Origin of the sequence: Singulisphaera sp. GP187 (genome assembly GCF_900129635.1) — a bacterium.
Taxonomy (GTDB): Bacteria; Planctomycetota; Planctomycetia; order Isosphaerales; family Isosphaeraceae; genus Singulisphaera.
In genome coordinates this window covers 4,806,417-4,863,218 of record NZ_FSRB01000001.1, presented here as the reverse complement: position 1 = coordinate 4,863,218, position 56,802 = coordinate 4,806,417, and the positions used below count along the sequence as shown (strand labels likewise).

48 protein-coding genes and 3 rRNA genes (2 of these 51 running past the window's edge) are annotated in these 56,802 nt (G+C 63.7%); 26 read left to right on the top strand and 25 right to left on the bottom strand.

Features of this window, described 5'->3' with window-relative positions; translation table 11 throughout:
• From BUS42_RS18770 to BUS42_RS18760, 3 genes are all read right to left on the bottom strand, one after another.
• Positions 1-1,068 carry the 5' portion of a DHH family phosphoesterase gene (locus tag BUS42_RS18770; RefSeq protein ID WP_074311216.1) on the bottom strand. It extends 6 nt beyond the left edge of the window, so only the first 1,068 of its 1,074 coding nucleotides appear in the window; it begins with the start codon at positions 1,066-1,068; its stop codon lies beyond the left edge, outside the window.
• Positions 1,069-1,221: 153 nt separating this feature from the next.
• On the bottom strand, positions 1,222-1,896 hold the full coding sequence (locus BUS42_RS18765) for a DUF4149 domain-containing protein (RefSeq protein ID WP_254053606.1): 675 nt from the start codon (positions 1,894-1,896) through the stop codon (positions 1,222-1,224).
• A gap of 191 nt (positions 1,897-2,087) precedes the next feature.
• Positions 2,088-3,599: a tetratricopeptide repeat protein gene (locus BUS42_RS18760; protein ID WP_074308690.1), complete on the bottom strand. Its 1,512-nt coding sequence runs from the start codon at positions 3,597-3,599 to the stop codon at positions 2,088-2,090.
• 115 nt (positions 3,600-3,714) lie between these two features.
• Here BUS42_RS18760 and BUS42_RS18755 point away from each other — a divergent pair, with 115 nt between their 5' ends.
• Both BUS42_RS18755 and BUS42_RS18750 read left to right on the top strand, forming a co-directional pair.
• Entirely contained in the window at positions 3,715-4,002 is a 288-nt protein-coding gene (locus BUS42_RS18755) for a hypothetical protein (protein ID WP_074311212.1), read from the top strand.
• A 184-nt stretch (positions 4,003-4,186) separates the two neighbouring features.
• A complete protein-coding gene (locus tag BUS42_RS18750; protein WP_074308689.1) occupies positions 4,187-5,173 on the top strand; it encodes a TPM domain-containing protein in 987 nt (328 codons plus the stop codon).
• A 167-nt stretch (positions 5,174-5,340) separates the two neighbouring features.
• Here BUS42_RS18750 and BUS42_RS18745 read toward each other — a convergent pair whose 3' ends face one another.
• A complete protein-coding gene (locus tag BUS42_RS18745) occupies positions 5,341-5,994 on the bottom strand; it encodes a 3-keto-disaccharide hydrolase (RefSeq protein ID WP_074308687.1) in 654 nt (217 codons plus the stop codon).
• Between the two features lie 195 nt (positions 5,995-6,189).
• On the opposite strand from BUS42_RS18745, the gene BUS42_RS18740 reads away from it, so the two are divergent.
• The 7 genes from BUS42_RS18740 (at position 6,190) to rrf (ending at position 16,439) form a co-directional block, all read left to right on the top strand.
• Complete coding sequence (locus BUS42_RS18740; RefSeq protein WP_074308685.1) at positions 6,190-7,287, top strand: M24 family metallopeptidase; 1,098 nt, start codon at positions 6,190-6,192, stop codon at positions 7,285-7,287.
• 39 nt (positions 7,288-7,326) lie between these two features.
• Positions 7,327-7,818, top strand: coding sequence for an acetyl-CoA carboxylase biotin carboxyl carrier protein (gene accB / locus BUS42_RS18735; RefSeq protein WP_074308683.1), 492 nt, complete (start codon positions 7,327-7,329; stop codon positions 7,816-7,818).
• A 119-nt stretch (positions 7,819-7,937) separates the two neighbouring features.
• Entirely contained in the window at positions 7,938-9,302 is a 1,365-nt protein-coding gene (gene accC, locus BUS42_RS18730) for an acetyl-CoA carboxylase biotin carboxylase subunit (protein ID WP_074308681.1), read from the top strand.
• 267 nt (positions 9,303-9,569) lie between these two features.
• Positions 9,570-10,601, top strand: a complete 1,032-nt coding sequence (locus BUS42_RS18725; protein WP_074308679.1) for a 6-phosphofructokinase — start codon at positions 9,570-9,572, stop codon at positions 10,599-10,601.
• A 535-nt stretch (positions 10,602-11,136) separates the two neighbouring features.
• Positions 11,137-12,650 (top strand): 16S ribosomal RNA (locus BUS42_RS18720).
• Between the two features lie 621 nt (positions 12,651-13,271).
• Positions 13,272-16,079, top strand: a 23S ribosomal RNA gene (locus BUS42_RS18715).
• A 251-nt stretch (positions 16,080-16,330) separates the two neighbouring features.
• Positions 16,331-16,439, top strand: a 5S ribosomal RNA gene (rrf, locus tag BUS42_RS18710).
• The 16S, 23S and 5S rRNA genes sit together here, the layout of an rRNA operon.
• Before the next feature lie 362 nt (positions 16,440-16,801).
• On the opposite strand, the gene BUS42_RS18705 is transcribed toward rrf, so the two are convergent.
• The 4 genes from BUS42_RS18705 to BUS42_RS18690 form a co-directional block, all read right to left on the bottom strand.
• Positions 16,802-17,371: a hypothetical protein gene (locus BUS42_RS18705; protein WP_074308676.1), complete on the bottom strand. Its 570-nt coding sequence runs from the start codon at positions 17,369-17,371 to the stop codon at positions 16,802-16,804.
• A gap of 33 nt (positions 17,372-17,404) precedes the next feature.
• A complete protein-coding gene (surE, locus tag BUS42_RS18700; protein ID WP_074308674.1) occupies positions 17,405-18,199 on the bottom strand; it encodes a 5'/3'-nucleotidase SurE in 795 nt (264 codons plus the stop codon).
• A 183-nt stretch (positions 18,200-18,382) separates the two neighbouring features.
• Positions 18,383-19,510 carry a polysaccharide deacetylase family protein gene (locus tag BUS42_RS18695; RefSeq protein WP_083670303.1) on the bottom strand — a complete coding sequence of 376 codons (1,128 nt, stop codon included), beginning with the start codon at positions 19,508-19,510 and terminating at the stop codon, positions 18,383-18,385.
• A 193-nt stretch (positions 19,511-19,703) separates the two neighbouring features.
• The gene (locus BUS42_RS18690) at positions 19,704-20,744 is read right to left on the bottom strand and encodes a putative GNAT family N-acetyltransferase (RefSeq protein WP_074308672.1); all 1,041 of its coding nucleotides are present in this window, start codon (positions 20,742-20,744) and stop codon (positions 19,704-19,706) included.
• 316 nt (positions 20,745-21,060) lie between these two features.
• On the opposite strand from BUS42_RS18690, the gene BUS42_RS18685 reads away from it, so the two are divergent.
• Positions 21,061-23,124: a vWA domain-containing protein gene (locus BUS42_RS18685; protein ID WP_074308670.1), complete on the top strand. Its 2,064-nt coding sequence runs from the start codon at positions 21,061-21,063 to the stop codon at positions 23,122-23,124.
• Between the two features lie 96 nt (positions 23,125-23,220).
• The gene (locus BUS42_RS18680) at positions 23,221-25,353 is read left to right on the top strand and encodes a vWA domain-containing protein (RefSeq protein WP_074308668.1); all 2,133 of its coding nucleotides are present in this window, start codon (positions 23,221-23,223) and stop codon (positions 25,351-25,353) included.
• A 58-nt stretch (positions 25,354-25,411) separates the two neighbouring features.
• Here the strand turns inward: BUS42_RS18680 and BUS42_RS18670 are convergent, their stop codons facing one another.
• The 5 genes from BUS42_RS18670 to BUS42_RS18650 all read right to left on the bottom strand — a co-directional run bounded on the left by BUS42_RS18670 (position 25,412) and on the right by BUS42_RS18650 (position 32,090).
• Positions 25,412-28,108 (bottom strand): KGGVGR-motif variant AAA ATPase, encoded by a 2,697-nt coding sequence (locus BUS42_RS18670; RefSeq protein ID WP_159452253.1) that lies wholly within the window; start codon positions 28,106-28,108, stop codon positions 25,412-25,414.
• Complete coding sequence (locus BUS42_RS45200; RefSeq protein ID WP_254053605.1) at positions 28,105-28,494, bottom strand: hypothetical protein; 390 nt, start codon at positions 28,492-28,494, stop codon at positions 28,105-28,107. Before BUS42_RS45200 ends, BUS42_RS18670 begins: the two co-directional genes overlap by 4 nt.
• 425 nt (positions 28,495-28,919) lie before the next feature.
• Positions 28,920-29,648 (bottom strand): hypothetical protein, encoded by a 729-nt coding sequence (locus BUS42_RS18660; RefSeq protein ID WP_254053604.1) that lies wholly within the window; start codon positions 29,646-29,648, stop codon positions 28,920-28,922.
• A gap of 369 nt (positions 29,649-30,017) precedes the next feature.
• Complete coding sequence (gene dnaA / locus BUS42_RS18655) at positions 30,018-31,439, bottom strand: chromosomal replication initiator protein DnaA (protein WP_074308663.1); 1,422 nt, start codon at positions 31,437-31,439, stop codon at positions 30,018-30,020.
• Positions 31,440-31,847: 408 nt separating this feature from the next.
• The gene (locus tag BUS42_RS18650) at positions 31,848-32,090 is read right to left on the bottom strand and encodes an FmdB family zinc ribbon protein (RefSeq protein WP_074308661.1); all 243 of its coding nucleotides are present in this window, start codon (positions 32,088-32,090) and stop codon (positions 31,848-31,850) included.
• A 131-nt stretch (positions 32,091-32,221) separates the two neighbouring features.
• On the opposite strand from BUS42_RS18650, the gene BUS42_RS18645 reads away from it, so the two are divergent.
• Positions 32,222-32,920, top strand: a complete 699-nt coding sequence (locus BUS42_RS18645) for an NAD(P)H-hydrate epimerase (protein ID WP_074308658.1) — start codon at positions 32,222-32,224, stop codon at positions 32,918-32,920.
• A gap of 19 nt (positions 32,921-32,939) precedes the next feature.
• Here BUS42_RS18645 and BUS42_RS18640 read toward each other — a convergent pair whose 3' ends face one another.
• The 3 genes from BUS42_RS18640 to BUS42_RS18630 form a co-directional block, all read right to left on the bottom strand.
• Positions 32,940-34,157 carry a S1C family serine protease gene (locus BUS42_RS18640; protein WP_143206369.1) on the bottom strand — a complete coding sequence of 406 codons (1,218 nt, stop codon included), beginning with the start codon at positions 34,155-34,157 and terminating at the stop codon, positions 32,940-32,942.
• 199 nt (positions 34,158-34,356) lie between these two features.
• Positions 34,357-34,956, bottom strand: a complete 600-nt coding sequence (locus BUS42_RS18635; RefSeq protein WP_074308655.1) for a zf-HC2 domain-containing protein — start codon at positions 34,954-34,956, stop codon at positions 34,357-34,359.
• Position 34,957: 1 nt separating this feature from the next.
• The gene (locus BUS42_RS18630; protein ID WP_074308653.1) at positions 34,958-35,641 is read right to left on the bottom strand and encodes an RNA polymerase sigma factor; all 684 of its coding nucleotides are present in this window, start codon (positions 35,639-35,641) and stop codon (positions 34,958-34,960) included.
• 101 nt (positions 35,642-35,742) lie between these two features.
• Between BUS42_RS18630 and BUS42_RS18625 the strand changes: the two genes are divergently transcribed.
• A complete protein-coding gene (locus BUS42_RS18625) occupies positions 35,743-36,690 on the top strand; it encodes a GNAT family N-acetyltransferase (protein ID WP_074308651.1) in 948 nt (315 codons plus the stop codon).
• A 19-nt stretch (positions 36,691-36,709) separates the two neighbouring features.
• Here the strand turns inward: BUS42_RS18625 and BUS42_RS18620 are convergent, their stop codons facing one another.
• On the bottom strand, positions 36,710-37,048 hold the full coding sequence (locus tag BUS42_RS18620) for a hypothetical protein (protein ID WP_074308649.1): 339 nt from the start codon (positions 37,046-37,048) through the stop codon (positions 36,710-36,712).
• Positions 37,049-37,171: 123 nt separating this feature from the next.
• On the bottom strand, positions 37,172-37,903 hold the full coding sequence (phoU, locus tag BUS42_RS18615; protein ID WP_074308647.1) for a phosphate signaling complex protein PhoU: 732 nt from the start codon (positions 37,901-37,903) through the stop codon (positions 37,172-37,174).
• 394 nt (positions 37,904-38,297) lie between these two features.
• On the opposite strand from phoU, the gene rsmA reads away from it, so the two are divergent.
• Positions 38,298-39,317 carry a 16S rRNA (adenine(1518)-N(6)/adenine(1519)-N(6))-dimethyltransferase RsmA gene (rsmA, locus tag BUS42_RS18610; RefSeq protein WP_074308645.1) on the top strand — a complete coding sequence of 340 codons (1,020 nt, stop codon included), beginning with the start codon at positions 38,298-38,300 and terminating at the stop codon, positions 39,315-39,317.
• Between the two features lie 58 nt (positions 39,318-39,375).
• Positions 39,376-40,062: a Uma2 family endonuclease gene (locus BUS42_RS18605; RefSeq protein WP_074308643.1), complete on the top strand. Its 687-nt coding sequence runs from the start codon at positions 39,376-39,378 to the stop codon at positions 40,060-40,062.
• A gap of 44 nt (positions 40,063-40,106) precedes the next feature.
• On the opposite strand, the gene BUS42_RS18600 is transcribed toward BUS42_RS18605, so the two are convergent.
• Positions 40,107-41,057: a class I SAM-dependent methyltransferase gene (locus tag BUS42_RS18600; protein WP_074308641.1), complete on the bottom strand. Its 951-nt coding sequence runs from the start codon at positions 41,055-41,057 to the stop codon at positions 40,107-40,109.
• 501 nt (positions 41,058-41,558) lie between these two features.
• On the opposite strand from BUS42_RS18600, the gene BUS42_RS18595 reads away from it, so the two are divergent.
• The 5 genes from BUS42_RS18595 to BUS42_RS18575 all read left to right on the top strand — a co-directional run bounded on the left by BUS42_RS18595 (position 41,559) and on the right by BUS42_RS18575 (position 47,714).
• Positions 41,559-42,887, top strand: coding sequence for a PQQ-dependent sugar dehydrogenase (locus BUS42_RS18595; RefSeq protein WP_074311208.1), 1,329 nt, complete (start codon positions 41,559-41,561; stop codon positions 42,885-42,887).
• Between the two features lie 4 nt (positions 42,888-42,891).
• On the top strand, positions 42,892-43,926 hold the full coding sequence (locus BUS42_RS18590; protein ID WP_074308640.1) for a DUF1559 family PulG-like putative transporter: 1,035 nt from the start codon (positions 42,892-42,894) through the stop codon (positions 43,924-43,926).
• Between the two features lie 140 nt (positions 43,927-44,066).
• Positions 44,067-45,122 (top strand): dihydroorotase, encoded by a 1,056-nt coding sequence (pyrC, locus tag BUS42_RS18585; protein WP_074308639.1) that lies wholly within the window; start codon positions 44,067-44,069, stop codon positions 45,120-45,122.
• A gap of 66 nt (positions 45,123-45,188) precedes the next feature.
• Complete coding sequence (locus BUS42_RS18580) at positions 45,189-45,407, top strand: hypothetical protein (protein WP_074308638.1); 219 nt, start codon at positions 45,189-45,191, stop codon at positions 45,405-45,407.
• Between the two features lie 126 nt (positions 45,408-45,533).
• Positions 45,534-47,714 (top strand): PQQ-dependent sugar dehydrogenase, encoded by a 2,181-nt coding sequence (locus BUS42_RS18575; RefSeq protein ID WP_074308637.1) that lies wholly within the window; start codon positions 45,534-45,536, stop codon positions 47,712-47,714.
• A 92-nt stretch (positions 47,715-47,806) separates the two neighbouring features.
• Here the strand turns inward: BUS42_RS18575 and BUS42_RS18570 are convergent, their stop codons facing one another.
• Both BUS42_RS18570 and BUS42_RS18565 read right to left on the bottom strand, forming a co-directional pair.
• Positions 47,807-48,094 (bottom strand): hypothetical protein, encoded by a 288-nt coding sequence (locus BUS42_RS18570; RefSeq protein WP_143206368.1) that lies wholly within the window; start codon positions 48,092-48,094, stop codon positions 47,807-47,809.
• 42 nt (positions 48,095-48,136) lie between these two features.
• A complete protein-coding gene (locus tag BUS42_RS18565; protein ID WP_074308635.1) occupies positions 48,137-48,934 on the bottom strand; it encodes an efflux RND transporter periplasmic adaptor subunit in 798 nt (265 codons plus the stop codon).
• Between the two features lie 244 nt (positions 48,935-49,178).
• Here BUS42_RS18565 and BUS42_RS18560 point away from each other — a divergent pair, with 244 nt between their 5' ends.
• The 3 genes from BUS42_RS18560 (at position 49,179) to BUS42_RS18550 (ending at position 52,312) form a co-directional block, all read left to right on the top strand.
• Entirely contained in the window at positions 49,179-49,712 is a 534-nt protein-coding gene (locus tag BUS42_RS18560) for a sigma-70 family RNA polymerase sigma factor (protein ID WP_254053602.1), read from the top strand.
• A 13-nt stretch (positions 49,713-49,725) separates the two neighbouring features.
• Positions 49,726-51,090, top strand: coding sequence for a FecR domain-containing protein (locus BUS42_RS18555; protein WP_074308633.1), 1,365 nt, complete (start codon positions 49,726-49,728; stop codon positions 51,088-51,090).
• A gap of 223 nt (positions 51,091-51,313) precedes the next feature.
• Entirely contained in the window at positions 51,314-52,312 is a 999-nt protein-coding gene (locus tag BUS42_RS18550) for a DUF1559 domain-containing protein (protein WP_074308632.1), read from the top strand.
• Between the two features lie 83 nt (positions 52,313-52,395).
• Here BUS42_RS18550 and BUS42_RS18545 read toward each other — a convergent pair whose 3' ends face one another.
• A complete protein-coding gene (locus BUS42_RS18545; protein ID WP_074308631.1) occupies positions 52,396-53,139 on the bottom strand; it encodes an MBL fold metallo-hydrolase in 744 nt (247 codons plus the stop codon).
• Between the two features lie 634 nt (positions 53,140-53,773).
• Positions 53,774-54,268: a hypothetical protein gene (locus tag BUS42_RS18540; RefSeq protein WP_074308629.1), complete on the bottom strand. Its 495-nt coding sequence runs from the start codon at positions 54,266-54,268 to the stop codon at positions 53,774-53,776.
• A gap of 303 nt (positions 54,269-54,571) precedes the next feature.
• Between BUS42_RS18540 and BUS42_RS18535 the strand changes: the two genes are divergently transcribed.
• A complete protein-coding gene (locus BUS42_RS18535) occupies positions 54,572-55,441 on the top strand; it encodes an NlpC/P60 family protein (RefSeq protein ID WP_074308627.1) in 870 nt (289 codons plus the stop codon).
• On the opposite strand, the gene BUS42_RS44410 is transcribed toward BUS42_RS18535, so the two are convergent.
• The gene (locus BUS42_RS44410) at positions 55,421-55,630 is read right to left on the bottom strand and encodes a hypothetical protein (protein WP_143206367.1); all 210 of its coding nucleotides are present in this window, start codon (positions 55,628-55,630) and stop codon (positions 55,421-55,423) included. The two genes, BUS42_RS18535 and BUS42_RS44410, sit on opposite strands and share 21 nt — an antisense overlap.
• A gap of 148 nt (positions 55,631-55,778) precedes the next feature.
• Between BUS42_RS44410 and BUS42_RS44405 the strand changes: the two genes are divergently transcribed.
• Entirely contained in the window at positions 55,779-55,973 is a 195-nt protein-coding gene (locus BUS42_RS44405; RefSeq protein ID WP_216821049.1) for a hypothetical protein, read from the top strand.
• Positions 55,974-55,983: 10 nt separating this feature from the next.
• On the opposite strand, the gene BUS42_RS43700 is transcribed toward BUS42_RS44405, so the two are convergent.
• On the bottom strand, positions 55,984-56,337 hold the full coding sequence (locus BUS42_RS43700) for a hypothetical protein (RefSeq protein WP_159452252.1): 354 nt from the start codon (positions 56,335-56,337) through the stop codon (positions 55,984-55,986).
• A gap of 313 nt (positions 56,338-56,650) precedes the next feature.
• Here BUS42_RS43700 and BUS42_RS46535 point away from each other — a divergent pair, with 313 nt between their 5' ends.
• Positions 56,651-56,802: the beginning of a sigma-70 family RNA polymerase sigma factor gene (locus BUS42_RS46535; protein WP_143206366.1), read on the top strand. 1,297 nt of this gene lie beyond the right edge of the window; the window shows 152 of its 1,449 coding nt (coding positions 1-152); it begins with the start codon at positions 56,651-56,653; its stop codon lies off the right edge, out of view.

The following is a 56,802-nucleotide window of genomic DNA, read 5'->3' as shown; positions in this document are numbered from 1 at the left end:
AGCCTGGATCACCGGGCTGGCCTCGAGTAGGCGGCGGCCCTGCTGTTCGTCGATCCCGAGGCGGGTCAGCAGGCGGTGGCGGATCGTCTTGAGCATGGTGTCGATCGTTTCCGGCCGGGCGTCGGGCAGCGGGATCGCTCCCCCCGCGCGCTTGTCGTGGCCTCCCGCCGTGCCGAGGCCCTCGACCACTTCGCGGAGGATTTCCCCCGAATGTCCCCCCAACAGGCTGACCCGGACCGACATTTTGAGCATCGACTCGAAGTGGCCGACCGCGATCGCCCAGTTCACCTGGTCGAACCTGACGAAGAAGTCGGCCAACTCGGCGATAATATCGGGCTGGGTGACTTCTCCGCACCAGCTTACGACCACGTCGCGGTAGAGAAAGGCGTTCGCCAAGGCGTGCTGGAAGGTCGCGAAGTGGCTTTGGGGAAGCTTGGGGTTGCGGATCTTGGCGAGCAAATCCTTATCGGCACGCGGGTAAAGCCAGACCAAGGCCCCGTCGTCGAGCGGCCCGGCCTCGCGCGGATAGCCGGCCACTTCCGACTCGATGCCGTAGAGCAGCGCGGTCGCGATGCGAGGGGAGATGGTGACGTTCTGCTCGAGCAGGTAGCCCGTGACCATCGTGCTGGTTGCGCCGAGATTCGGCCGGAGGTCGCGGAAGAGCACGCCCGTGAGCACCCCGCCGGTCTCGTGGTGATCGATCACCACTTGGGGCATCGCGGCCTCGCTCGCTCTCCGTCCGGTGTGGGGCTGGGTGTCGACCATGATCACGGCCGTCTCGGAGTCGATCTCGACTTCGGAGACGCGGACCAGGGGGATTGGCACGCTCTCGGCCATCGTCCGGTTCTCGGCGCGCGCGATCATCCCGTCCACCGTCATGATGACCGGCTTGCCCGGCTGGGCATGGTTGATCAGGGCGCGGAGCCCGAGCATGCTCGCCAGCGCATCGGGGTCGGGATTGACGTGCGACACCACGACGATCTTCGCAAACGGGGCCAGCGTCCCCAGCAATCGTTCCGAGCGATATTGTCGAGCCAGGGTCGCTCCCGAGTCGGTTTCGGCCGTCATTGCGGTCGCACCCTCGATTGGGCAAGTCGCATCGTCGGCGGCGGCGTGCGGAACGGCCAGATTCGCCAACCGTTTTGTGACAAGATTCCCAGTTTACGACAAGCAGCCGCGCCACCGCCAGACCGACTCGGGAACCAGGCGCCGCGGCCGCGCTCAACGCGAGCCGCGTTCCGAGACGGGCTGAGGCCGAGGCGGTGGCGAGGTTTGCCTCGCCGCTTCACGGAGCTGCATTTGCTCGTACTCCGAGCGCGCGCGCTCGAGCGGACTGGGCTCGACGATGCCGGCCGTCTTGGGTTCAGGCCGATTGACGAGTGCGACCAGAAGGATGATCCCCAACGCGAGCACGATGATGTTGAGCCGCGTCGAACGGCGGTGCAGGCGGTCGCACAACGCCTTCCCCTCGGGGCCGGCGGCGACCGCGGCGTTGATCGCCGGAGTCAATGAGTTGGCCGCGTACAGCATGAGGAGCGTTCCGGTCACGATCATCAGCGACTGCACCGCGACCAAGGGACCGCGGAACTCCTGGAAGCTCAACGGAACCCCGAGGAAGGCGGGCAATGCAATGGCCCCGGCAATTGCGCCCCAGGTGTAGTACCGCGGAAACAGGGCCCGGACCAACTTGGCCCCCGCCTCGGGGCTGAGGACCTGAAAGACAATCGGGACGACGCCAAAGGAGAAGAAGAGGAGGCTCCCCACCCAGGCGGTCAACGCAAGCACGTACACCGAGTCGAAAAACGCCAGGAGAAATCGCGCATTCACGGCGGCGCCTTCACTCCGTAAAGAGAGGGAGAGCAACGGTTCAAGGCGCATGCCCCGGTCGGGCGTCATCGACCCTTGATCTCCCCCGAGCATAAGGGATCAGGGCCGGCCCGGCCACCCCCCTCGGCACCGACCGGGCTCAAGGAACTCCACCCCGCCCGGACGGTCCCCCCACCGCGCACCAAAAAAGCCGAACGGCCCGTGAAAAGGGACCGTTCGGCCGCAATGGGGAATCGTCGAAGGACCGTGAAAGTCGCGCGTTACTGCTGGGGGGCGTAGCGATTCATCAAGGCCTTCTCGAGCAGGGCTGGGTCAATCTTGACCGGTTTTTTCGGAGCCGCCGTGGTCGCTTTCGCCCGCGCCGCCGCTTCGGCGGCAGCCTCGGCTGCGGCCGTGGCCGCGGGAAGCTCCGGGAGTGCTCCGGGAACGGAACCGGGGGGCAATCCTGGTCCCAGGGGGGCCCCCGTCTGGGGATCGAACCGCGGGGTGCCCTGGGGAACGGCGCCCGCCATTGCGGCGGACTCGGGTTTGGGCCGGGCGCCGGTGACGGCGAAGGGGCCGGGGAACTCGCCGCCGGGGGCCACGTCCGGATGGTTTTTCTGGTACTCGATCAGCTCGAGTTGCTCAGGAGTGAACGCAGGGGGTGCCATTCCCCTTGAGACGGAAGGGTCGAACCGGCCGGGGGTCGGAGAGGTTGGCGTCGGGGTCAAGGGCGGCAACGGCATCTGACCACTGCGACCGGCCGCGAACGTTTCGCCGCCCGACGCGGCGGGTGCCCCAAACCGCGAGGGCTGAGCGGCCACGTTCAGGGGAGCGGTGGCAGGGGTCGGAACCGATCGAAGGCTGTTCACCCAGGCCGCGAGAATCTGATACTCCGGGTCGTTCGACCCGCGAAAAATCGGTCGCGCATTGGTCCCGGTGCCATGCACGCGGAGCGTGGACGAGAGGAGTTCGCTCTTGGCCGGGTTGTCCATATCGATCAAGGCAATGACCGCGTCCAGGTTGGCGCGACGGGCCTCCGCCGTTCGGTCGGCCTTGACCTTGTACTTGATCAGTTGGAACGATCCGTCGAACTGTTCATTGTGACACTTGGCGCAACGGCCCTGAAGGACCGGATCGACAAATCGAGAGAACTCATTGGCTCGCTTGACCGCCAGCGCTGTGGGCAGACCGGGAATCTGGGGCAGCGCCGAGATTCCAAGCGCGCGCTGGGCACGGCCCATCATTTCCGAGTTGAGACCCTCGGGACGATTGTCGACCACTTCGGCATTGGCCAGGGTCACCGCCGGGTCGCGATTCGCCGCGCGTTCCTCGGCGCCTTTGATCTTGTCGAGCATGCTCAGGGCCCGCGTATGCTCTGGGCTCAGGGTCACGACCTCCCTCAGTTGAGCCGTCGCCTCGGGCTTCATTCCCTGGGTCAGGCACCAAAGCGCCAGCTTCATATGCTCTTCGGGGTCGCGAGCGGGCACCCGCTCGAGCAAATACTGGTAGATCTCCCGGACCGAGTTGGCCCGTTTCTCCACGTTCCGCTTGGGGATCGACAGCTTACCGCCCTTTGCATGGACGAAATAATTCTCGCCGTCTTCCGAGAGGTTTCCCTGAGAGAGACGACCATTGGTTAATAGGAGCACCGCGTGAGACGGGGTCGGTGCCAGGGACGCTTCAGGGCCCGACGGAGCAGGGGGGGTCGGGTCCGCAACGCCCAGAGGCGCGAACCCGAACAGGCCGAGCACGGTCAGGCCGGCAGTGAGAAGGGAGTTTTTGGGTGACATGGTGGCGGGACGATAGCCCTGGCCCTAAAATCCGTCAAGGCGAACCAACCGGTCCCGTTCCAACGTATGAATAGTGAGGCGGGGAATCCTGGCCGACGCGGAGAATTCGATCGCGATGGAAGGTCTCGACCGTTCGGAACGACTCAGCCCCCTGGTGGGAGAGGTCATCGTCATTGACCTGAGCTCAACCTATGTTTGCCTCGGCCGCTTCGTCGGCTTCGATCGCGAGTTCCTGGAAGTCGTGGATGCCGACCTCCACGACTTCCGCGACAGCCCCGCCACCCGCGAGGTCTATGTCTACGACTCCGTTCGACTCGGAATCCGTCGCAATCGCTCCCGTGTCCTCGTCCGCCTCGCCGACGTCGTGGCCATCACCCGCTTCGACGATATCCTCGAATCGTGAACCCGGGATTCCGCTTTGCCGGCATGCCGTGTGCGGATTTCCGCTATAATTGGATGCGCGGGGCGAATAGATCGTGTGAACTCAGAGGATCGGCCTCCGCTCGGCTTGATCCCACCTCATCAAAGTGGGCGGCTGTGCCTCAGATTTGCCGAGACTCGTTTTCTTGTTCAAGGTCACTACAACCATGTTGAAAACACGTTGGTTACTAGCCCTGCCGCTGCTGCTGGCCACGTCGATCACCTCGGCGCAGGCGGCGTCGGTCCGCGACAGTGCAGGGATGTTCTCACCCGAAGCCGTCCGCCAGGCTCAAGCCAAGCTGGATCAAATCGAACGGGAGTCAAGAATCCCGATTCTGATCGAGACCGTCGAATCCCTGCCCGAAGCCGCGAACATGAAGCCTCCGGAAAAGCGAACGTTGATCAACGACGTGGCGGTTCGCCGCGCGGGCGAGGGAGGTTTGGGGGTCTATCTCCTGATCTCGAAGAACGACCATCTGATTTCCAACGTCATCACGCGCAAGCAACTGGCAAACCGACTGCCGTCGAACGTGCGACTGAACATCCGCGATGCATTCACCTCGAACTTCAAAGTGGAGAATTTCGACGCGGGCCTGAAACAGGGCGTCGATGGCATCGGACGAGCCCTCGCCGGTGGTCCCGTGGCCGGGGCCGTACCGGGTCGAGGCGGCATGGCCGGCCGACCCCGCGGGGGGACTTCCGGAGTCGGAACCTTGCTCATGCTCGGCCTCGGGATCGTCGCGGTCATGTTCGTGCTCCGACGACTCGGCAGTCTCTTCGGCGGCCAGCAGCAAGGCTACGGCCAAGGCCAGATGGGCCGACCGGGCCCGATGGGCGGGCCAGGCTGGGGTGGCCAGGGTTACGGTCCTCAAAGGGGCGGCGGCTTCATGTCGAGCCTGTTCGGCGGAATTGGTGGCGCGATGGCCGGCAACTGGCTGTACGACCAATTCTCGGGACGGCACCATGGCGGCACCACCGATAGTTCGTCCTACGGCGCCGGCGGGGCGACCGGCTACGACCCGGGCGGCGATGAAATCGTCGGCGGTAACGACGATGGCGGCCAAGGAGCCGACTGGGGCGGCGGTGGCGGCGACTGGGGTGGTGGCGGTGGTGACTGGGGCGGTGGTGGCGGCGATGGTGGCGGTGATTGGTAAGCGACCAACGCGAGCGTTCACCGACCTGAATCGAAACCGACCGCGACGGCTTGCAAGCCGTCGCGGTCGGTTTTTTTGGGGAGAAAACAGCGATCCGAAATCGTTTGGTTGGTGGGCCGTGCCCGCCCCACGGGAAGATCAAGCCATCAAAGACTCATGCGGTTCAATCAATTCAAGTCTTTGATCTTGACGTTCTTGTACCAGCAATCCTTGCCGTGATCCTGGAAGCCGAGATAGCCCGAGCGGGGGAGATCCTTGATCGCCACTTTGAACTTATGCTCCGATCCGTCGGGACGCTTGCCGGGCTCGTCAAACTGATCCACGTCGATATTCGAGACCGTAACGCCGTTGAGGACGACCTCGATGATCGGACCCTGGGCGGTGATGGTCATGTGGTTCCATTCCCCGAGCGGCTTCTGGGCGTTGACTCGAGGCGCGACCAGGTCGTAGACCGCTCCCGTGTCATGGAGGCCGGCCCCCTTGGTGTCGTCGATCGCGATCTCGAGGCCGGTGAAGACCGGATTCTTGAGGTCACCGACGCGGACGAAGACGCCCGAGTTGCACCCTTGGGTGAGTTTGTAGTCGAAGTCGAGGACGAAGTTGCCGTGGGGCTGGTCGTGGACGACGATGTAGCCGCCCGAGCCGTGCGGGTTCAGTCCATCGGCCTGGACGTTGGCCTGGGCCAGTGGCTTCTTGTCCGTGTTGGTAATCCAGCCGGCGCCGCTGGTGCCGTCGAAGATCGTCCTGAAACCGTCGTCGGCTCCGAGCGCCCCGGCGGCCAGCGCAAGCCCGAGCAGGCCCGCCATTGTCTTGCTGCGCATCGATATCTCCCCTCAAAATTAGGACGACACGATTCGAGATTTCAAGTTCCTCGGCCTTTTGAGCACGAGCAGGTGACCACCTTACCACTCCCCGGCCGCCGTTTCACCAGGCCACGCCCTTGCCTGCGCCGGCCGTCTCTGGTAGCAAAGGGCCACTCATCGAACGCTCCTCTCCGTTGAAGGTCAGTCCGGGATATGGATCGAACGCCCCACCGTCGTGAAAAGTTGCTCAAGGCCTTCAAGGCCGACCAAATCGACGCCCTGCTCATCAGCTCGCCGACCAACGTTCGCTACCTCACCGGGTTCACCGGCGACGACTCGACGCTCCTTTTGACCCGCGACCGGGCGATCGTCCTCTCCGACGGCCGCTACACGACCCAGCTCAAGCAGGAGTGCCCCAGCTTGGAACTCATCATCCGGCCGGTCGGCCAGATGATGACCGGCGCAATCGCCGAAGCCGTGGGAAAACTTGAGGTGCGCCGGCTTGGCTTCGACCCCTCGGCGCTCACCGTCGCCGAGTTCGAGAGCCTGAAGCAGCAGGCTCCGCCCACCTTGGAGCTCGCCGCGGTCAAGAACCGGGTCGAGGACCTCCGGGTGATCAAGGACAAGGAGGAGGTCGCCGAGATCCGCGAGGCGATCCGCATGGCCGAACGCGCCTTCGCGATGCTCCGAGCGGGCCTCCGCGGCCAGGAGAGCGAGAAGGATACGGCCGACGCGTTGGAAAGTTACTTGCGGCGCTGTGGCGCGTCGGCGGCAAGCTTTCCGCCGATCGTCGCGGTCGGCGAACGGTCGGCCCTCCCGCACGCGCGACCGACCGCGGAAAAGCGGATCGATCAGGCCGATTTCGTGCTCGTCGACTGGGGCGCGACGGCCTCGCCCTATAAAAGTGACTTGACGAGGGTGCTGGTCACCGGTAAGGTCAGCTCCAAGTTTGAGAAAGTCTATCGGACCGTCCTGGCGGCTCAAGAGCGCGGGATCGCCGCGATTCGCCCGGGGGTCAAGGCCCGAGATGTCGACGCCGAAGCCCGCTCCGTCATTGAGGACGCCGGTTTCGGCCGTTTTTTTACCCATGGCCTGGGGCATGGCCTGGGCATGGACATTCACGAGGCCCCTGCGCTCCGCAAGGAATCCGGCGTCACGCTCCAACCCGGCATGGTGATCACCGTCGAGCCTGGCATTTATTTGCCCGGCTGGGGTGGCATCCGGATCGAGGACGACGTCCTGGTAACCCCCGACGGCTGCGAGGTCTTGACCCACGTACCTAAGTCGCTCGACACGGTCCGTGTCTCGTGAGCCCAGCCCGAAGAGTGCCGCTTGCGGAGTGTCAGAATAATGCCGGAGAAGCCGACGGAACCGACTCCCCCCTTCGACGTCCACGTCATCCACCAGCTCGTCCGACTGATGAAGCGGTACGACCTGATGGCCATCGACCTGGTCGAAGGACCCACGAAGATTCGCCTACGGAGGCGGAATGAGACGCCGGTCCCGGCTGCGGCCGCGCCCGGCTTATACGCCGCTCCACCGCCCACCGCCCCCCCTCCGCCCCGGATCGAGTCCACCCCGGCAGCCCCCCCCGTGTCGGACGATGCCGTGATCAAGAGCCCGATGGTGGGCACCTATTACGCCTCCAGTTCCCCCGATGCGCCGCCGTTCGTCACCGTCGGGACGAACATTCGCCCCGATAGCACCGTCTGCGTCATCGAAGCCATGAAGGTCTTCACCGACATCCCGGCGGGCCTCAGCGGCAAGGTTACCGAAGTGCTGGTCAAGAACGGCCAATCGGTCGAATTTGGCCAGCCCATGTTCCGAGTCCAACCAGCCTAAGAGCGGCTCTCCTTTTTTTGGTTCTCGGTCGGAAGCCTCGTCTCTCTCCCGCTGGGGGCGAGGACAAGGCTTCCTGGACCATCGTGAGACGCCCTTCGAAATACGGGACGCACTTCCGAATGTTTCAGCGAATCCTGGTGGCCAACCGTGGCGAGATCGCGCTGCGGATCATTCGCGCCTGCAAGGAACTGGGGGTCCAGGTCGTTGCCGTCTACTCGGAGGCGGACCGCAACGCCCCCTACTTGAAGCTTGCCGACCGCGCGATTTGCATCGGCAAAGCTCCGAGCACCGACAGCTACCTGAATATCCCCCGACTGATCGCCGCCGCTGAGGTGGCCGACGTCCAGGCGATCCACCCTGGCTACGGCTTCCTGAGCGAGAACCCGCACTTTGCCGAGATCTGCCGAAGTTGCAACTTCGAGTTCATCGGACCGCCTCACGAGTCGATCCGCAAGATGGGCCTGAAGACCGAGGCGAAGACCGTCGCCGCCGCTGCGCAGGTCGCCTGCGTTCCCGGCTCCGACGGGCCGATCTCCAGCAACGCCGAAGCCCTCACCCTGGCGCGCTCGATCGGCTACCCGGTGCTGATCAAGGCCGCGGCGGGCGGCGGCGGCAAGGGAATGCGCGTCTGCCGCGATGAGGAGAGCCTCATCCCCGCCCTCCAAGGCGCGCGCAACGAGGCCGAGGCCGCCTTCAAGAACTCGAGCGTCTACCTCGAGAAGTTCATCGATCGGCCCCGCCACGTCGAGGTCCAGATCCTGGCCGACTCCCACGGCAATATCGTCCACTGCTGGGATCGCGACTGTTCACTTCAGCGCCGCCATCAAAAGCTCGTCGAGGAAGCGCCGGCCTCGCTCCCGCTCGAGGTGCGCATCAAGCTGGGGGAAGCCGCCGTCCGCTTGGCCAAGGCCGCGGGCTACGTCAACGCCGGCACCTGCGAATTCCTCGTCGATGCCGATAATAATTTTTACTTCATCGAAGTCAACGCGCGGATTCAGGTCGAGCACCCGGTGACCGAGATGGTCACCGGCATCGACCTGGTCAAGCAGCAGATCCTGATCGCCTCGGGCGAGCCGCTCCCATTCACGCAGGACCAGATCGTCACCCGTGGCCACTCGATGGAAGTCCGGATCAACTCCGAAGACCCCGACCACGACTTCCGCCCCTCGCCCGGCAAGATCACGATGCTGAACGTCCCGGGCGGCCCTGGTGTGCGCTGGGATTCGCACGTGGAAGTGGGCTATACGGTCCCGCCCAACTATGACTCGCTCCTGGGTAAGCTCATCGTTCACGCCCCGACCCGCCTCGAGGCGATCGCCACCATGCGTCGAGCGCTCGACGAACTGGTGATCGAGGGGATCCAGACCACGATCCCGTTGCATCGCCGGATCTTCCGGAACCGCGACTTCATCGAGGGCCGGGTCGATACCACCTGGGTCGAACGGGTCCTGATGCCGGAGAAAGCGCGGCCGAGCCCAAGCTGATCGCAACCCTCCAGGAATCGGGTCCGCGCCGAAATCCACTAGAACATCCTGCCGATCCTGTGGTAATTTCGGGGGTCATTCTCGCGCATGGGAAGCCCCCGGAGACCCCACGCAGAGTGGCCCGCTGCAAAACTTGCGACACGTGTCACGTACGTGCCGGTCCCATGCGGGCGTCTGAAAACGCGCAGGATGGCTCAGCAAATCAAGGATCAACGCGTTTCCAACGCCCAATCGTGGCCGGCTCCAAGAACGAGCTAGGAACGATTCATGAAAGTCGGTTTACTGACGGGCGGCGGAGACTGCCCAGGTCTCAACGCCGTTATCCGCGCCGTCGTCCAACGCGTCACGAACGAAGGGGGTACCTGCATCGGCCTCCTCGAGGGATGGCGCGGACTCGTCCAGAAGTTGACCCTCGACCTCGATATCAAGCTGACCGACGGCATCATCGCCAAGGGTGGCACGATCCTCGGCTCGTCGCGGACCAATCCCTTCAAGAACCCCGAGAGCGATCTCCCCGCGCTCCGCGCCAACTTCAAGGAACTCGGCCTCGACGCCTTGGTCGCGATCGGCGGCGACGACACCTTGGGGGTCGCCCATCGCCTCCACAAAGAATTCAACCTGCCGACCGTCGGCGTGCCCAAGACCATCGACAATGACCTGATGGTCACCGACTTCACCTTCGGCTTCGACACCGCCGTCAACATCGTCACCGAATGCGTCGACCGGCTCCGGACCACCACCGAGAGCCACCGCCGGATCCAGGTCGTCGAGACGATGGGTCGGCATGCCGGCTGGATCGCCTGCTTCTCGGGAATCGCCGTTGCGGCCGACTATATCCTCGTTCCCGAGGTGCCGATCGACATGCCGCACCTCATCGATGTGCTCAAGCGCCGCCGGGCCAGCGGCAAGAACTACGGCATCGTCGTCGTCTCGGAAGGGGCCAAGTTCCCCGACAAGGGAATCGTCACCCTCGAAGCCGAGAGCGATGCCTTCGGCCACGCCCGCCTCGGGGGCGTCGGCAACGTGGTGGCCGACCAGATCGAGAAGCAGACCGGGTACGAGACCCGCTGCGTCGTCCTCGGACACCTCCAACGGGGCGGGCCCCCCAGCGCCTACGACCGCGTCCTCGCGACCCGGTTCGGCCTGGCCGCCGGCAACCTCGTGCTCCAGAAGCGGTTCGGCACCATGGTCGCCCTCTCGGGCACCAAGATCATCGAGACCACCCTGGCCGACGGTGTCGCCGCCACCAAGACTCTCGACCTCTCGTACTACAACGAGGCGGCCGCCTTCTTCCGATGAGCCGAGCGGGGTGATCTCTCCGCTCCCCACGCAGCGAACTGCGAACGTCTCATGCAGTCGCTGCGGTTTTTTGGGGAAGGTTGTTGACTTCGGGCCGGATCCGGGTATTATCTCCCTTGTCGCCTGTGTCACCACGGGTGACAACGAAACGGCCGGCTGACCTGGCGGCGGGAAACCGACGACCAAGACAGCGGGCCGCGATGTTGTCGGTAGGGTCGGCCGGCGTGACACGCCTTCACAGGCAAGTCGCTCCGGCCAATCGCATCGATAGCAACTTCGTTCTTTGACAATCCGGTCGATCGTGGTTCTGTGGTTGAAGAGAACCTTTGAGGGAAGCCGGCGTGGAGCCGTTTGAGTCGTCTCGACCCCGTTTGGTTGGAGGTCGAATCGCGACGGAGACGGATCCAACAGCCAACAGCACGAGGGAGCAGGGGCTTGCCCCGGTGAACTCGAGCTGCGACCAGTTAGCAAATTCCTCAACCCTTTTGAAGGTGAGGACCGGATCTTTTGCTTTTCGGAGCAAACGAACCGACCAATCTCGAAGGGTTTGATCCTGGCTCAGAATGAACGTTGGCGGCGTGGATTAGGCATGCAAGTCGAACGGGCCGCAAGGCCAGTGGCGCAAGGGTGAGTAAGGCGACGGTAACCAACCCCAAGATTGGGTATAGCCGCGGGAAACCGCGGGTAATCCCCAGCGACGCAACGACACCGGCATCGGTGTTTTGCCAAAGCTTCGGCGTCTTGGGACGGGCTGTCGTGGTATTAGCTTGTTGGCGGGGTAATGGCCCACCAAGGCTGCGATGCCTACCGGGCGTGCGAGCGTGGCCCGGCACACTGGGACTGAGACACTGCCCAGACTCCTACGGGAGGCTGCAGTCGAGAATCTTCGGCAATGGGCGCAAGCCTGACCGAGCGACGCCGCGTGGAGGATGAAGGCCTTCGGGTTGTAAACTCCTGTCGAGGGGGAAAAAGGGTCGAAAGGCCTTGATTGATCCCTGGAGGAAGCACGGGCTAAGTTCGTGCCAGCAGCCGCGGTAAGACGAACCGTGCGAACGTTATTCGGAATCATTGGGCTTAAAGCGCGTGTAGGCGGATTCGTGCGTCTGTCGCTGAAATCCCCCGGCTCAACCGGGGAAGGGGCGCGGATACGACGAGTCTGGAGGGGCATAGGGGGACCTGGAACTTCCGGTGGAGCGGTGAAATGCGTTGAGATCGGAAGGAACGCCCGTGGCGAAAGCGAGGTCCTGGATGCCTACTGACGCTGAGACGCGAAAGCCAGGGGAGCGAACGGGATTAGATACCCCGGTAGTCCTGGCCGTAAACGATGGGTACTGGATAGGGGGCTCGCCGATGGGCTCCCTGTCGTAGGGAAACCGTGAAGTACCCCGCCTGGGGAGTATGGTCGCAAGGCTGAAACTCAAAGGAATTGACGGGGGCTCACACAAGCGGTGGAGTATGTGGCTTAATTCGAGGCTACGCGCAAAACCTTATCCCAGGCTTGACATGCACGGATTAGCCGGCGGAAACGTCGGTGAGGCCGCAAGGTACAACGTGCACAGGTGCTGCATGGCTGTCGTCAGCTCGTGCCGTGAGGTGTTGGGTTAAGTCCCCTAACGAGCGAAACCCCTGTGTCTAGTTGCCAGCACGTTATGGTGGGAACTCTAGACAGACCGCCGGCGTTAAGCCGGAGGAAGGCGGGGATGACGTCAAGTCCTCATGGCCCTTATGCTTGGGGCTGCACACGTACTACAATGGGGCGGACAGAGCGTTGCTAGGCTGCAAAGTCACGCTAATCGCAAAAACCGTTCCTCAGTTCGGATTGCGGGCTGCAACCCGCCCGCATGAAGCTGGAATCGCTAGTAATCGCGGATCAGCATGCCGCGGTGAATGTGTTCCTGAGCCTTGTACACACCGCCCGTCAAGCCACCAAAGCGGGGGGCATCCGAAGTCGCCGGAGCCGCAAGGCAGGCGCCGAAGATGAAACCCGTGATGGGGACTAAGTCGTAACAAGGTAACCGTAGGGGAACCTGCGGTTGGATCACCTCCTTTCTAAGGATTTTTCTTAGAAAATCTCGGCTCTGAACAGGTTCAGATCTGACTTTATGTCAGTGATGTCCTGTAAGAAGGGCCGCATCGGCACCGTCTCCTTAATCAGATGGTATTTACGCCGGCTTCCCACGAAGGTTCTCAAACCACACGTACGCGATCGACCAGAGAGGGGACCCCTCATCCGAGGGGTCCTTTCGCTTTCTTCCGTTTGCTTTGCACTGCTGGGTGGGGGGCGGGACCGTACGCGGTCTCACCCCCTGGCCAGCGGCCAGTGCGGATCACGATCGAGAGGCGTTCCGGCTTTGTCGGAAAGTCGATTGTCGTGGTTCGGTCAGCTCTTTTCCAATTCGGTGGTTAGATCACGCAAGTGAGAACCGCAAACGAAGTGGTCGTGGCAGACCAAAGTAGAAGAATCTCTCCACAATACAGTGGAACCCTTACGGATGCGTGAGAGTCGCTTGCTGCGAAGCAACCGACCTCACATTGGGATCGTTACCCAAGTGAGAGTGGCTCCTGCGTCGCGAGACGCTGGGCACTCGATCGAAGAGAGATCGGGGACTGACCCCTCGCCAGTTCGGCAGTCGAGTTTCTTTCGGGAAACCGCGGCGTCCGGATCGGCGTGGTCAAGCTCCTAAGGGCACGGGGGGGATGCCTAGGCGTCATCAGAGAGACAGGCGTGGAAGGCTGCGATAAGTCCAGGGGAGTTGCCCAACGAACGTCGATCCTGGAATGCCTGTAGAGACCCGGGGAACTGAAACATCTCAGTACCCGGAGGAAAGGAAATCAACCGAGACTCCCTCAGTAGCGGCGAGCGAACGGGGATCAGCCTAAACCGAGTGGGACACCACTCGGGGTCGTGGGGCCGATAACATGGGATGAGTGAGCGTCAGCTGAAGTCTCCTGGAACGGAGCGCCAGAGCGGGTGATAGCCCCGTAAGCGACGATGCAACCTCCCCTCTTCGGTACCCGAGTAGGGTCGGGCACGTGAAACCCGGCCTGAATCGGCGGGGACCATCCCGCAAGGCTAAGCACTCGATGACGACCGATAGCGAACCCAGTAGGGCGACCGAACGGTGGGAAGAACCCCGATTAGGGGAGGAGACTGAACCTGAAACCCCGTGCCTACAAGCGGTGGGAGCGCGATGTCTTCGGACCGCGTGACCGCGTGCCTTTTGCATAATGATCCGGCGAGTTACTGTATCCGGCCCCAGGTTAACCCCTTCAGGGGGGGAGCCGTAGCGAAAGCGAGTCTTCATCGGGCGCCATAGTCGGGTGCAGTAGACGCGAAACCAGGTGAACTACCCATGGGCAGGTTGAAGCGACCCTAACCGGTCGTGGAGGACCGAACCCACCAGTGTTGAAAAACTGGGGGAGGACCCGTGGGGAGGAGTGAAAGTCTTATCAAACCTGGAGATAGCTCGTTCTCTCCGAAATGGCTTTAGGGCCAGCCTCGGGACATATCACGCGGGGGTAGAGCGACGGAATTCGGTAGGGGGGCTTCCCGCCTACCCTCCGAAACCCAACTCCGAATACCGCGTGACGGACCCCGGGAGTCAGAACGTGGGGGATAAGCTTCACGTTCAAAAGGGAAACAACCCAGACCGCCGACCAAGGCCCCCAAATCGACGCTCAGTGGCAAAGGAAGTGGGATCGCGGTGACAGCCGGGATGTTGGCTTAGAAGCAGCCATCATTTCAAAAGTGCGTAACAGCTTACCGGTCGAGCCATCCCGCGCCGAAAATGACGGGGACTAAGCGTCGTGCCGCAGTCGCGGATCAGGTTAAAAACTGATGGTAGGAGAGCGTCGCCCACCGCAACGAAGCAGAATGGAAACGATCTGTGGAGCGTGGGCGAGTGCGAATGCCGGAACGAGTAACGACAAGACAGGTGGGAAGCCTGTCCGCCGAAAGCACAAGGTTTCCTGGGGAAGGTCAATCCGCCCAGGGTCAGTCGGGACCTAAGGCGAGGCCCAAGGGCGTAGCCGATGGACAGACGGTTAATATTCCGCCACCCGATGGTAAGGTTGAACGACAGAGGACGCCGGTTTCAGTCAGGTCGGGGTGCTAGAATACCCCGTGCCGCAAGGCCGACAGCATTCGATCTGGAAGCCTGATGCCAAGCCGGCCACGAAAAGCCCTGTCGGGACGAACCATCCGGCCCGTACCGCAATCCGACACAGGTGTGCTAGGCGAGTATCCGAAGGCGTTCGGGAGAACCCTCGTGAAGGAACTCGGCAAAATGACCCCGTACCTTCGGTATAAGGGGTGCTCTCCGTAAGGAGAGCCGCAGAGAATCGGCTCTAGCGACTGTTTATCAAAAACACAGGACTCTGCCAACTCGCAAGAGGACGTATAGAGTCTGACGCCTGCTCGGTGTCGGTAGGTTAAGGGAGCCGATGAGGCGTAAGCTGAAGTTGGCGACCGAAGCCCCGATAAACGGCGGCCGTAACTATGACGGTCCTAAGGTAGCGAAGTTCCTTGTCGGGTAAGTTCCGACCTGCATGAATGGCGTAACGACTGGAGCACTGTCTCCACGAGGGACCCGGTGAAACTGTAGCCGTGGTGAAGATGCCACGTACCCGCGGTCAGACGGAAAGACCCCGTGAACCTTTACTGCAGGTTGGCATTGGGTCAGCGTCCTTTCTGTGTAGCATAGGTGGGAGGCCGTGATCCGGCGGCGCCAGCCGTCGGGGAGCCATCGGTGAAATACCACCCTGAAATGACTCTGATCCTCACCGGTCCGTAGCCCGGACCGGGACCATGCTCATCGGGCAGTTTGACTGGGGCGGTCTCCTCCCAAAGAGTAACGGAGGAGTGCAATGGTACCCTCGGCCAGGTCGGCAATCTGGCAACATGAGCGCAAACGTAGAAGGGTGCCTGACTGCGAGACCCATCAGTCGAGCAGGGACGAAAGTCGGCGTTAGTGATCCGGCGGTGCTGGATGGAAAGGCCGTCGCTCAACAGATAAAAGGTACTCCGGGGATAACAGGCTGATCTCCCCCGAGCGTCCATAGCGGCGGGGAGGTTTGGCACCTCGATGTCGGCTCATCGCATCCTGGGGCTGGAGAAGGTCCCAAGGGTTTGGCTGTTCGCCAATGAAAGCGGTACGCGAGCTGGGTTCAGACCGTCGTGAGACAGGTCGGTCCCTATCTGCCGTGGGCGTAGGAAACTTGCGAAGGGTCTCCCCTAGTACGAGAGGATTGGGGAGGACCGACCTCTGGTGTACCGGCTGTTCCGCTCGGGGCATCGCCGGGTAGCTAGGTCGGGAAAGGATAAGCGCTGAAGGCATCTAAGCGCGAAGCCCTCTTCAAGACGAGGTTTCCAGCACGCAAGTGCGAAGGCTCCTGGAAGACGACCAGGTCGATAGGCCGGGAGTGCACGGCGAGTGATCGCCGCAGCCGACCGGTCCTAACAGCCGATCGCTTGACCACCCCGATCCGTCCGCCGGCTCCCTTGATTGGGACTCGAATCGGACTGGAATCAGGGTTGCATCATTCACCGATCGCATTCGATCGATCACACGGCGACGGATCCCATCCAATACGGGGACCACGCGTCGTGAAGAGACTCGAAGACGGTTGGTCATGCCCATCGAAACGCGCGGTTTGAGCTTGCGTGATGACCACACGAATCTGAACGACTGACACGTGCTCGGCAGGCTTGATCGCCTGCCGAGTGCTTTTCCGGCGAACATACTGACGGGGTCCCACCCGTTCCCATTCCGAACACGGCCGTTAAGCCCGTCAGGCCCATGATAGTGCCTTTGGCGCGAAAGTCGGTGATCGCCGGAATCCTTCAGCAACGCCCCGATCCTTCTTCATTGAAGGGTCGGGGCGTTTTTTATTGCGCTGGGATTTGCTCGAGCGATTTCGCTCGCCTGTCCCAGGTGAGCGAATCCCGCCCGCAAGTCAGCGCTCGCCCCCCCTGGGACCGCGGGCGTCCGGCCCGCAATTCCATTCAATTCCATTCAATTCCATTCAATTCCATTCAATTCCATTCAATTCCATTCAATTCCATATTTACGGGCGAGTGAATCTTTGAATATGAATAAAGGCGGGGAGCTCACACTCCCCGCTCGCCTCAGAAATCTGGCTCACCCGCAGGGCGAGCGTTGGGTGGCCGGTGCAATACGGCTGAATCGAAGTCCAGAGGCTTAGCGACCGTATTTGGCGTCATTCTGTTTCTGGACCGCGGCCTTGCGGTCGGGGTATTCCAGGATGATGAGCTTGTGTTCTTTCTCGTCATAGCCGTACTCCTGGTGGTAAGGGAGCGTGGGCAGGGCGAGGTTGTTGGCCTGGATGATGTCGGTTTTGAACTCGGAGTAATCCTTGGGGAAGCGGTCGTTCGTGGCCTTGTAGAGGTTCATGGCGTGTTCGATCTGCAAGATCGAGGTCCGGCCGATGATCGTGGTATAAGCATTGCCCGGGAGGGTGATCGGGTCCTTCGCTGTGATCTTGGTGGTACCGACCTCCGCCCCTTTTTTTAACTCGTCTTCGGCGTTGCGGATGTCCTGCGTCCGCTTGCCGAGAGTCTCACGTGGCTGAACAATCTCCGGGGCAGGGGCCGGCTCCGTCGCTGGGGCGGTGACAGGGGCGGCGTCCGCTGCTGGGGCGTTGAGGTTGGTGTTGACGTGGCGGGGCTCCTCGCAACCGGGAGTGAGCAAGAGGAGGAGCAAGGAGGCGCCGAGGGGGGCGGTGCGGAAGCCTCGCAATTGTGACGACATGATGAAATTCTCCTGACAATGACTTATCACGGATTATGAATCGCTGCTCGGCGGGGCAGGAGCCGTCGCTCCGTTCCAGTCCCAGCCGCTGACCTCGGGGATCAGGTCGTAGCGCGTCAGGTCGAAGTGGAGCGGGGTGACGGTGATATAACCTTCGCAGAGGCTCGTGACGTCGGTCTCGGGGCCTTCGAGGTGGAACGGGGGGGTGTAGGTCATCCAGTAATAGGTTCGTCCCCGCGGGTCTTGCCGGCGTTCGAAGCCTTCGCCGTAGCGGCCGACCCCCATCGGCACGACGCGGACCCCCTTGGGCTCGCCGCGTGAGTGGGCGGGAAGATTCACGTTGAACAACGAGCCGTTGGGAGGCTTGTGCGCCAGGATTCGCTCGATGACCCGTGTCGCGTGGCGGGCGGCGTGCGGATAGTCGAAGTGCTCGGCCAGCTCGAGCGAGACGGCGACACTGGTGATCTTGAAGAAGGCCCCCTCGATCGCCGCGGCCACCGTGCCCGAATAGAGGACGTTGATCCCCGCGTTGGAGCCGGCGTTGATTCCCGAGACGATCAGGTCCGGGGGGCGGGGCATCAACTCGCAGATGGCGAGTTTCACACTGTCGGCTGGACTCCCCTCGACCATCCAGCCCAGGGTCGTCCCGTCGTCCTCATCCACCTGTTTGACTACTAAGGGGGTCAAAAGCGTGATGGAGTGACCGACCCCGCTCTGCTCCATGGCGGGAGCGATCACGGTCACTTCCCCCAGCCGTTGCAATTCCTTGCGCAACGCCCGTAAGCCCGGGGCGAACACGCCGTCGTCATTGGTCAGCAAGATGTGCACGAGTCGATCACCACGATAGGGATGAGAGGGCAATGCCGGGCGAGTCGAATCCGGCCGGTCCCCGTTCCCCGGCGCGAGCCGACCGAACGCGATCGTAACGGGCCGGATGGACCAGAGTCAACCGGCCCTGAGAACTCCGCGCACCGGTCTCCCTCGGGCCGCGGACACCGGTCCTCACTCGTTTTAGAGGAACGAGGTTCCGAACGAGGTTTGCAGGGCCGTCCGAGCCCGGAACAAGGGGGCCGAATCGTGGTAGCCCACGTTGAGCCGGCGGAGCGCGAACGGGTCCGACGCGCCCGGCCGGTTCACCCCTTCGGTCGATGCGAAGGCCAGGCGGTATCCCGCCTCCTGAGCCAGCCGCCGCGTTCGCTCGTCGAACGTCCCCGCCCAGCCGAACGGGTAGGCGAGCGCTTGGACTTCACGTCCGACCTCACGCTCGAGGATCCGCTTCGATTCGATCAGCTCGTGGCGCTGGTCGGCCTCGGAGAGTGACGCCAGAGCACGGTGGTTGTGTGCGTGCGAGCCGATCGTCATTCCCGAGTCGGCGAGGTGGCGGACCTGGTCCCAGGTCATGAACAGGGCCTGCCCCAAGGTGCTGTCGTCCACGACGACTTCGGCTCGTTCCTCAAGATGTGCGCGAAACCGAGCCTCGTCGCTCACCTTACCGTCGAGATAGAGCTGCACGACCGCCGCGATCGCGGCCCCCCGCGCGGCCCCCCGCGCGGCCCCCCGCGCGGCCCCCCGCGCGGCCCCCCGCGCGGCCCCCCGCGCGGCCCCCCGCGCGGCCCCCCGCGCGGCCCCCCGCGCGGCCCCCCGCGCGGCCCCCCGCGCGGTCGGCTCGAGGTTGATCGCGAGCGGCTCGGGCCAGTCGAGTGTAATCCGCGCCTGGTCGGTTCGCTTCAGGACGTGGGCGACGTGGTCCCACCAGGGGACGTGCGGTTGGGAAAAGAAGCCGGTCGGAATGAAGAAGGTCGCCGGAGCGGCCAACTCCCGGAGGATGGGGAAGGCGACGTCGAAGTTGTCGCGATAACCATCATCGAAGGTGATCAGCGCGGTGGGCCGGTCAACCTCGAAGCTCGTGCCCGCGCCTGCCAGCGTGACCAAGGCGTCAAGCGTGATCAGCCGGAAGCGGTCCCGGAGGTGGCACACCTGGGCGCGGAACGCTTCGGGCGAGGCGGAGTAAACGCCATCGTAAAACGACCCCTCCGCCGGCACGCCGATCCGGTGAAAGGTCGCGACCAGGACGGCCGGTCGCCTCGCGGCACGCTCCAGGAGTCGAGTCAGGCCGAGGTGGTTGAACGCCCGGGCCATGATCTCTCTTTTATTTCGAATGAGCATGTCAGAAACTGGATGAGGTCCGTCGCCTTGGTCGTCACGCCCCGGATCTCGATCATACGGGCAGGGAGCCCGGGATCGGAAGGATCTGGGGGCATGGCACCCGCTTTTGCAAAGGGGAGCGCTTCGTTCCATGGGGTGGGCACGGCCCGTTCCACGCCTCTTGCGATCAAGAATAGGCGTAGTCGGCCTCGAAGGAGGAGAGATGGATGGGAACACCGTTGGGGATCAGGCCTTCCCGATCGCGGAGGGTGAATTCCAGGTGATGGGCTGGGGTGAACCCGCTGAGTCGCAGGGCGTCGGCGATCCAGGGAGTGCTGGCGAAGCCGACGGCCAGGTCCGCGCCCTGACGTCCGAGCTCTTCCGTCAGAGCGGTGACGGCTGCGTGCCGGAGGGCGCTGTCCTCTCCTTGCACGAGGCACTCGACGAGCTTGCCGGCTCGGACCGTCCCCTGGCGGTTGACGTTCAACAGCGCGAACCCGCGGGTCTCCCCTTCCGCGACGAGCAGCCAGCCGGTCATCCCCGGCCGAGGGTAGCGCAACGCGTGGTTGAGCCGCTCGGGAGCGCGGCTGGTCAGGATCACGCGCGCCCGCCAGTCGTCGAGGATCGGGTCGATCTCGGGGCCGAATTCCCCCACCCGGCGGAGCTCGACCGCGACCCGAGGCGATCGCCCCGGGTTCAGCAGCTTGCGGACGGCGTCCCGTCCCACCCGCAGCAGGCGCGCCCCGGGGCCAAGCCCCGGCGCCCTCCAGCGGTAGCCGACGCGGAGGACTCTCTGGAAGACCGTGACCTCGGCCATCGACGCGTAACCGGCGCTGCCGGTCACGCGTCTGGCCCGTTCGTTGGCGACGAGGACGTATTGGGTTTTGACCCCTTGATGGGCGTGTCGCATGAGCGCGGATCCCACGGAGCGGTGGGATCGCGAGCCAAGCCAGTCGACCATATGCAAGGTCGCGATCCCGCCCGGGGGCAGGCCAACCCCCTCGAAGACCGTCGGACAGAGGCCGACGTGGCCCACGATCCGTCCCTCCGCGCACGCGACGAAGCTCCGAGGCGCAGCGTCGCCGCCGCGGATCGGATCCAGGTATTTCCAGCCCAGGACGTCGGGGGCCGCGAAGTCGGCGTCGTCGGGCGCGTGGAAACCGTCGATCAAGAACCGGCTGAGCTCGTGCAGGTCATCGGGGCGGAGCGGGCGAATTTCCGGGATCATGGTGCGCTCAGAATAGCACAAACCAGGCCGACTTCGGGACCTTCCCCAACGGCCGGAATCATTAGAGGAAGGTCATGTCCCCCACAGTCGGTTCTGTTCAAAAAAAACCTTCGCGGGGGCGCTGATTCACCTGGTTCGGAAAAGTCGAGGGGAACCGGATTGCCCGACCTGGGCGCGGCGGCTAAGATAATGGATGGAATCAACGTATCGTTGATTTGTGACGATCCTGGTTGGCGAGGCCAGCCGGAGGTGCCCGGGGCGCGACTCATGAAGGACTTGGTTCCACCACGTCGAGGGGGTGGGGAGTCCTGGGGAGATGAGAACCGTGGGGATCCGAGCCGCAGTCCGGGAACAGATGGTCGCTCGCGCTCGGCCCAGGCCGAGCGAGCCGGTCGGTTCAGACGCCGAGGTTGAGGTTGCGAGTCAAGAGACTGGCTTTCGCGCCTTTCTGCGTGGGCTCGACCGGCGTTACCCGCAAGCCTCGCGCTGGGTGGGGGGGCGGCTGGACATTGAGGTCCCCGCGATCCTGGTGAGTGTGGGCGTTCACGCGGTGCTCATGCTCGGTTTAGGCATGGCGGGGCTCGCGGTCCAGCATGAGGTGCATCGCGAGTTTCAGAGCCGGGTCGAGGAGCACACCGTGCTCGGCGAGCTGGAATCGAAGGCCGATTTCCAGGACCTGGACATGGCGGATAAGCCCCTGACCAATACGCCGGTCGGGGGATCGTTCTCGCCGAACCTGGCGCCGACGGTCGTCTCGGCGCCTCCGGGGGTCAACGTTGATCCGATGGAGTCGGCCTCGGCGAAGCCGGCATCGAACCTGCAACTGGCCTCGCTCGACGTCAGCCAGGCCACCCGGGTCGCGGTGCCGACGGCCACGATGCTCGGCCAGACCGTGTCCATCAAAGGCAACGGCGCTGAGTATGCCGACGGGGTGGATGGGGCCGTCGACCGGATTGCCCAGGAGATTCTCGGTCGCCTGGAGAAGGGGCGCACCCTGGTGATCTGGGCGTTCGACGCCTCGGGCAGCCTGTCCGTGGAACGCGAGAAGCTTGGCAAGCAGATCGACACGATTTACGGCCACATCGCCGAGCTCGACGGCAAGGACCTGAGCCATGATGGCGGCCTGCTCACCTCGGTCGTCGCTTTCGGCAACGATCGCCAGGCGATGACCACTGCCCCCACTGCCGACAAGGCCGAGATCGTTAGCGCCATCAATTCGGTTCCTCTGGATAAGACCGGCAACGAGACCACCTTCGGAACCGTCGCCGAGATCGTCCGCCGTTGGGGCAACTATAAGGATGCCAAGGGCGTCCGATACCACGCGATGATCATCGTCGTGACCGATGAGGTCGGTGACGATGAGCCGCGGCTCGAGGAAGCGATCGACGTGGCCTCCCGGGCCAAGGTGCCGGTCTACGTCCTCGGCTCGCAGGCCATCTTCGGCCGGGTGATGGGCAAGATGGACTATTTCGACCCCGCGACCAAGATCCACTACCGCGGCCTCGAGGTCCGCCAAGGGCCCGAGAGCGTGGCCCTCGAACAGATCAAGCTCCCGTTCTGGTATGACGGCTACCAATACGATATGCTCGACTCCGGGTTCGGCCCGTATGCCCTGAGCCGGTTGGCTCGCGCAACCGGCGGGATCTTCTTCGTGACCCGGATGGGTCCCTCCCGGATGGGGTTCGACCCGGTTATGATGCGCGAGTACAAGCCCGATTTGCTGAGCCGGCAGCAGTACGAGGCGGCCGTGGCCAAGAACCCGATCCGTCAGGCCGTGCTCGAAGCGGCGCTGATCACGCAGCAACGGATGGGGCCCCAGCCTTCACTGACGTTCCCCGCGGCCGACGGCCCTGAGTTCAAAGAGGTGATGGCCGACAACCAGACGAAAGCCGCGCTGACGGCCAATGCGGTGGACGAGGCCCTGGTGCCGATCCTGCGGGCGGCCAAGATGCGCGACCGTGAGACCTCGAGGCGCTGGCAGGCGCACTACGACCTGATCCGGGGCCGGCTGCTTGCAATGAAGATCCGCTGCTACGAGTATAATTGGGCGTGTGCCTCGATGAAGAAGGACGCCCTCAAGTTTAAGAATGAGACGTCGAACGCCTGGAAACTCGTGCCCAGCGAGGAAATCCGGTATAGTGACAAGGCGGCCTCCGCGGCCAAGCAGGCCAAGGACCTGCTTCAGCGCGTCGTCGACGAGCACCCCAACACCCCCTGGGCCCTGCTTGCCAAACGCGAGTTGAAGGATGCCTTTGGTTTCAAGTGGGTCGAGACCTACGTCAAGCCGATCGAGCGGCCCAAGATGGACTCCCCCGCCGCCAAGGCCAAGAAAGAGGCGATGAAGACCATGGCCAAGCCAGTTGAGGTTCCGAAACTCTGAGGACCGATCCCTGCCGGGCGATCGGTGGCCGCCCGGCACGATCTTTTGCGGGATCGGCGGCAAGCCTCCTCCTCAAGGCTTTGAGGACGAAGTGTGATGGCTCTCCACGTTCCGACTTCTTCGTCGAGCGACGGCCTCTATAACCTGGCGGATTCCAATCCGCCAGCCATGGCCCCCATGCCTCCGACCGAGGAGCATGCCCCCCCACCCGCCGCGGCAATGCCCGCGACCTCGTCATCCGCTTCCGCCCCCGCTCCCGCTTCGGCCGATGCTGTCGCCGCGGGGCAGGCCGGCGAGCCCCCTCAAGCGCAAGGCCAACCGGCCCAGGGTGAGGCGCCCAAGCCCAAGCCGAAGAAGAAAAAACGCCGCAAGAAACGATACGACGCGCCGTCATGGGTCGTATCGCTCGTGATCCATGTGGTCGTACTGGCGATTCTGGGGGCGGCGACGTTCTCGACTGAAGTTCGCAAGGCGGTCGCCAACATCAACTCCGCCTTGGTCTCCGGCAAGGGGTCGGAGGAGGAAGCACTCCACGTCCTGGCCACACCGGCCGAACAGCGGAGCGACCAGGCGGCGGGGAGCGAAGGTGCGCCGGCCGCGGCAAGCGAGGGGGGCGGCGGCGGGTTCAGTGGGATTGGAACCGGGCCGCCTTCGGCCACGCCTCAGGTGCGCGGGGTGGGCCGCGGGATCGGTGAGGGAACGAGTCTTCCCGGGGTGAAGGTCGTTGCCAATATCTCGGGCCTGAGCATGATCCCGACCGCGACCAAGCTCGGGGTCGACCTCGGCGGTGGCGGCATGATCAGCGGTGACATCACCTTCGAGGCCAAAGGGGTCGGCGAGGCGCTCGACCAACTCGCTCGTGAGATCCTCAGGCATCTCGGGCAGCACAAGCTGACGGTCGTCTGGCTCTTCGACGAGTCGGCGAGTATGAAGGACGACCAGCGCGCCATCAACGAGAAGTTCGACCAGGTTGCCTCGGCCTTGAAGATCAACGTCGACACGAGCAAGAAGCAGGCGGCTCCGCTCACTCACGCGATTGTCGGGTTCGGTAAGGAGACCCACTTCGAGCTGGAGAAGCCCACCTTCGACATCGACCAGATCGGCAAGGCGATCGACCATCTCCGCGTCGACGACTCGGGCACCGAGAACACGATGCAGACGATCCATGACGTGATCGAGCGGTACTCCCCGATCATCAAGAAGGATCGGCGGCTCCTGATCGTGCTGGTGACCGACGAGTCGGGCGACGATGGCGATAAGGTTGAGGAAGCACGGCAGGCGGCCATCAGCATGAAAGTGCCGATCTACGTGATCGGTCGGCAGTCGCTTTTCGGCTTCAGCACCGCCCATCTCAAGTACGTTGACCCGGTGACCAAGGATGTGTACTGGCCCGGGATTCGCCGAGGCCCGGAAACCGCCGACCTCGAGTTGCTTCAGTGGGACGGTCTGCACGAGCGCTGGGAAGAGCAGCCGTCGGGGTTCGCCCCCTACGAGCTCGCCCGCCTGGCCAAGGACACCGGCGGGATCTACTTCCTGCTCCCCAGCGAAGAGAACATGCGGGTCCGTCAGCGCGAGAAGCTGTACTCGATTCAGACCCTCAAGGAATACGTCCCTGAGTACGACAACCGCCTGGCCTACCGTGAGCGGCGGACCAAGTCGGAGTTCCGCCGGACCCTCTTCGCCATCATCCAGGAGACGAAGGGCTATCCGTTCCGCCGGCACTTCCCGATCAACCCGGCTGACCTCGTTCCCGCCTGCCAGGAAGCCCACCAGATCGCGACCGAGCGGCTCAACGTCCTCTTGAAAATCGAGGATCGGCTCACGGCTCTCAAGCCGCTCCGCGATCGCGAGCCGTTGAAACGCTGGCAGGCGCACTACGACCTGATGATGGCGCAGGTCGTCGCCTACCAGGTCAAGGCCTACGAGTACCGCGCCTGCGTCGACGAGATGGGTAAGGCCCCTCCCAAACCCAAGACGATGCCGAGCCAGTCGCTTGTTGTCGAATGGGCCATCGACCACTCGCCGGACCGCAAAGCCCCCAAGGAAAACACCCAGAAGAAGTACGTCCAGGCCCAAGCGCTACTCAAGCAGGTCATCGAGGCGCATCCGAAGACGCCATGGGCCGACCTGGCGCAAGACGAGCTCAGCCGTGGTCTCGGCTGCCAGCGCACCGAGTGGCACCACAACCCTCAGTACGAAGAACGCGCCAAGCTGATTCCGAAGTATTGATGGCTTGATTTTGCGAGGCAGCCGGTGATCCTTTGCGTTCACCGGCTGCAGCCGCAGGTCATTCACGCATCAAGACTTGGCGACGTGCTTCGATGCGATCAATGATGTCTTCAGCCCCAGTCAGTGGGCCATTCTTGTCGATCGCCGCTCGAAGGTCGGCCGTTATCTCATCGAGCTGAGCAGAGTCAGCGAGGGCGATTGCCGCTTCGTAACTTTGCAAGGCCTCAGCCGTCTGGCCGAAGACCAATAGCGAGATCGCAAGGTTGTTGTGAGCGGTCCAATCACTGGGATTGAGGGAGACGGCTTGTCGTCCATCCTCAATGGCTTCACGGTGGCGGCCCGCACTGTAGTGGGCCCAACTACGGTTGACTAAGGTTGTGACCTTTAGCTCTGGTAACACATCGGTTATCTGGATGACCGTGGAATAGTCGTTGATTGCCTTCTGCAGCTGGCGTTGTTGCTCGTACGCCACACCGCGATTGAAGAAGGCTTTAGCCTTGTGTTCGGCAGGCGCATCGTCCATTTGGATAACGGCGGAGTAGTCGTCGATTGCCCTCTGAGACTCACCTACTTGCCCGAATGTCACACCACGATTGATTAAGGCTTTAGCCTTGTGTTCGGCAGGCGCATCGTCCATTTGGATAACGGCGGAGTAGTCGTCGATTGCCTTCTGTGGCTCGTCTAATTGCCTGGATGTTACACCGCGATTGATTAAGGCTTTAGCCTTGTGTTCGGCAGGCGCATCGTCCATTTGGATAACGGCGGAGTAATCGTCGATCTCTTTCTGCGGCTGGCCTAGTTGCCCGAACATCATGCCGCGACTGGACAAGGCTTTGGCCTTCTGTTCTGCAGGCGCGTCGGTCATTTGGATAATGGAGGAGTAATCGTCGATTGCCATCTGTGGCTCGCCTTGTTCCCCATGCGTCACGCCGCGATTAAACAATGCCTCAGCCTTCTGTTCTGCAGATGCGTCGGTCATTTGGATAACGGCGGAGTAATCGTCGATTTCCTTCTGCGGCTGGCCTAATTGCCCGAATGTCACACCGCGATTGATTAAGGCTTTAGCCTTGTGTTCGGCAGGCGCATCGTCCATTTGGATAACGGCGGAGTAATCGTCGATCTCTTTCTGCGGCTGGCCTAGTTGCCCGAACATCATGCCGCGACTGAACAAGGCTTTGGCCTTCTGTTCTGCAGGCGCGTCGGTCATTTGGATAATGGAGGAGTAATCGTCGATTGCCATCTGTGGCTCGCCTTGCTCCCCATGCGTCACGCCGCGATTGAAGAAGGCATTGGCCATTAGGTCTAGTGGCGCGTCAGTTATCTGAATAACAGCAGAGTAATCGGCGAGTTCCTTCTCTCGCTCACCTCGTAGCCCGTACGTTACGCCACGATTAAACAATGCCTCGGCCTTTCGACGGGATGTTGCTTTGTCGGATTCGCAGACTTGCTTGTAGCGATTCATCGCGGCTTCAATCCGCAAGGCGGCCAGTCCACTGTCGATCGAATAGAGACTCCATTGGGAGAGGAGATTGGCCCATTGGGTAATGACACTCAACGAAGATGCTTGAGCTTCGCCGGAAAGCGCACGGCAAACGCGATCCCACAGGATGAAATCGTCTTCATTCTTAATCTCCAAGCGGATCGCTTCCGAGAGGAGAAAGAGGAGCAAGTTCTCCGATCCGCTCACTGTTGCAGAACGTAGTAGGCGGTGTAATGTTTCGCGGAATTCAGCCGGTGAATGCTTTCGACGCGTCAGCCTTTCCGGCAGAGCGTCATCGTTCCCATCCCCAGCCATGTTGAGAATTTGTCGCAGTAGAGTGTCATACTCGTGGGCCAGGTATTCGTCACGGTAATCGCGAGTGAAAATCGATTCCTGGAGCGCCAATTGGGGATGGTAGGACAGTTTGACGACGACTTTGCCCAGGGATTCTTCGAGATGTTTTAAACGCTTTCGTTTTGTCTCAATCTCTCCGGCGGGTACGAGGCTGGCAATAATCAGGCAGGGTTTGGAGCCGGGTCTTGGACCGGTCCTCTCACGGGGCGGGTCGGCAACCGTCGACGAAGGAGGGAGTGACTCAAGGATTCCCACTTCCTTCAAGAACTTGCAGGTTCCTTTCACGTTCTGATCATTCAGAGCTGTGAGGACGACGAGCTGATCCGACAGAGGTCCGATGCACAGGCCCCCGGTCTCGGTGATGCCGGTGCGGCTGTCGACCAACACGTAGTCGTAAGCCGCTGCCCGTTCGGCGGTCGGCCCATAGTAGTCGGGCACTTCGATCGGGAACCGAAGACTCTTGATCCAGGCCCTCAGAATGCTTCCTATTTGGACAAGCGCTTCCTGGTCGTAACTTCCCATCGCCAGTGCCGTCAGTCGTTCGTAGTAGTCCCTCTCCTCTTCGACGGGGAGGATGTCGAGGCGGCCTGGTTCGCTGTTGGTGCTGGAGTTCCCTTGGAGCTTTTCACGGGGGACGGAAACGACGTACTCGGAGAGAAGGGGAAACGAAAGTGGATCCAGAGGAAGAGAGGTCGTGCTCGCCCATTTCACCAGGTCGACCATGTCCAATGCGGCGAACCCAGGGATTTCCCGATTCCGGTCGAGAAATCCGCTGAGTCCAGGCGCTTCCAGATCCATGTCGAGGATCAGGACGTTGCGCCCAACAGCGGCAAGGGCGTATGCCAGATTGAGCACCGCCATGCTTCGGCCGACGCCCCCTTTGAAGCTGTAGAATGCGAAGATCTGGGGAAAAGCGTTCATGCGGCGACCGGATTCATGACATTAAGTGGTGGTTGATTTGTGATGTTCATTAGCTTTGATCGTGCGTTCTGCGACTGCGAGGCCGAGGAGGACCGAATTTCAGGAATCTGGACGGCCTTCAACACGCCGCTCTGGCTCTCGATCTGTTTGAGGAACCCTGGCCAGTCGGCATCGGGGAACTCACCCTGGATAAAGCTATCGAATACGGGCTGGACGCGGTCAGGTTCCTGGGACATTGCGTAGCGCAGGTAGGCTTGCCAGCGTAGGTCACGGGTTCGCGCCGCACAGAGCATGAAATCCGCGACACGCTTAAGAGCAGCCTTCTGATGGCCTTGGTGAAACCGTGCGTCGAATCGTCTCTTGATGGCCATGGCCCAGTCGTCCATCAACGCTTCCACGGTCTCGGCTGAACTACAGGCGGCACGGACAGAGTCGTTAGGTTGATTGAGACCCCGCCAGAGTAACGGTTCGTCATGAAACCTGGCCGGCCAGGTCACGCGGTCTGCCATTTCGAGGAGCGTGTGAAATGCGTGGACCACCATCGGCTTCCGTGCGAGCCGTCCGTCTCCGTCCGAAATGCAAGATCGGGGAATGGGGAGGGATTCGTGGAATCGGGTCCACCGTTTTGCCCCGACGAACTCGGCCGCCTCCTTCTCGTTGTGCCAGGCGAGCGCTGCACCATTGCCTACCGACGGGAGTACGCAGTACATCCCGTCCGACTTGCGCCGCACCACTGGTAGCGTGCGGCCGCACTCGACCTGTGGTGTTCCATTGAAACCAACGACCTCCAGATTATCGGCGTTAAATCCATTCATAACATCACCTGTTCGCGAATCCATTGTTCCAGCCGCTCGCAGAACTCGGGCGTTCCCGCCGGTGCAAGCGACCTCGGTCCTTGAAGGAACCTTTCCAACGGGGTAGGCGGATCGCCCGGTGGAGTTGTACTTTGCGCATCCAAGAGCCGCCGGAGTGACTCCATCGTCGGCTCGTCCGCACACCACGCTTCACGCTGGTGAATCGATTGTCCCTCGTGGAACCGCACCTCGAAAGTCCATGCTCGCCAGTCGTGGTTCAGCTCGTAAAGACCCTCGTGATCGATCGATTTTGGCCTGCCGGTCCAGTACTCTTCATCGGTCAAGAAATAGGCGGCGAGAATTTGGGCGAATACCTCGCGCCACTGACCTAACGAGAGCTGGGAAGCCTGACCATATGCTACGAGATCGGCTTCGCTTCCGAGATCAGTCGGGCGAATTTTGATGAATCGCTCCGGATGGACAAGACCCCCGGTGTCGAACGGAGTTACGCTACCGGTGTGATCGGCCTCGCAGTGAGGGGCGAAGGCCATGGCCACGACCCCGAAACCCGGATGAGCTCGTCCTGCATAGAAGTAGGCCGAGGGTTGGAGGCCGAGCAACTTCTCGGCATGCCGTGTGTAGTCTGTAAAGTAGCCGAGATCGTCTGACGTCGGGATCTCGTGAGGAGGTACGAGAACGGTCGTCTCGAAGGTACGTTCTCGGCCACTCACATGAACCAAAAGCATTCGTTCCGCTACAAGCTGACATTCGGGCAATCGTCGATTGTACTCAGTCGTGTCGAATGGAGGATGGGAAACCCGACGTTCGAGATCGGTGAATACGGCCATCGGCGCGAATGATCCTACCTGGTACACCCAGAGGGATGACCGGCCACACCCTACTAACGTTCGTCGTCCCTCACCAGAATCATATCGCCGAGGATCTCGCGAAAATAGACTCAGCCTTGAGGGAAGGAGATTATCGCCGCCAACTCTGTTTTGGGCGTCGATCCAATAATCGTCGCCGAATCACCATCGAGTTGGAGCAGGGGGAGAGGTGAGATGAAGCCGCGAGCCTCTTGGGTCGAGGCCCGCGGTGTTGGGGACCAATTGAACTTAGGTGCCGAGGGTCCGTTCCAGTGCGGCCAGGATATCGCTGACGGTTTCGAAGCCGGCGAGTAGCGCGCTGCGTTCTTCGTCGCGGAGCCAGCCGAGGACCTTCTTCTCGGCGGAGATCACCGTCGAGTGATTGCGGCCGCCGAAGTGGCGGCCGATTTCGCTGTAGGCGGCGCCGGTGTGTTTGCGGGCGAGATACATCGCCATCATTCGGGGGTAGCTCAGGGCCCGGACCCGGCTGTTGGACTTGAGGGTCTCGGCGTCGACCTCGAAGAGCTGGCAGACGGCGCGCTCGACGTCGCGAAGGCCCACGGCCGCCGCGGTGTGGCGGATCGTGTCCCGAAGCGCGGTCTTGGCGAGAGCCAGATCGAGCCGTTTGCCGGTCAACACCGCGTGGGCGATCAGGCTGTGGAGCGCCCCTTCCAACTCTCGGACGCTGGCACGAAGGTGCTCGGCGATGTAGGCGATGACGGCATTCGGGACGTCGACCCCTCGCGCCAGGGCCTTGGCCTTGAGAATGGCGGCTCGAGTGTCGGCGGAGGGGGCGTCGAGCTTGACGACCATTCCGCCCAGGAACCGCGTGGCCAACTCGTCGGTCAGCCGGGCGATCCGCCGGGGATGCTGGTCGGCCGCCACGATGATCGGAACCCCTTCGGCGATCAGGGCGTTGAACGTGTGGAGGAATTCGTCCTGCGTGGCTCGCTTCGCGGCCAGGAAGTGGACGTCATCAATGATCAAGGCGTCGGCCCGACGATACCGGGATCGGAACGATCCCAGGTTCCCGGCCCGCATCGCGTCGAGGAACCCGTTGGTGAACGCCTCGGCCGTCCCCTGCACCAGTTTCAGGCCAGGATTGCGGGAGCGGAGGGCATGTCCGATCCCTTCGAGCAGGTGGGTCTTGCCGAGGCCCACTCCCGCGTGAATTACCAACGGGTTGAACGAGGCCCCGGACGTCTGGACCATCTCGACCGCCGCGGCCTGCGCCAGGCGGTTGCACGGGCCGGTCACGAAATCCTCGAGCCGCCTTGCGGGCCGCGCCTGGTTTCGAGGCCGCTCCCGCTCCCCTTGGGGGGGCGTCTGCGGCTCGGGGGCGAGCGGAACCGTTCCTCCATGCTTGCGACGCTCGTCGGCCGGCTTGGGCTCGATCAGGTTGCCGACCCGTGGTTCCGCCTCGTCGGCAACCCGGAACGTCAGCTTCAAGGTGCGGCCCGTGACCGCCTCGGCCGCTTCGATCAGGTTGGTTGCGAAATGCCCCTGGATCCACTCACGGAAGAAGGCGTTGGGAACACCGACCTCAAGAGCGTCGTCCGCCACACCCAGGCGGACCCCCTCACCAAACCAGAGCCCGAACCGCCCTTCGCCGAGCCGTTCGGCCACCGCCGTTCGCAACGTCGATTCTACGTCTCCGTGGTGTCCTACCATGGTCGGTCACCTCTCCCTCGCTCGTCCCACCTTAGACATCATCTCGTGCGGCTGGCGAGGTTCACTCCCCACAGAAAGAAGGGCCCCGGCTCAATCGGCAGCGATCCCGAACCAGCAATCAACGAGGCGCACTCCCAGCCACTAGGATATGCCCTCTGACTCAAAGCTTGTCAAAGAGGCTTGACGGGGAGAGACGACGAATTTGGGTAGAATGGCGCGAATGCAGAGGTGGGGTAGAAAATGGGCAGGGGGAGCCGTGATGGGGTGCTCGCGTCAAACGCGCGCAACAAGGCCGGGCTCGGTCTTGTTTTCCGAGCCCTGCCGCAGCAATGAGGTGGCTGGTGGACGTTGGTTTGCGGTTGGGTCGGAGCTGAAGAAGAGGTGTTGGTCAAGACAGGGCAGACCTGGTCAACCGGACGAGCACATCCCCGAGCCGCAAGGGCCGGACCCACAACCGAAGCTCGGGCTCGGTCCGCAAACGGGCAAGGAAGATCCGGGGCGGCCGCCTGCCTGGGCGGAGGCGGGGACACTGAATTGCTTGTGCAGGTCGATTCCACCACACTGGGGGCAGTGCGGCGTGTCGCCCTGGCCGCGGACCAAGGTTTCGAAGGTGTGGTCGCACGGCTCGCAATGATATTCGTAGATAGGCATGCTCGGTGGACTCCGGCGGTCTCGAAGGTACGGGGGCGGTCCAGCGGTGGGATTCGCCCCATTGTGAAAGTCGGAGCCGTCGGTTGTCAATGTCGCTGGTCCCAACGGCTTGGGAGAGGAGGATCGGGGCGATGGCGATACGTCCGTTGACGCGTGAGGAGGTCCGGAGCCTCGACGCTCGGGCCGTTCAGGAGTTAGGACTGCCGACCCTGGTGCTGATGGAGAACGCCGGCCGGGGCGCGGCCGCCTGGCTGCGGGACCAAGGCGTCGGCCCGGCGACCCGGGTCTTGATCGTCTGTGGACCGGGGAACAACGGGGGCGATGGCGGTGTGGTCGCGCGTCACCTCGACGCTGGCGGCGTTTCGGTCCGAGTCGTCTGGTTCGCCCAGGCCGGCCAGCTTCGGGGGGACGCCGCCGTACAGCACGACGTCCTGGCCCGCTCCGGGATCGAGCAAACGTACTGGGAGAGCAGCGGCTCGGACGATGCCGATCGGCTTGGGACTCTGATCGCCGAGGCCGACTGGGTCGTCGATGCGCTGCTGGGCACGGGGCTGACGAGACCCGTCGAAGGGATCCTTTACGCGGCGATCACAGCGATCAACCGTTCGGGCAAGCCGGTTCTCGCCTTGGATCTTCCCTCGGGGCTCGATGCCGATCGTGGCCAGGCGCTCGGGGAGGCCGTCCGAGCCCGAGCGACCGCCACTTTCGTTGCCCCCAAGCTTGGCTTTTCGGCCCCTGGGGCCATTGATTTTACCGGGGAGGTGTTCGTTGTCGCGATCGGCGTCCCTCGCTGCCTTTTGGAGCCGTTCGAGGCGGACCCAAGGACTTGAGCTGGGCTCGAGGCGGGCGCTAGGGGTGGGCCTCGGAGTGTCCCTCTTGCTTTTCGAGGTCGCGGAGCCGGCGTTCGAGGAGTTCGATGCGTTCGTTGAGCTCGCGGGGGCGGGGCGAGGGGAGGTCGTCTTCCTTGGCCGAGCTCCGCGGGGGATCGGGGATGAGTGGCGGTCGGCTGGAGGTCCGGATGGTGAGGCGGTCGCGGCGGGAACCGCGGAGGTATTCGAGCGTGGTTTCGCTGTTGGCGAGGGTGCGGTCGAGTCGATCGGTCAGGTCGCTGGGGGACTTGATCGCGAACCCGTCGAACGCCAAGACCCGGTCTCCCGTTTTGAGCCCGGCCCGCGCGGCGGGGGAGTCGGAGACAATGCCGTCGAGGATCGCTCCCGAAGGAGTATCGACGGGATCGAGGTTGAGCCTGACGCCGAGGTAGGCGCGGTCGACGCGGCGACGGAGGCCGAGTTGTTCGGCGATCCAGAGGGCGTCGTGGGCGGGGATGGCGAAGCCCAGGTCGTGGTCGAAGGTGCGTCCTTCGCCCTCGCCGCCGGGCCTGGCGAGGCCGCTCCGGATCAGGCCGAGCCACTCGCCGCGGAGGTTGGCCACCAGGGCTCCGCTGTCGCCGGGGTGGAGTGAGGCATCGAGCTGGATCAGACCGCCGAGCGGTCTCGGGCCGACGTCCACGCGGCGGTCGAGCCCCGCGACCTGCCCTCGGATCACGGAATGGCCCAGGCCAAACGGGTTGCCGATGATGAGCACCTGGCTCCCCAGTCTGGGCGCTCGCGACGCCGGCCGGACCGGCTTGGCGATCGACGGGTCGATTCGGAGCAGGGTCAGGCCGGTCTCCGCGTCGGCGGCCACCCAACGCGCGGGGTGGCGACCGCCCGACGCGTCCCGCGCCAGGATCGGCGCGGTCGATTTGGGCGGGTCGATCCGGATCGAGAGGACGTCGCCTCGGTCGTTAACCACCACGCCGGTTGCCACCCGCCGCGCACCCGACGGGGCGTCGGCCACGGCATACTCGAGCGCGACGGCGGAATCGCGGAGCTTGGCGATCGACTCGGCGACCGTGCGCTCGATCGCTTCCAGGAGTGTCGTGCCTTCAGGTTCGTTTCCGTTTGGATTGGTGGCGGAGACGGCGACCGTCGACGTCGGCGGCGACGAGGCGGGCACGGGGGGGCCGCACGACGAGAGGAGCGTCGGGAGGACGCACAGGAGGATGATCCAGGGGTAGCGGAGCATGAAGCGGATCTTCTCACTTCCGCGGGTCGGAGGCAAACCCTTCGGTCAAATCGGCCAGGAAGGGTGAGTCCATCAGGAGTGGAGGGTGGGCATCCCCCGCCACCCCTGAAAACGAGAGGCGTGGCGGAGGATGCCCACCCTACAAAAGGGAAGGCGATGATGTCACTGATTTTTGGGGACAGACCGTCGGTCAAGCCCGTCAGTAGGTTGCCTGTTTGCCTTCGCGCGACTCGTTACCGAGGGGCATGGGCATCGTGTGGTCGAGGTCGTAACCCAGGCGAGTGGCGGGGACGCTCTCGGTGGAGGCCGTCACTTCACCCTGGGTCTTGATCACCTCGTGGGTCGAGGCTGGGATTTCGACGGGGGCCGCCGGCTCCGGTTTTGAGGCCACCGTCGCGATCGGCTGGGTGTTGCTGGCCATGCTCTTCCGAGCGTCGGTCACTTGGTTACGGGCACCGACGGCGATCACCGTGGCGACCAGCCCCAAGCCCAAGCCAAAGGCGGGCCAAAGCCCCAACCGGCGAGGCCAGGTGAAAAGGGGAGTTTGGGCAGGGCGTCGAGAATGGCGAATTTGCCGGGCCAGCTCGGGCCAGAGGGACGGGGCATCGGACGGCACAAGGGGCTGGGCCGCGACCATGTGCAAGATGTTGAGCGATTGGTCGAGCGAACTTCGGTGCTCTCGGCACTTCGCGCAGCCGATCAGGTGGCGTTCGACTCGTCGAAGGTCCGTGCCACGGAGCTCGTCACCCGCCAGGAGTGGCAGCCGATCGCGCACCCATTGACATTGAAAATTGCCCATTTTAAATGGTCTCCCGTCGCGTCAGCTCCTGTCGGCGTTCCCAATGTTCGCGGAACGCGTCGCGGGCTTTGGCCAATCGCCACCGCACCGTGGCTTCGCGGCGGCCGACAATGGCCGCCACCTCTGCGGACGAAAAGCCTTCGAGATCCCGAAGCACCAGGATGGTGCGATAGGGGACCGGAATCTTCTCGAGGATGAATTGCACTTCCTGGGCCAGTTCGGCCTGGATGCGGGGGTCGGGGTCGGGCAGTTCAAAGGCCCAGACGCCGTCTCCATGGGGATGATCGATCGACGCGGCCGTCGGGGCCTCACGGCGACGGAGTTGGTCGAGACAGAGGTTCACGCCGATCCGGAACAGCCAGGGGCCGAACCGTCGCGCCGTGTCGAACCGGTCGAGCCGGCTATAGACTTTCCAGAACGTTTCCTGAGCCAGGTCGCGGGCCAACTCTTCGTCGTGGACGAGCCGCGTCAGGACGCGAATCAGTTTCCGCTCGTAGCGGACCACGAGTGCCGCGAAGGCATTGTCGTCTCCCCCACGGACCTGCTCGACGAGCCAGGCATCGCCTCGCTCGTCGGCACGGACATGGCTCGCGGCCTCCGTCGCCGGAGGCAGGGGAGCACCGGCGCCGCGAATTGCGGTTTCCGGATCTTCAGTCTGGGAATGGGATTCGGCCGACTTCCACATCGCGTGACCTCCCGCCTTTCGATTATCATACGGACGGCTGCCGGCGCCGCGTTGGACATTTTTCCCGAAAGGCCCGTCTTGCATCGGATTCCGGATCGGCCATGCCGGGTTTGACCCCTCACGTCCAGCCCTGTCCGCTGGGCGACCGCGAGGCGGCCTTGGAGGTGCTCTACCGCCGGGTCCCCGCCTCGTTGCGGCCGCGCCTGATCGCCAATGCGCTGGCGGAATCCGCGCGTGGGCTGATTGACCTCTCCGGGCTCTGGATCGCCTGGCGGCACGGTCGGATCGTCGGGGCCTTGCTGACCCAGCCGCTGGCGGGCCGAGCGGCGGCGGTCTGGGCCCCCGAGGTCGATCCCTCGTGGCGGCGATCCGCCTACGCCATCGCCCTGGTCCGCGCGGCCCTGGACGATCTCCGGGGCCGAGGGTTCCGGATTGTCCAGGCGCTGCTCGACGAGTCGGCCCCGCGGCAAGGCGCGGCGGACCTGGAAGGGGGCGGCATGCCCCATGTCACCGACCTGGTCTATCTCGAGCGCGCGACGGCTCCCCCGTTGGAAGTCGCGGCCGACCTGCCAGCCATCGAATGGTGGGGGTACGGACCCGCGGTCGAGACCGAGTTTCGGGCGGTGCTCCAGGCGACGTATGTCGACAGCCTCGACATGCCCGAGCTCGAGGGGATTCGCTCGCTCGACGACATTCTGGCCAGCCACCGCGCGGCGGGCCGGTTCGTCGCCGATCGCTGGCGGGTCGGGCGGCTGGTGGGGGAACCCGAGGCCGGGGCAGTCCTGCTCCTGTCTGAGCTTCCCGACCGCGATGCCTGGGAGGTCGCCTATCTTGGCCTGACCCCCGCGGCCCGCGGCCGTGGCCTGGGCCGCGCCATGCTCGCGCGGGCGATTGCCATGGCGGCGGAGCACGTCCCCCGTCTCGAACTGGCTGTCGACGTTCGCAACCGCCCGGCCACCCACCTCTACGTTGGCTCGGGTTTCCTCCCCTTCGACCGCCGCGCCGTTCACCTGGCGTCTTTGGCCCCCCACGAGCCGCCCACGTCCTGAAACTCTCTCGGACTTGGGATCAAGGATTTGTGTCGCTCGGGGGCGGCCCCGGCGTTGGTTCCGCAAACAATGACCGTGAGCGTGGTCGTAGCTGGGCCGGCGCACTTGGGAGGGGGCCTGCCTTCGGCTTGGGGCCGTGAAACGACTTGGCGAGTTCCTCCAGGTCGCCGGGGAGTGGGCCGGTCTCGAGGATTGGCGGGGCAACCTCGGGGGCCTGGGTCGGGATCGAGGGCGTTTTCTCGGGCGGTTTCCGTTCCACTGTGGAAAGGGCTGAACGCAACCCGCCGGCCAGGATCGCGCTGGCGAGGACCATCGCGGCCCCGAGCCACTTGGCGGCCGTTACGATGTTACCTTCCATCGCTTGCGTGTCCTCTGTAACGAATTCTTTATGAGTGGGGCCGAAAGGGACGCCGACGGGCCGGTCGGTCGAGGGATTCGGCCCGCTTTGCGGCGTTTCGGCGCATTCATTCCGTCCGCCCGCTCAGGTGGCGAGGTCGTTCTCGTCGACGTGGCGGATGATGTCCCCTTCCTTGAGGTAGACGACCGCCTCGGCGATGTTGGTGGCGTGGTCGGCGATCCGCTCGAGGTTCCGCGCGGTGTTGATCAGGCGGAGCCAGGTGTTGAGCCGGTCGGGGTCGCGGCGGATCTCGTCCTTGAGCACTTTCAGGACGACGCGATAGTGGCGATCGATGTCGCCGTCGCCGGTGATGACGGTGCGGGCGAGCTTGGCGTCGGACTTGGTCAGGGCGTCGAGGCTGTCACGGACCTGCGACAGCGTGGCCATCGCCATCGCTTCCATCTCTTGGGGGATGGGAAAGGCGGCCGGGTCGGTGGCGAGCTTCTTGACCCGCTTGGCGATGTTCCGCGCCAGGTTGCTGATCCGCTCGAGGTCACCGTTGACCTTGAGCACCGAGGCGACCCGCCGCAGGTCGGACGCGACCGGCTGGTGGAGCGCCAGGACCTTCAGGCAGTCACGCTCGATCTGGACCTCGCGGCGATCGACGTCGCGTTCCTCGCCTCGGACCAAGGCGGCCAGGTCGGTGCGGCCGTCGCAAAGGGCGCGAACGCTCTGGTTCAGCGCATCTTCCACCACGGCCGCCAGCTTGAGGATCCCCCCCCAGAGTCCCTCGAGATCCCTGACAAAATGCCGGCCGACGGTCATTCGCTCACCGTCCCAGCTCGACCCGGACGACGATCCGCTCTCAAGTTGCATCAAGCTCTCCCTTTCCCGGTGCTCCATCCCCTCCGCGCCACTTCGAGCACGCCGCCCCTTGGCTCTCCAAGGATATCTCGCAATGAAGATCCTCGTATTCGAAAGCTTAAGCCCGATCGCCGTGAGGAACAATACCGCACCCGGAAGATCGCCGCCCCCCCGTTCAATGGCGGTCACCTCCGTTCTCTTGAACGTCCCATGAGATCGGGCAGGAGGCGGGCATTCTCGACTTCCCCCTCAATCGTCCCTTGGAGGAAGCGACCGGGGACATTTGACAGGGCGCGGGGGGATGATGGATGCTGGGAGGGATCACCGATTGGCCGAGCGGGCGCTGACGCTCCGCCGGTTCAAATTTTTTTTCTGACTCGTCCTGAATTCCAAAAGAGCTGCTTGCATGTCGTCCCGCCGCCAGACCCAGTCGTATCTTCGAAACCTGTTTGCGCGGCGTGGGGTTGCCCCGCAGCACCGATACGGCCAAAATTTCTTGATCGACTTGAATATTCATGAGTTGATCGTCAATGCGGCGGAGGTGGGGCCGGACGACGTGGTCCTTGAGATCGGGCCGGGGGCCGGGGCGCTGACCGCCCTGATGGCCGAGCGGGGGGCGGCCGTCGTGGCCGTCGAGATTGACCCGGCGATGGCCCGGCTGACGACCGAGGCGGTCGAGGGGCGGCTCAACGTGCGGGTCCTGAACGTGGACGCCCTGGCCAACAAGCATACGATGAATCCCGAGGTGCTCGACAACATCCGCGCCGGGCTGGCCGTTTCACCGGAGAAGCGGCTCAAGCTGGTGGCCAACCTCCCCTACAACGTTGCGACCCCGATCCTCAGCAACCTGCTCGTCCATCCCGAATTTTGCCCCACCTTGATGGTGGTGACGATTCAACTCGAGCTGGCCCAGCGGATTTGCGCGGGGCCCGAAGAGAAAGAGTACTCCGCGCTTTCCGTGTTGGTGCAGGCCCTGGCCGACGTCGCGATTGTGCGGACCTTGGCGCCGACGGTCTTCTGGCCGCGTCCCAAGGTGGAATCGGCCGTGATCTCGATCCGGCCCGACCCCGCCAAGCGGGCGCTGGTGCATAACCTCGCCTGGTTCCATCAGGTCATCCGCCAGATCTTCCTCCACCGCCGCAAGAACCTGCGCCGCGTACTCTACAGCCTCTGGCGCGACCGCTGGACGAAGCTCGAAGTCGATACGTTCCTCGAAGGCCTCGGCTTGACCGGCCTGGTTCGCGCCGAGGCGATGAACGTTGAGGAACTCTTGACGCTCGCTCAGCAACTCGGCGAGCGGTTCAACGTCAATAATGTCGGGGCGCTCCCGGAAACGTCGGATCAGGAGTCTGAAGACGAGGAGGAAGCGTCTGATGACGATGGTGAAGAATTGGATGCGGAGGATGATTACGAATCAGGCGAATGATGTCGATGTTTTTCGGATCAAAAGGCTGCAGTGAATCCACAGGCCGGGAGACCGACTGATGACGGCCATCACCCGTTCTGACGCCCCCCGCCGGACGAGCCCGCCGACCCCCGGGGTCCTTTTTGAGGGCACGAGCTGGGACGATTATGAGGCCATGCTCCGCATCGTCGGTGACCGCCCGATTCGCGTGACTTATGACCGGGGGAGCATGGAACTCATGGCACCGCTTTGGAAGCACGGAGGTGTCTCCTACCTACTCGGCCGGATCATCGACGTGCTGACCGAGGAGTGGGACATTCCCGTTGAGGCGGCCGACCCGGTGACGTTCAAGCGAGAAGACCTGGCGAAAGGGGTCGAGCCCGATAAGTGCTACTATTTCGGCGACCATGCCGCGCAAGTTCGCGGCAAGGACCGCCTCACCATGGGAGTGGACCCGCCCCCCGACCTGGTGATCGAGGCGGATATCACCGCGAGTTCGCTCGACCGGTTGGGGATTTACGCCGCGCTCGGGATTCGTGAGGTCTGGCGATTCGCCGACCAGTCACTCCAGTTTCTCCACCTCCAGGGCGATCGATCCTTCCAGGCTCGCGCGACCAGTCTCCACTTTCCCGGCCTGCCTCTCGCCCTGATTTTCCAGGCGTTGGTACAGGCCGAAGGAAGTGACAAGACGGCATGGGTCCGGTCATTTCGTGCCGACGTCCGGGCCTTGCCTCCGCCGCCACCGCGCGACCACCTCGAAGGCTGAGGGCAGAGCAGGGGATTATCGTGCCGGCCGTTTGCCGGAGGGGCTCAGCCTCGGTTGCCGGCCGGCTTCTCGAGGACAACGATATCATGCCCCGCCAGGAGCTGGCGGAGCGCCGTTGGGTGGGAATGGCACACATAACCACGGCTGATGAAGTAAAGAATGCCTTCATGGCAATCGATGCTCGACGTGGCGTCGGCATCGCTGATCCAGGCTTCGCCGTGGTAAGGCGTTAAGCGACCCCAGCGGAGCGGGTTGTTGGGGCGTCGAGTGAGCCGGCGTTGGATTCGCCAGGGCAGCCACGTCAGCGATTTATAGAGCTTAGACTGGATTATGGGGAGGAGTGCCTTGGTGGCTTTCTGTCGCGCCTTCAATTCGCGATAGGGCAAGACGGGGATGAGTTCCGTCGTATACCGGGTGCAGTGCCAGGCGGGCTTGAGCACGAGCATTCCGCCGGGCTTGAGCACCCGGTCCATCTCCTCGAACGTTCGCTCCAGCTCGGGCACATGCTCCAGGGTATTGAAGCTAAAGACGCATTCCATACTTGAATCGGCCAGGGGGAGCCGGCGGGCATCGCCGCAGAGCCGGGTGAACGATTCGAAGCCTTTCGCGAAGAGCGACTCCAACGCATACTCCAGGCCGATGTACTGCGGCACCGTCTCGGCGAAGAGGCCGGTTCCGCAGCCGATCTCCAGACAGGGCCCGGTCAAGCTGCGCTGGTCGGCAAACGCGGCCATGAAGCGCCGTTCGTCGCAGAGGTAGGGGGATTCGAGCTCGTCGATCCGGCTCCTGCCGGCATACATCTCCTCGAACCAGGAATCGGTGACCTGCCAGCGCTCGGGCCGGAAGACGGGGACCCCACCCACGAGCGAATAGCGAAAGCCGCAATCCTCACAAGCGAAGGCGTCGTCAACAGGAGCCAATACCCCCAAACAGGAGTCCCGCTTCGGATGATCCTGAATGCAGCGGAGGAAATCGAAGGGAAAGGTCACGTCCATGCTCCAACCTCGGAGACTACCTGAAATCGCTTCGTTGTCGACTTCGCGAGCCAATCTTAAGAAATTGGAGCATGATTGCCGAGGAGGCTGGCGGAACGCCCGAATATTTTGTGAAACCGGGGGTGTCGATGAACACTCGATGCGTTTTCCCAATAGGTACTTAGGGCAATCGAGTCTGACGGTTCAAACTGCCAAGAAATTCTCCGTGCGGTGATGCCGACGGACCCGAAGGCGAGCGGAAACGGTCAGGCCTTGGGAGTGACCACCTCTTTTCCGCGGAAGTCGGGAAAAGCGGGGTCGGCGAGGCTTGATGCCCGTTTCTCGTGGATCCGTTTGGTTTCGAGATGAGGGGGAACTTGCCTCGGGCCACAGTCAGACGCACCAAGGGGGGGCTTCTTCGTGTCCCGTCAGGGTAAGATGATTTGGCCTTGCGATCAGGCGAGGCCCGACAGACGGGCCTCGGTGGTGACCCAATTGCTTGCACCAAGGATCGACCTGATGATGAGCTCGAGGATTTATCCCTCTCTTCTGACTGCCGCCGTGCTTGTGGCCAGCGCTGGCGGCCTGCGAATCACCACGGCGGCCGACGCCGTGAAACCTGGCGATACGTTGACCGGCAAGGACGCACTCGGCGACTGGACGACCGATGCCCCCGGGGTTCGCCGCAAGCTCACGATTGCCGAACTGGCGACGCCCTATGACACCCCCTCGGCGAAGAATAACCCCAAGGTCGTCAAGCGTCCCCAAGGGGCCTGGCCCAAGGCTCCCGAAGGCTTTGAAGTCACCGAGTTTGCCACCGGCCTGAACAATCCTCGAGTGATCGCACGCGCCCCCAACGGCGACCTGTTCGTCGTCGAGAGCCGGGCCAATCGCGTTTCCGTCCTTCGCGACGCCGACGGCGACGGCAAGCCCGAACTGAACCAGGTTTTCGCCACCGGCCTGGCCCGCCCGTTCGGGATCGCCTTTTATCCCCTGGGAGCGAATCCGGAATACGTTTATGTCGGCAACACCGACTCGGTCGTCCGCTTCCCCTACCAGAACGGCGACACGAAGGCACGAGGCGCCGCCGAGACGATCATCAAGGACATCCCGAGCGGGAACGAGCAGGTCGGGGGCGGCGGCCACTGGACCCGCGACCTGGAGTTCTCCCCCGACGGCAAGACGCTGTACGTCTCGGTCGGCTCTCGCTCCAACGTCACCGATGACGACAGCGAAAAGCGCCGGGCCGTGATCCTCGCGTTTGACCCCGACGGCAAGAATGAGCGGATCTATGCCTCGGGGATCCGCAACCCCGTCGGGCTGGCCACTCACCCCAAGACCGGCCAGCTCTGGACCTCGGTCAACGAACGCGACGGGCTCGGGGATAACCTCGTACCTGACTACATCACCCACGTCGAACCCGACGGCTTCTACGGCTGGCCCTGGTACTACATCGGCGCTCATCAGGATCCCAGGCACGAGGGAAAGCATCTTGAATTGAAGAGCAAGGTGATCGTCCCCGACGTCTTGCTGCAGTCGCACTCGGCCTCGCTCGACCTTGCCTTCTACAACGGTGAGCAGTTCCCGGAGGCGTATCGGAATGATGCCTTCGCGAGCGAGCACGGCTCGTGGAACCGAAGCCACCGCACCGGCTACAAGGTGATTCGCGTGCCGATGAAGGAGGGCAAGGCCACCGGCGAGTACGAAGACTTCCTGGTCGGCTTCGTCACCCACGACGGCGACGTCTGGGGCCGTCCGGTGGGCGTGGCCGTGGCCAAAGACGGGGCACTGTTGGTGACCGACGACGCCTCGGGTACGGTCTGGCGGGTCGCCTATGTCGGTAAGAAATGAGGCGATGTTGAACATTTGTGCCTGGCGTCGCGGCTTCGCGCGGCGCCCTGCCTTCACGCTGATTGAATTGCTGGTGGTCATCAGCATCATCGGTGTGCTGATCGGGCTGTTGCTGCCCGCGGTGCAGGCCGCGCGCGAGGCGGCCCGCCGCGCCGGTTGTGCCAACAACCTGCGGCAGATCGGCCTGGCCTTGCACAACTACCACGCGGCGGTCGGCAGCTTCCCGGTCGGCTTTCTCTACCCGACCGGGCCGGTCCCCGCGACGACCTCGGCGCAGCAATATCGCTGGTCCGCGCTGGCGCAGATGATGCCGCAACTCGAGCAGACGAACCTGTACAACGCCCTGAACTTTGACTTCCCGCTGGCCTATCGACCCTCCGGGGGAGGCTCGGCCTTCTGGCCGTTCTACCCGGCCAATTCCACGGCGATGCGGACGCAGGTCGCGCTCTTCCTTTGCCCGAGTGATGGCGCCCCCGCGCCCGCCGACGACTCGGGGCCGACGAACTACGCCTTTTGCACGGGCGACGGCTCGAACGGTGGCGAAGCCACCGGCGCGAATGGCGCCTTTGTCCTGGGGCCGGCCCGCTCGGTGGCCGACTGCACGGACGGCACCAGCGGCACCGCCGCGGTCTCCGAGCAACTCCTCGGCATCGCCGGTCCCTATAACCAGACGTTTGCCTTCCCCGCGCCCCAGCCGACGACCCGCGCCTTCGCCCGCGCCGCGGCCGGCCCGCTGACCGACGCCGCTTGCTTGGCCTCGGCTCCGGGCTGGCTCCTGAACAAAGGGGCGTCGTGGTGGGACGGCAACTACGTCAACACGCTGTACAACCACCGAGCGCCCCCCAACACCCCGCGTCCCGACTGCGTCACTTACCACAATCCCGGCTGGAAGGCCGCGCGCAGCCTCCACCCGGGCGGGGTCAACCTGCTCTTCTGTGACGGCCACCTGGCGTTCGTCAAGGACACGGTCGACCCCGGCATCTGGCGCGGGATCGCCAGTTGCGCCGGGGGCGAGGTCGTCTCGTCGGACCGATTTTGAAGGCAGGGCTGATTGGTCGTCCGGTCCCCCCCCTCCGCCGCGCAAGCATCGGGTAGACGAGTTTCACCTCGATCAGGATGATAGGGGGTTGTCACGCGAAGCCGACCATCCCTTTTCCAATCTAACGCCACGGTCCTTTCATGATCTTGAAAATACGCCGGCCTGATGACTTCCACGTTCACCTACGTGATGGGGCGATGCTCCGCCAGGTGGCCCGTCACACGGCCTCCCAGTTTGCACGGGCCCTGGTCATGCCCAACGTCCCGCCGATCGACACCGGTCCTCAGGCGGAACGGCTCAAGAGCGAGATCTTCCAGCACGTCAGCCCGTCGAGTTTCACCCCGCTGATGGCGATCCGCCTCACCGCGAAGACAACGCCCGAGACGATTCAGGAGGCCAAACGTTGCGGTGTGGTCGCAGCCAAGGTGTACCCTCAAGGTGTGACGACCGGGTCGCATGGCGGGGTCACGATCGACCAACTTCAGCAAATGGGGGCCGTCTTTGCCACGATGCAGGACGTGGGCATGGTCCTCTGCTGGCACGGGGAGTTCCCAGGACCAGGCTGGCTGAGTGCCGAGCAACGGATGCTCCCGGAGATCCGCAAAGTCGTCGACGACTTCCCCAGGCTGAAGCAAGTGCTCGAGCATATCAGCACACGCGAGGGAGTGGAATGGGTGCGACGATGTCCGGACACGGTGGCGGGCACGATCACGGTCCACCACCTCTTCCTGACCCTCGACGACCTGGGAGGCCGGGGTCAGTTCGGACGTGGCGGGATGCTTCAGCCCCACTATTTCTATGCCCCGATCGCCAAGGAAGACTCCGACCGCCAGACGCTGACGGAGGCCGCGATTGAGCCCTCGGGCAAGTTCTTTCTGGGGACCGATTCCGCTCCCCACCCCATCGACCGCAAGTTCAACGTCGACGCCGGCTGCTGCGCGGCGGGGGTCTTCTCCGCCCCGGTGGCGATGGCCGCTCTGGCGACTAAGTTCGAAGCGCTCAACGCCCTGGACCGGCTCGAGGATTTTACCTCCGCCCATGGCGCCCGCTTCTACGGCCTTCCCCTGAACGAGGGATCGATGGTTTTGGAGAAACAGGTCTGGGTCGTCCCCGGAACGGTCGCCGGGATGGTCCCTTTCCTCGCTGGTGAGGAATTGGGATGGAAGGTTGCAGATGTCGAGATTGCGTCGAGGTGAAAGGGGAAATGGTAAGCCGTCGGACACTGCCGCCTTGTCATTGCTATCAGTGAATCGATATGTCGTTTGCACTGTCAGCCCGCCTCGACGATGGTCCCGACCGCCCGAGTGCCTTATGCCCTCGACGCTCAGAAACGGGATGCCGCGGCCTCGGCGGATCCTGCTCTCAGGCGGCCGGTCGGCCGGGATCTGCGCGGTGTCGAGTCAGACGCCGTTGACGTGGCGATCGAGGTCGTCCTGCGGGGGGATCGCGGGCGGCTCATCGCGCAGGCGGGACCATGGTGACGGGGGCGCCGTTCGATTACACTTAACGTCCGTCTCGACCCCGGGTCTCCGCCCTTCTCTCCGCGACCCGCCCGGGTCGGCCCATGTCCGCTTCCACTCAACTCCGCTCGTCAAGAGGCCCTGATCATGCGGTCGTTGCGAGTCCTCGTCCCGCTTCTCCTGCTCGTCCCTACCACGGCCCAGGCCGACGACCAACCGGCCGGCGGGAAGCCGTTCGGCCTGGAGCGGCGCCTTCCTTGGAACGACTCACGCGTCGTCGGTTCGCCCGAGCCGCCGGCCCCTTACAAGGTCGTGCGGGCCTTCCCCAAGCTGACCATCAAGCAGCCCTTGAGCCTGACCCCCGAGCCAGGGACCAACCGCCTGTTCATTCTCCAGCACCTCGGATCCTGGGCCGGACCGGGCCGCCTGCTCGCCGTCGGGGACGACGAGCAAGCGGCCGAGGCCGAGACCCTGCTCGAGCTCGACGGCCTCGCCGTCGGCCTGGCCTTCCACCCCGACTATGAACACAACGGCTACCTCTACATCGGCATGAACGGCCCGGTGCGGGGACCGAAGAAGACGACCCAGGTCGTGCGTTATCAGTGCGACCTCCGGCCGCCATACCGTATCGACCCGGCTTCAAAGCGCCTGATTATCGAGTGGCCCTCCGACGGCCACGACGGCGGCGACCTCACCTTCGGCAATGACGGCTATCTCTACGTCTCCTCGGGGGACGGCTCCAGCGACTCCGATGCCAACCTGACCGGCCAGTCCCTCGCTGACCTGCAGGGGGCCGTGCTGCGGATCGACGTCGATCGCCCCGACCAAGGTCGGAACTACGGAGTGCCAAAAGACAACCCGTTCGTCGATCGCCCCGGCGCCCGGCCCGAGTTGTGGGCCTACGGCCTGCGCAACCCCTGGCGGCTGAGCTTCGACCGCGAGTCGGGCCAGCTCTGGGCCGGCAACAACGGCCAGGACCTCTGGGAGCAGGTCTACCTGATCCGGAAGGGGGCCAACTACGGCTGGAGCCTTAGCGAAGGGAGCCACGTCTTCCACTCCCAGCGCCAGGCGGGCCCCGACCCGATCTCCCTGCCGGCCGCCGAGCACCCCCACAGCGAGGCCCGCTCGCTCACCGGTGGCCGGGTCTGCCGCAGTACCCGCCTCCCCGAGCTTGTTGGGGCCTACCTCTATGGCGACTGGTCCACGGGCCGCGTCTGGGGGATCAAGCACGACGGCACGAAGGCCGCGTGGCACCGCGAGCTGGTCGATACACCCTTCAATATCACCGGCTTTGGCACCGATCACGCCGGCGAGCTCTACGTCATCGACCACGGGAGCGGTTTCTATCGGCTCGAGCCGACGACCGAGGCCGACCGGCCCTCCCAGCCGTTCCCGACCCGGTTGAGCGCGACGGGTCTGTTCGCCTCGGTCGCCGAGCTCAGGCCCCACCCGGCCGCGTTCCCGTATGAGGTCAGTGCCCCGCAGTGGGCCGACGGGGCGACGATGGAACGGTTCGCCGCCTTGCCGGGTCTGGAGCGGGTCGAGCAGAAGCCTCAGCTCAACGCGGGTGGCTCCTGGACTCTGCCCAACGGTTCGGTCCTCGTGCAGACGCTCGGCCTCGACCTGGATGGCGACGCCGGCCCGCAGGCCCGCAGGCGAATCGAGACGCGTCTGCTGGCCCGCCAGCAGGGGGAATGGGTCGGCTACTCGTACCGCTGGAATGCCGAGCAGACCGACGCCGAGTTGGTCCCCGCCTCCGGCGCCGCCGAGGAGCTCGAGGTGGTCGACCCAACCGAGCCGGGCGGCCGGCGCGAGCAGACCTGGCGGTTCCCAGCCCGCACCGAGTGCCTGGTCTGCCACTCGCGTGCGGCCGGGTTCGTCCTGAGCTTCTCTCCACTCCAGCTCGACCGCGACCGCGATTTCGGCGGCATCAACGATAATCAACTCCGTACGCTTGAGCACATCGGCGTGTTTCAGGGCAGTCTGCCCGCGAGACGCGACGACCGGCCCCGGCTGGTCAACCCCTACGACTCGCAGGCACCGTCGGAAGCCCGGGTCAAATCGTATCTGCACGTCAACTGTGCGACCTGCCACGTCGCGGAGGGGGGTGGCAACGCTCGCATGGAGCTGGGGCTCACCACTCCGCTCGGCAAGATGGGGCTGATCGATGCCGTTCCTCTCCACAACCGCTTCGACATCAAAGACGCCCGCCTCATCGCCCCCCACTCCCCGAGCGCTCGGTGCTCTACCGGCGGATCTCGCTGCGGGGGAACGGCCAGATGCCTCCCCTGGTGTCCTCCGAGGTCGACCGCAAGGCCGTCGAGCTGATCGCCGACTGGATTCGCGGCTTGCCCCCGGCCGATCGATAAGGGGTCGACACGGTTACACAGCGAGGCTCAACCCGGTGCCAGGGAACTTCTCTATTCCGCATTCGGCTCGCCTGGACGCGATGCTATAGATACGGGGTCAACGCGCACCGGTGCGTGATCGGTGAGGAGTGAGAGGTCGCCGAGAATGACGAGCTCCGAACCGTCGATCGGCGTCCGGCGGCGTTTCCGGGAGTGCGGCGCGGACGAGCCTGGGATCCGGCGGTGAGTGACCTCGATCCAGTCGTCGCTGACGCCCGTCTCGATTTCCGTGCGGACCGCCTTGCCGTTTTCGTAGCCCCAGTAGTACGTTTGGTCGCCACTGAAGGTCAGGGCGGCCACCGGGAGCGCTCGGGCGCCTGGCCGCTCGATGACCACTTCGGCTTAGGCGTACATTCCGGGTAAGAGCTGACCGCCGGGGTTGGGCAAGTCGATCTCGGCCCGGAGCGTACGGCTCTGGACGTTGAGCGCCCAGGAGGTGCGTGTGACGGTGGCCGGGAGCTCCTCGTTGCGGAAGGCACGGGCCAGCACGGTCGCCTTCGAGCCGATGTGGGCGTAGTCCGCGTCTTGTTCGGGGATGTCGACGAAGATGCGGACCAGGTCGGTGCGGTTGACCACATAGATCGGCGCGGCGGTTCCGCCGGGCGACAGGTGGGGAGCACGCTGCATGGCCGTGGGGTCGCCCGTGGCGGGCAGCACGAAGTCGCCCGTGTTGGCGTTCCGGGACACGATCACGCCGTCATAGGGGGCGGTGAGCTGGAGGTAGTCCACCGGGACGCTGCCGGCATCCATCCGCATGATTATCGGCGGCAATGTCCCCTTCGGCATCCACGACGTGGCTCGGTCGGACATCGCCACGACCTGGGCCATTGCCTGGCCCATGTCGGTCCCGGGAAAGAACGAGGGCTCGCACAAGGAAACCTGCTGGATATTCTTCGTATCGATGTCTTTAATGCCGTCGACGTATTGAAAGAACAATTCAAGCTGATTGACGATGAAGCCTTCCATCTGGTCGGGACTCATGCCGACATTGTCGAGAAAGACATAGATCTTTGGGGTATTCAGGGAGGGAAAGATATCGACCCGCATCCGTGAGTACGCCAGTGCGCCGCCGCCGATCAGGGCCACGACCAGCATCAAGGTTGTGATCGGACGCCGCATCGCGAAGACTGTCAGATTCATCAATCATCCCCCAGTGCGCGGTCGATCGGATTCGCTCCTCGTCCCTTTCGACGGTCTCCGTTTCAGAGTGCTTGATTCCTGTCGTGCGTCTCCTCCTCTTTATGACTTTTTGTTTGCAGTTCTCATTCCGAACGAACCCAGATTATTTGAAAAAAAGTGCGTCATATTCGGCGGTCATTGGCTAAATATCATCCAGGGGAGTCTTCGATCGAGGCACTCAGCCCAGGGGTCCTCAGTGAAGAGCGTGGGTGATCCACAGGACGCAACTCGCGCCCGTACCGGTGATTTTGTGCAGGCGCTGACGGGCGTTCAGAGCCGTCTGTACGCCTATATCTGCTCGTTGCTCGGCGAGGCGGTCAGCGCCCGTGACGTTTTACAGGACACCAACCTCGCGTTGTGGGACAAGGCTCAGGATTATGACCCGGCTCGGCCCTTCTTGCCCTGGGCCTACCGTGTGGCCTACATCCAGGTCCTGGCGTACCGCAAGCGTTGCACGCGGAGCCGGTTGCTGTTCGACGAGCAACTCGTGAGCGAACTGGCTCAAGAGGCGCTCCGCCGCGACGACGACCTTGATCGGCGGTTGGAGGCCCTCGGGGATTGCATGAATCAGTTGACAGGTTCCCGACGTGAGATCATCGACCATCGGTATCTCCAAGGCGAGTCGGTCGACCGGATCGCCGCGCGGTTGCACAAGGCGCCGAACGTGGTGGCGGCCAGTTTGTACCGGATCCGCAAGACGTTGCTCGAGTGCATTGAAGCCAAGATCGCGACCGGGTGATCGGAGGCCGGGGATGAGGCAGGGGAGCGAAGAACTCGGGCGACTGATTGACGCCGTTATCGACGGACGGTGCGACGAGGCGAGCCAGCGCCGCTTCGAGGAACTGCTGCGTAACGATCCCGCAGCCAGGGAGGCGTATCTCGACCAGATGAAGGTCCACGCCCTGCTCGAGTGGCATCACGGCCGGGTCGAGCCTCGGGTCGATCGTTCCGGCACGGGGTCTGGTGCCGAACGGGGTGGTGCCTGGAGGTGGTCGCACGGTCGCCTCCGGTGGGGGCTCGCGGCGCTGGCCCTCCTCGGCGTGGGGCTGTCCCTGCTCGCCCTCCGTTCCGGTCGTCTCGGTGGGGGCGGGGAGGTCGCGACGCTCCTCGAAGCGCGGAACGTGGTCTGGGGCGAGGCCGCGCCGATCGCCGTCAAGGCGCGGGTCGCCCCGCGGGCGATCCGCTGTACGTCGGGGTTGCTCCGGTTCGCGTTTGATTCCGGCGCCCTCGTCACGCTCGAAGGGCCCGCCGATCTCCGGATTCTGTCCGGGATGCGGCTGCGGGCGGTGCAGGGCCGGATCACCGCTCGGGTGGAGAGCGAGACCAAAGGGTTCGCGATTGAAACGCCCAGCACGCTCGTTGTCGACCAGGGGACCGAGTTCGGCGTCGAGGTCGATGCCAACGGCCGGACCGGCGTCGTGGTCTTCGAGGGTTTGGTGGACCTGTCCCGGCCGAAATCCGCCGCGACCGCCGCCGAGGTCACACGCCTCGTTCAAGGGGAGGCGCTCCGGGTCGACCGGGAGGGGGGGCTGAGCCGGATCATCGCCGTCGAGCGTCCGCCGGGGGACAACGGGTGGTCGACCGGCCCTTCGTTGGAACCGGACGCCGTGATCCGGTCGGTCCGCGATAACATTCGAGGACTCGATAGCTCCAAGTATTATCAGGTCGTGCATCGAGGGCTGGACGACGACGCGCCGGCCTATGTCGACCGCCCCCACGAGTGGAACGGCCTCGACCCGAGCGGCCTTCCCGCGTTCCTTCGGGGCGCGGACTATATCATGCCGTTCAACGAGGACAAGTGGCGGAACGACCTCGAAATCACCGTCGAGCTGGCGTGCTCCGCCTCACTCTTCGTCTTTCTCGACAACCGGGAAAAGGTCCCGGCCTGGCTCGCCGAACAGTTCACCGACACGGGCGTCGACATCGGTCTTGATGAGGGATCGTGGCCCGACCCCTCAAGGTTTACCACCGATCGCGGCCCTGGCGTCAGCATCAACCAAGTGTTCTCGGTCTGGCGGCGCGACGTGAATCAGGGCGAGTCGATCAACCTCGGTGCCCTCATGGGAGGGAGAAACAACCGGGCGATGTACGGGATTGCCGCGACCGTCCGTCCTTGATTCGGTTCGAGAGATCAGATTGTAAGTCGATCGTTGTGTTTTGTTGCGTCGTGCTGGTTTCGTTCGTCCCCCTGTTTTCTTCCGTCTCCTCACCTGAGTGGCCGTTTCGACCTGGTCCAGGCGCTCCGCGGCTCGTCGCGTCGTGTCGCCTTGGCTGGCGAGCCTCGTCGTGCCATGGGTTCATCGCGTTTTTCCTTTTCTTGACAAGGAAGGTGTCCTGGCCATGCAAATGCGTCATCGCGGCTTCACGCTTATCGAATTACTCGTTGTCATCGCCATTATCGCCGTCCTGATCGCTCTCTTGCTGCCGGCCGTGCAGGCCGCGCGAGAGGCTGCGCGGCGGACCCAGTGCGTGAACAACCTGAAGCAGTTCGGGATTGCCATGCACAACTACCACGACTCGCTTGGGTCGTTCCCGATTGGCGTGACCGGGTTCCGGAGCCCGACCGGGTACGGCAACCTTGGCACCACAGCCAACAATCGTCGGACCTGGGCGTGGCTCATCCTGCCTTATCTCGAGCAGGGTAACGCCTACGGGGCGATCAACTTCAACCTCGGTTTCAACGCCCCCAACCACTGCCAGGACACCGTGCTCAGGATGTTGCCGGCCATGTACATCTGCCCCTCCGATCCCAACGGGGGAGTCTTTGATGTGGGGAGTTATCCGGTCAAAAAAGTCAACTATGTCGTCAACTGGGGGAGCACGCACTACGATCAGGACCGAGATTCCACGACCAATCCGTTCGCGCCTCCCAAGGCTCCGCCCTCCGAGGTCACGGTCGTCTTCGGAGGCGCTCCGTTCACGATCGATCGGTCCTTCGGCGTCCGCGACATCGTGGACGGCACCAGCAACACGTTGCTGATGAGCGAGGTCAGGGTCGGCCTGCCCGATTACGCGAACAACAAGCAAGATCGGCGCGGGGCCGTGTTCAACGACGACTGGAACGGCGCGATGTTCAACGGCTACACGTCTCCCAATTCGACCCTGCCCGACTGGGCCAAGGGCGCCTGCCTTTACGACACGGGCCAGTTCAGGAGCAATCCGCCGTGTAGTGGCACCAGTCCGACGTTCAATGCGCCGCGGAGCTATCACAGCGGCGGGGTGAACGCATTGATGGCCGATGGCAGCGTCAAGTTCATGAAGAACACGATCAGCCTGCCGACCTGGCGGGCCCTGGCGTCGACTCGAGGTGGTGAAGTGCTCTCGGCGGATTCCTACTGAGCCGGTTCGGAATCGTGTTCTCGTCGGGTGGGTCGGCCGTGACCCCCCACCCGACGAGACACCTTCGCGCGGCAGGCCTATGCTCAGCCTGCGTGAGTCGTTGCTTGACCTTGGCCGACGGGGGCGGAGTTGGGACGCCATTTCTTGCGAAACCGCGCGGCGGCATCGCGCTTGATCGGTTTCCCGTGCCCGAAGCAGGCGGCCTCGAACTCAAGAGCCGCGAGCTTGGCCAGGCTCCGCTGTCCTTCGGCCAAGTCTTCATATAAGGGGCTGAGTGCCAGGCCGAACACGTTCGCGGCGGCATCGGCCGCGATGAGCACCCCTCCCTGTTCGGGCCAGAGGAAGGCCAGTTGCCCCGCGCAGTGACCTGGGACGTGGACCACGTGCAGGCCGCCGGCAATCGGAAGTATGTCGCCGTCGTCCACCTCGTGCTCAACCTCCGTCGCCTCGACCTCCGTCGGTGCGGAGGCGACCATGAGTCGGCAGACAAGCGCGTTGATCAAGCCGGGAGTCGGCTTGAGGGGACGCAAGGCCTTGCCCGCTCGAACCAATGCGGCATCGGCAGGGTGCATCGTGACCGATGCGCCCGTCAGCCGCTTCAATTCGGCCACGCTGCCGGCATGGTCGCTGTGGCAATGCGTCACCAGAAGATGACGCACCTCGGTCGGTTCCCGACCCATCTCCTTGACGGCCTGGAGAATCTTCCCCGCGCTTCCCGCAATTCCGGTGTCGATCACCGCCAACCCATCGGGCGACTCCAGCACAAACGCATTCACGAAGCCAAGCGACACCTCCCAAAGCCCCGGCACAATGATCGTTGCGGCCATAGGATTTCCCCCTCAAGCCTTGGGTGATCGTGCGATTCGATTCGAAGCTCACGTCCGGCCCACGATTTTAACCAGAACAACCTTGGGTGTCCCCCAACTCGCGGGCCGAGTTATCCCGGGGCGACCGTTCAACGCGTGGGCCGGTTCTGACGGGTGCCCCGTCGGGCTGCACCATGTGTGCATTGTGAAGAGTTTGACACACGCTAATGACTCAAAGCCCCCCACCCACAGCAGGAAAAAGGGAGGCAAAGCCAGAAATTGAAGGCGGCCAGTTTACTCGAATCCTTGTGATGTTTGCCTTTTCTTAAGAAAACCCACATGTTTAAGATCGCACTCAATGACCCGCAGAAGACAGCGCCAACGATATTGAGGTCGATGCCGTTGATTGATATTCGATTGACGGCAAAACAAATCGCATAAGCCGAGAGTGTCAGGAAAGAGCCCAGGATTACGAGGGGGTCGAATCTCAGGTCTTCATCAGGCTCAAGATCGGGCATGGAAGACTCAAGTCATACGCTTTGATGATTGGGCGTCAGAGAGGTCAGGGGCGCACTGTGCAGTTCCAGAGGGGTGACCGTCAGAGTCGTCCCGCGCGGTTGCCGGTCACTCCTCTCACCCAGGCTGCAAAGTCGTCTTATTGGAGTTTGTCCTGCCCGAGTTGGGAGCCATAGAGCCGGATCGCGAGTTCCAAGCCGTTCGCGAGGTCGGCGACCTTGGCCAATTCGGGTGTGAGGTCGTCGCCGGTGTCGGGGCAGAAGAGGTCGATGTGCCACCGGAGCGTTTGACCGAGCTGGGTCTGCTCGCCGTGCTCGGGGGGGAGCGCGAACGGGCGGATCTGGACGGATTCTCCTCCCCGGGCTCGGTCGCGGACGAACCAGGCGAGGAACTCCAGGGACCGCCACGCGGCCGGAGCGGGCTCAAGTTGGAACTCGAACTGGATGAGTGCCTCGTTCGCCAGCCCTCCGTTGGTACGTCTCAACGCCCCGTGGGGGAGATGCGCCCGGTCCGGGGTCCGAAGGTCGTCGCCCCGGATTCCTTCGAGGTCGTCGACGCCACTACAGACACTGTGAACGCCAGGTAATTGGGCGAGTGCCTGGTGCATCCGCTCAATTTCCGGGGGATATTCCATCGATTCGCCTTCCTCTCGCCTATCGGGTGGCCCGGGCCGGGCGCATTTTTTTGGGATTGTGTCGGCCGGCGCGGGGGACTGGGTTATAGCAGATCGGCCCGGACGTCGCGCCTGCTTGGCCTCCACCCGCGGCTCGATCGTGCGGCGGTTGACCTGGTTTGCAACCGGGACGAGGCCTCGTTCTGGTCGTGGGCAAGAACGAGTGCGCCGGATTCCTCGGGCCGCGGTAAGCTAAGCTTCTGAGACTGCCGCGATGGAGCGGGCGCACCGGACGCGGAGGTTCGGAAGGTGGGGAGTGCGAACATGTCTCGAAGAGTTCTTTTCGTTGCGTTGATCTGCGTTTTCTGCGGGATTGGCTTGCCGCGGGCCGGGGTGGCACAGGCGGTCGTTGCGGAGGCCCCGGAGCGGGTTTATCACTCCCCCTACCGCGTTGAGTTCACCGTGCCGTCGACCGAGCTGATCGGCGACTTGGAGCGGACGGAGCGGGGCGACCACCGTGTTCAAGCCGCGATCCCGTTCCCCCAGTGGTATTCGCCGCGGACGCTCGAACGCTGGCGCGCCTGGGGGCCGCGTGCTCGCGACTACCCCGGGCCCGCCGGCCTGGAGCGTTGGACGGTCGAGCGAAAACGCGAGCGGGTCATTGCCGTGGCCATGCGGTTTTATGGCTACCGATATCAGCATCACCACATCCCTGACTGGAACCCGCCAGCGCACTGGCCCTGGAAATCGACCTGCGCTGGGAGTAACGGCAAAGGCGTCGATTGCAGTAACCTGACCGGATTCGTCTACAACCTTGGGTTTGGTCTGCGGCTGAACACCGACGTGGAACATCAGGCCGAGGAGCGCGCCGCCAAGGGACCGGGTGAGGAGCGGACGACCCGGCTCCGGGTCGTCGAACTGCCGTCGTCGTACGAGGAGCGGATCAAAATGCTCCGCACCGGCGACTTGCTCTTTATCCGCAACCGGAGCGGTAAGATCAGCCACGTCGTCCTCTGGGTCGGTCCGATCGGCCGCTCGCCGGATGGTGGGCCGCTGGTGCTGGACAGCCACGGCGAGGATATCCGCGACTCCTTGGGCCAGCCGATCCCATGCGGCGTCCAGCTCCGGCCGTTCCGGGAGAATTCCTGGTACAACCACAGCGCCAGCCATGCCTTACGGATCTTCCAGGACTGAGGAGCTCCGTCGCCCTTTCGCGAGATGCCCCCCGAGGAGCAGTAACTCCTCGCCCAACTGAGTCGGTCCCAGGCTGCCCCAGCCGTCGAGGTCACCCGCGCCAAGCTCCTCCTGGCCGTCGCACGCGGCGACGACTACCAGACCGCAGCCCACTCCGTCGGTCGTCGCTCCGCTCGTCGCCCGCTTCAAGGCCGAGGGCCTGGCGGCGCTGACGTCCCGGCACGGCGGCGGCCGGTCGCCCGTCTATGAACAGGCGACGGCGGGGCGGATCCTCGACGAGCTCAAGCGGATCCCGACCTCCGCAGCCGACGGCACGCCCACCTGGTCGCTGAGCACCTTGCGAACGGCGTTGCACGCCGCCCCCGATGGCCTGCCCACCATCTCGACCTATACCCTCTGGCGGGTGCTCCACGAGGCCGGCGACAGCGATCAACACACGCGATCCTGGTGCCCGACCGGGACGGCGTTGCGTCGCCGCAAGGCCGGAGCGGCGGTTGTCACCGATCCGGATCCGACGCCCAAAAGAAGTTGATCGAGAACGCCTATCGGCTGGGCGAGGCGATGGTCTGTCGGTCTGGTGCGCCGACCAGGCCGGTCCGTTCCAGTCGATCCCCTATCCCGGGCAGTCCTGGTATCCCGAGGGTGAGCCGGTGCGGCAGCCGCACGGGCACGTGAGTGGGTCGTGGCCGAACATGGCCGAGAGTATGCAGAGGATCCTGAAGTGGCGGGCCTTGGCGGGTCAACACCCAGTGGATATCGGCCAGATCCACGCCTGGTTCGAGTCCGTAGCCCGGCACTGGAACGCGGCCTCGACGCCGTTCGAGTGGGGCGGAAAGCGAGCCGCTCGTCGGCACCGCCAGCGAGAGCATCACCACCGGGTCAGCGGCTCTGGGCATGCACACGCGTACCCCATTCACCGGGCCTGGAGACCGATTTATGGCCACAAACAAGCCAAATGACCCCCTATCGTGAAACCTGTTGTCGTGTCTAATACGAGCTTCGGGTGCAAGTGCAATCAGACGTCTGCGCCCAGGACGCCTCAATCCTCGCCGAATTTCAGGAATCTCGGAACCGTCGGCCCATTTCGAGAGGCTACTGGAAACACTCTTCTTGCCGGGTGCGGAACGTGGCGAGAATGACGCGGTCCGTGAGGTGATCCCGTCGTTTTCGCAATGCTTAAGCAAATCTGACCGAGTTGGGGCCAAGCCCGTGACAACCTACGCACGCGATTCCGTCCTGAAGGATCTACGCACCCTCTTTGATCAGGGGGTCTTTGCCAACCTGACGGACGGAGAATTGCTCGAACGGTTCGTGAGCCGGAGCGGCGAACTCTCGGAGAATGCGTTCAGAGTCCTCGTCGA

Excerpts from the sequence above, each read along its gene's own strand:
- BUS42_RS18765 (WP_254053606.1), bottom strand. The coding sequence starts at position 1,896 with ATGACGCCCGACCGGGGCATGCGCCTTGAACCGTTGCTCTCCCTCTCT.
- BUS42_RS18760 (WP_074308690.1), bottom strand. The coding sequence starts at position 3,599 with ATGTCACCCAAAAACTCCCTTCTCACTGCCGGCCTGACCGTGCTCGGC.
- BUS42_RS18755 (WP_074311212.1), top strand. The coding sequence starts at position 3,715 with ATGGAAGGTCTCGACCGTTCGGAACGACTCAGCCCCCTGGTGGGAGAG.
- BUS42_RS18750 (WP_074308689.1), top strand. The coding sequence starts at position 4,187 with ATGTTGAAAACACGTTGGTTACTAGCCCTGCCGCTGCTGCTGGCCACG.
- BUS42_RS18745 (WP_074308687.1), bottom strand. The coding sequence starts at position 5,994 with ATGCGCAGCAAGACAATGGCGGGCCTGCTCGGGCTTGCGCTGGCCGCC.
- BUS42_RS18740 (WP_074308685.1), top strand. The coding sequence starts at position 6,190 with ATGGATCGAACGCCCCACCGTCGTGAAAAGTTGCTCAAGGCCTTCAAG.
- accB (WP_074308683.1), top strand. The coding sequence starts at position 7,327 with ATGCCGGAGAAGCCGACGGAACCGACTCCCCCCTTCGACGTCCACGTC.
- accC (WP_074308681.1), top strand. The coding sequence starts at position 7,938 with ATGTTTCAGCGAATCCTGGTGGCCAACCGTGGCGAGATCGCGCTGCGG.
- BUS42_RS18725 (WP_074308679.1), top strand. The coding sequence starts at position 9,570 with ATGAAAGTCGGTTTACTGACGGGCGGCGGAGACTGCCCAGGTCTCAAC.
- BUS42_RS18705 (WP_074308676.1), bottom strand. The coding sequence starts at position 17,371 with ATGTCGTCACAATTGCGAGGCTTCCGCACCGCCCCCCTCGGCGCCTCC.
- BUS42_RS18695 (WP_083670303.1), bottom strand. The coding sequence starts at position 19,510 with ATGGCCCGGGCGTTCAACCACCTCGGCCTGACTCGACTCCTGGAGCGT.
- BUS42_RS18690 (WP_074308672.1), bottom strand. The coding sequence starts at position 20,744 with ATGATCCCGGAAATTCGCCCGCTCCGCCCCGATGACCTGCACGAGCTC.
- BUS42_RS18685 (WP_074308670.1), top strand. The coding sequence starts at position 21,061 with ATGAGAACCGTGGGGATCCGAGCCGCAGTCCGGGAACAGATGGTCGCT.
- BUS42_RS18680 (WP_074308668.1), top strand. The coding sequence starts at position 23,221 with ATGGCTCTCCACGTTCCGACTTCTTCGTCGAGCGACGGCCTCTATAAC.
- BUS42_RS18670 (WP_159452253.1), bottom strand. The coding sequence starts at position 28,108 with ATGAACGCTTTTCCCCAGATCTTCGCATTCTACAGCTTCAAAGGGGGC.
- BUS42_RS45200 (WP_254053605.1), bottom strand. The coding sequence starts at position 28,494 with ATGGACGACTGGGCCATGGCCATCAAGAGACGATTCGACGCACGGTTT.
- BUS42_RS18660 (WP_254053604.1), bottom strand. The coding sequence starts at position 29,648 with ATGCTTTTGGTTCATGTGAGTGGCCGAGAACGTACCTTCGAGACGACC.
- dnaA (WP_074308663.1), bottom strand. The coding sequence starts at position 31,439 with ATGGTAGGACACCACGGAGACGTAGAATCGACGTTGCGAACGGCGGTG.
- BUS42_RS18650 (WP_074308661.1), bottom strand. The coding sequence starts at position 32,090 with ATGCCTATCTACGAATATCATTGCGAGCCGTGCGACCACACCTTCGAA.
- BUS42_RS18645 (WP_074308658.1), top strand. The coding sequence starts at position 32,222 with ATGGCGATACGTCCGTTGACGCGTGAGGAGGTCCGGAGCCTCGACGCT.
- BUS42_RS18640 (WP_143206369.1), bottom strand. The coding sequence starts at position 34,157 with ATGCTCCGCTACCCCTGGATCATCCTCCTGTGCGTCCTCCCGACGCTC.
- BUS42_RS18635 (WP_074308655.1), bottom strand. The coding sequence starts at position 34,956 with ATGGGCAATTTTCAATGTCAATGGGTGCGCGATCGGCTGCCACTCCTG.
- BUS42_RS18630 (WP_074308653.1), bottom strand. The coding sequence starts at position 35,641 with ATGTGGAAGTCGGCCGAATCCCATTCCCAGACTGAAGATCCGGAAACC.
- BUS42_RS18625 (WP_074308651.1), top strand. The coding sequence starts at position 35,743 with ATGCCGGGTTTGACCCCTCACGTCCAGCCCTGTCCGCTGGGCGACCGC.
- BUS42_RS18620 (WP_074308649.1), bottom strand. The coding sequence starts at position 37,048 with ATGGAAGGTAACATCGTAACGGCCGCCAAGTGGCTCGGGGCCGCGATG.
- phoU (WP_074308647.1), bottom strand. The coding sequence starts at position 37,903 with ATGCAACTTGAGAGCGGATCGTCGTCCGGGTCGAGCTGGGACGGTGAG.
- rsmA (WP_074308645.1), top strand. The coding sequence starts at position 38,298 with ATGTCGTCCCGCCGCCAGACCCAGTCGTATCTTCGAAACCTGTTTGCG.
- BUS42_RS18605 (WP_074308643.1), top strand. The coding sequence starts at position 39,376 with ATGACGGCCATCACCCGTTCTGACGCCCCCCGCCGGACGAGCCCGCCG.
- BUS42_RS18600 (WP_074308641.1), bottom strand. The coding sequence starts at position 41,057 with ATGGACGTGACCTTTCCCTTCGATTTCCTCCGCTGCATTCAGGATCAT.
- BUS42_RS18595 (WP_074311208.1), top strand. The coding sequence starts at position 41,559 with ATGAGCTCGAGGATTTATCCCTCTCTTCTGACTGCCGCCGTGCTTGTG.
- BUS42_RS18590 (WP_074308640.1), top strand. The coding sequence starts at position 42,892 with ATGTTGAACATTTGTGCCTGGCGTCGCGGCTTCGCGCGGCGCCCTGCC.
- pyrC (WP_074308639.1), top strand. The coding sequence starts at position 44,067 with ATGATCTTGAAAATACGCCGGCCTGATGACTTCCACGTTCACCTACGT.
- BUS42_RS18575 (WP_074308637.1), top strand. The coding sequence starts at position 45,534 with ATGCGGTCGTTGCGAGTCCTCGTCCCGCTTCTCCTGCTCGTCCCTACC.
- BUS42_RS18565 (WP_074308635.1), bottom strand. The coding sequence starts at position 48,934 with ATGAATCTGACAGTCTTCGCGATGCGGCGTCCGATCACAACCTTGATG.
- BUS42_RS18555 (WP_074308633.1), top strand. The coding sequence starts at position 49,726 with ATGAGGCAGGGGAGCGAAGAACTCGGGCGACTGATTGACGCCGTTATC.
- BUS42_RS18550 (WP_074308632.1), top strand. The coding sequence starts at position 51,314 with ATGCAAATGCGTCATCGCGGCTTCACGCTTATCGAATTACTCGTTGTC.
- BUS42_RS18545 (WP_074308631.1), bottom strand. The coding sequence starts at position 53,139 with ATGGCCGCAACGATCATTGTGCCGGGGCTTTGGGAGGTGTCGCTTGGC.
- BUS42_RS18540 (WP_074308629.1), bottom strand. The coding sequence starts at position 54,268 with ATGGAATATCCCCCGGAAATTGAGCGGATGCACCAGGCACTCGCCCAA.
- BUS42_RS18535 (WP_074308627.1), top strand. The coding sequence starts at position 54,572 with ATGTCTCGAAGAGTTCTTTTCGTTGCGTTGATCTGCGTTTTCTGCGGG.
- BUS42_RS43700 (WP_159452252.1), bottom strand. The coding sequence starts at position 56,337 with ATGCCCAGAGCCGCTGACCCGGTGGTGATGCTCTCGCTGGCGGTGCCG.